This is a genomic window from Bacillus cereus group sp. MG20 (assembly GCF_040459885.1).
Taxonomy (GTDB): domain Bacteria; phylum Bacillota; class Bacilli; order Bacillales; family Bacillaceae_G; genus Bacillus_A; species Bacillus_A cereus.
This window is the reverse complement of record NZ_JARVHF010000001.1, coordinates 4,528,604-4,586,274: the sequence shown is the minus strand read 5'-3', so window position 1 is coordinate 4,586,274 and position 57,671 is coordinate 4,528,604. Positions and strand designations below refer to the sequence as shown.

Genomic DNA, 57,671 nt, shown 5'->3' with positions numbered 1-57,671 from the left:
TTGGTTAATAAAATGACTTTGATTACATACTTTTTTCAAAATAAAAATCCCTCTTTAACGAATATAAAAGAGGGATTTTTATTTTGTATACAATTGATTTTTCACACGTTTTGCTCCACTTCTGTACTTTTCTCCTTCTTATTCCTTTTAAAACTCTTCAATTTCTTAACCGTCCCAACCAATCCTTTCGGAAAAACGAGTAGCACGATAATATACAATAAACCTAGAATAATCGTCCATCTTTCAAAAATCGGATATTCCGTCGCTAGTTCTGATAAATAATATTTTAGTGATTCAATAATCCCAGACCCAGCAATAGCTCCAATTAATGTTCCGACTCCTCCAATCATTGTCATTAAGAGTGCATTTAGTGTCATTTCAATTGAAAATACAGTCGTATTGACAAAGCGTAATGTAATAACAAATAAACCACCGCTAATCGCAGCTACTACTCCTGCAACAATGCTAGCAATAATTTTATAATGAAGCACTTTATATCCTAGTGCTTCAACACGTTGCTCATTTTGTGAAATTGCTTTTAATACTTTTCCAATAGAAGATTTGGTGAAAAGACGTAAGAGAACAAAAATGATAAGTAAACATATAAGTGTTACATAATAAAACGTAAAACGATCACGGAATACGTCTGGTACACCAAATGTAAAACCATCTCCTCCGTGAGTGAGCCCACGCCATTTTTCAGCAAGGACGAAAAACAACTGTGAAATAGCAAGTGTTAACATCGCATAAAAATGACTTTTCAGCCGTAAAGAAAGTAAACCAATTATATAACTAACGATTGCTGAAATGATAATTGCAGCTACTATTCCAATTAAAAAGTTCGTTATTGATACGCCTTGTCGATCAAATAAAAGCGCTACCCCATATGCTCCTATCCCAAAGAACATACAATGACCGAACGATACAATTCCTGTATACCCAAGCAATACATCAAAACTCATTGCAAAAATAGCAAAGATGAAGATTTGAGTGAACAAAATTAACAGGCTCCGTGAATCATTTACGAACGGAAATACACTTAAACAAATGAGCATACATACTCCGAAGTATACTTTAATTCGGTCCGATGTGTTGTTCACCATTTCACCCCTTTTCACCAACAAGTCCAGTTGGCTTCACTATTAAGAAAAATAGTAACATTAACATATTAATTGCAAGTGATAAATCTGGTATAAAATACGCTGTAAAAGCACCAGCTAATCCAACAATTAAAGAAGCAATAGCTGAACCTTGTACGCTTCCTAATCCACCGATAATTACTACTATAAAAGCTAAAATTGCATACTGCATGCCCATCTCGGCGAAAATAACGCCCGAATACGGTGCTAATAAGAATCCTCCCAAAGCTGCCATCCCTGCTCCTAATAAAAAGACGAAAGAAAATATCGCTTTTACATTAATACCAAGCGCTTGAACCATTTCTTTATCCATTACACCTGCACGGATCATAAGACCTATCTTCGTCTTTTTGAGTAATAGTAGTAGTGCAATGTAAATAATTATCCCAATCAAAATAACAAATAGACGATATTTAATTAATATAATACCCCCGAATGTAAAACTTCCTTGTAACCATAACGGTAATTTTGCACTAATAGGGTTTGGCCCCCAAAATATTTTAATACACTCACTAAGAACGAGCATTCCTCCAAGCGTAACGAGCAGCTGTCGAACATGATTTCCATATACCGGTCTAATAAGAAACCTTTCTAAAATAAATCCTAGGAACATTCCCATGGCTACTGCTCCAACTAAAGCTAATATATAACTTCCTGTCATATTAAATAACCAAACACCTGTAAATGCTCCCCATGCAAATAAACCACCGTGTGCAAAGTTTAAAACGCTCATTAGACCGAAAATAAGTGAAAGACCTGATGCTAACAAAAAAATGAGCATCCCTGTTGAAATCCCATTTACAAATAAATTGATTAACACATCCATCCTTTTCACCTCGGATTCATGTTAAGAGATTCCTAAATATTTATGACACATTTCCTTATCCTTTTTTAATTCATTCATAAAACCGTTATGAACAATTCGTCCGTTATCCATAATGTAAAAATAATCGCCAATTTGACTAGCCATCATAAAATTTTGCTCAACAAGTAAAACTGTTGTTTTCTCTTTCATCTTCAAAATAGCTACCATTAATTTCTCCACCATTATCGGGGATAGCCCTTTGCTCGGTTCATCAATAAGTAATAATCCATCACTATTAATAAACGCTCTTGAAATAGCCAACATTTGCTTTTGCCCTCCGCTCAAGAGCCCACTTTTCTTATTCCAAAACTGCTTTAAATCCGGAAATAGTTCCAGCATCCACTCTATTTTCCCTTCTACTTCCTCACCTTTTCCCCTAGCAAGAGCGAATGTTTCTTCTACTGTCAAATCATGAAAAATACCTTGATTTTCTGGTACATACCCTATTCCTTTCCTTGAAATTAAATGTGTAGGTAATCCACTTACTTTTGCACTATCATAATAAATTTCACCATCTGCAATGCGGTGAAACCCCATCACTGAACGTAATGTCGTTGTTTTCCCTGCCCCATTTCTACCAAACAGTACAGTAATCGTCCCTTTCTCAACAGCAAGAGATACTCCTTGCAAAATATGAAACTGATCTAAATACGTTTCTATATTATTCACTTGTAATAGTGCCACTATATAATCCCCCTAAATAAGCACTTTGTACACGCTCATCTTTCATAATTTCTTCTGGCAATCCTTCAGCCAATAACTCTCCATGAAATAAAACGATAAGATGATCTGACAAACCTAGTATCATATCCATTTTGTGTTCGATAAGTACAATTGTGCTCTCTGGATGTTTCTTAATATTTTCAATCACTTGTAATATAGCAGGGACCTCTTCAACCGAAATACCTGCCGTCGGCTCATCAAGTAATAACACATCCGTTTTTAAAGCTAATAACATCGCAAGTTCTAGCTTTCTTTTCTCTCCATGTGCCAAATCTTTCGCTAATACGTTCTCTTTCTCGTGAAGTAATACTGTTTTTAAGAAACGTCTCGCCTCTCCAACTTGTTGCTTTAATTTTGCTGAACTCGGGAAAAAACTATAGTAATCTTGTACGAATGATTGAACACTTAAACGGACATTTTCAAGTACCGTTAATTCTGGGAATATGTTTGTAAGCTGAAAAGAGCGACCGATTCCTAAGCGTGTTCGATCTGAAATCGATAGTTTTGTAATATCTTGCCCTTTAAAATACACTTCACCTGTTGTGGGTGAAATCTGTCCACTTAGTAAATTAAATAATGTTGTCTTCCCCGCACCATTTGGCCCGATAATAGAAATGAGCTTTCCTTTTTGGACAGTTAAATTTACATCTTTAATAACATGATGTTCACCAAAAGATACGCTAAGATTTTTCGTCTCTAGCAAATGTGTCACGAAATCCCTCCCTTTAAAGCCGTGAGTATGAAAGAAATATGTATAAAGAGGGTCCCCCTCTTTATACAAAAACAACAGAAAATTCAGTCTATTTATTTTGAACTGGTGGTTCTGTTTCTTTCATCGTTAATTCTCGCTCTAACACTGGCACCGGATAATCAACACCGTCTTGCTTTTTCAATGTGATAGAATACAGTGTCTGCATCGCTTGGTGGTCCTTCTCTCTAAACTTCATCTTTCCTTTCGGTGTATCAAATTCCATTCCTTCCATTTTCTTAATCAAGGTATCTACATCTGTATCACCTTTTGTTTTCTTTAAGGCTTCTACAATAGAAATTGCTGCTGACATTCCTCCCGCTGTAAACAAATCTGGCACTGCACCATTAAAACGTTTTTTATGCTCTTCAACTAGCCAATCATTCACTTTATTTTTTGGAAGTGTGTGATAATATACAGAAAAACCTTGCATACCTACTAATGCATCCATTGTTTTTAATGCTGGTATATCTGGCGCACCTGTAGAAATTTTAATACCTTGCGCTTCCACATTCATATCTTTCAACTGTTTCCAAGGTGAATTTGCCCCTGCCCAAACGATAAATAAATAATCTGGTTTTGAACTAATGATATTTTGAATATTCGCTGTAAAATCTGTTGAATTTGTATCCGCGTATTGCTCATTCACAATGTTCGCACCTAATTTTTTCGCACCCGCTTTAAATGCAGCAATCCCTTCACGACCAAAAGCGTTATCTGGGGCAAATGTCGCAATCTTTACATCTTTTTTCGCAATTGCTGCTGCTCCTGCAATCGCATCTTGTGAGGAACTTCTTCCAGTTCTAAAAATATATTTATTCCAGTTCTTTCCGGTAATACTATCCGCAACTGCCGGTTCTACAACCATAATCTTTTCATATTCCCCGGCCAGTGGTAAAACCGCTAACGTATCACTTGAACTAGACGATCCAACTAAAAAATCAACTTTCTCTTCTTCTAATAACTTCGTAGCTTTTTTAACTGCTACATCCGCTTTCGTTTCTGTATCTTCTACAACAAACTTAATCTTTTTCCCATCTACTTTCCCAGTTCCACCAGTTGCATAATCTAACCCTAATTCAAATCCGTTCACTGTTTGTTTTCCATACGATTCTAGCGGTCCTGTTAAAGAAGCAAGGACTCCTACCTTAATCGTTTTTTCATCCTCTGTACTTGTTTTCTTTCCTGAACAAGCTGCCGTTATTAATAACGAACCTAAAACACAACCAGTAAACATTGTCTTTAGCCACTTACGTTTTTTCATCGACATTGTGATCCTCCCCATACTTTACTTTCTGATAGAATCAAACACGCCAAAATCCCCTGTCCGTAATCATGACTAACTAATTCGATAGATAATGGAAAACTCTTGTAGTACCCTCTACATTCGGCACAAATATATAATCACCTTCCTATGTAATGGAAACGGACATACAATCAATATATATTCTGCAATCCAATTGAAAATACTGTTTCATTTCAGTAATGACCATACAAAAAGACTAACTTATTTTTAAGTTAGTCTTTTCCCCTTAATTAGAGTTAAGTTCTACTTTCTCTAACCCTTCAGCCAATTGTTTCTTATCTAGTCCTTCTCCTATTACTACTAAGTTTGTCGGGAAACCGAAGTCTTGTTCTAATAAAGTTGGTACTCCGAACGAATATTGGAATAGGTGAGGGTATTTATCTCCATGGAATTTCACAAAACCTTTCACTCGATAAATACTATCTGGTAAATTCGAAAGCCATTCATATAATTTGTCTTGTTCAATCGGTTTCGTAAATTGATACGTCATCGTTTGTATATGTAAATGCTGTTTGACATGTAGTGTCTCATGTTCCTCATCATTTGGAAATTCTGCTTCCTCTATATCTTTTAAAGATATATTGCAATACTTTGTCTCATACATTTTCGCATGATCATTTATTGCCTCTACTTCTTCAAATACTGTGTTCTTATCTTCATCTGTTAGTAAATCTGCTTTATTAACAAGAATGTGACTACCAAATTTCAGTTGCTCATGCAATAGCTGTTGTACATTTGCACTTAATATACTTCGGTTTAACCACCTTACTGCATCTAAAACGACTACAATTGATTTTACTTCCAGAAAAGGAGCTAAAATTGGCGAGACACACGCGTCTAACACTTCAATTGGATGCGCAACACCTGTCGTTTCTATATAAATTACATCTGGTCTTTCTTGTTGGTATAACGAATGTAATTGTATTTCAAGCTCTTCTTTTAATGTACAACAAATACATCCTTTAAGAAGTTCTCTTAAAACATTCTCTTTTCCAATAATATCTGTATCTACCGAGTATTCACCAATTTCATTCATTAATACTGCAACTTTTCTATTCTTCTTTTTCTCTGCTAACAATAAATTTTGTAATAATGTTGATTTTCCACTACCTAAAAAACCACCTAATATATGAATCTCCACTTTATTCATTCAACCGACCATCCATTTCTTTACTTCAAATGTATTCAAAGCGTAATAATTACGATTTATATTTATCATTTTATTAAAAGAATGACCATTTGTAAATATAAGAGATTCACTGTTCATTTACTTCATATGCAACTCTTACTCCAGACTCAATTGCCCCTTGCATCCATCCATGTGTTAATGTCGTATGCTCTCCTGCAAAATGTACTTTTCCAGATGGTGGTGTAATATACGGAAATAACTCGAGCTCTTGGCCTGGTTCGAAAGCTGTAAATGCACCGCAAGAATACGGATTTTTACTCCAGCTAAAAGATGTTCCAGTGACAAACTCACTATAGACGATGTCACCGTATATTTCCGCTAAATTTTTTAATGCGTAACGAATACGATCTCTTTGCGGGAGACTATCCCATGTTAACGCCTCATCTGCCCACGTATAACTTGCTATTACGATAGCTGGTCCTGGAGTATGAATGCCATAACTCGGATAGTATGTAAACCGTATCGGTAAATCAGTAATAGATTTACCGCCACACTGTCCCGCTTTCTCCCAAAATCTACTTTTAAACTCTATTGCAATTTTAGTTGCAGCAATATAATTTAATTCACGAATTGCTCTTTTTTTAAAATAAGAGAATAAATAGTATGGCTGAACTTCTACAAATCTTAACGCTGAAAATGGAATTGTAATAATAGCAAAATCACTTGTTATTGTAAATTGCTCTAACGTTTGTTCATGATTTCCTTGTAACATTACTTTATTATCTTCTTGTATAATTTTATCAACCTTATACGGCATTAAAATATGTTCTCTTAATTGTGGTAAGAATGCATTCGATAACTTATCCATTCCACCAGTTACTTCATAATATTTCGTTGTTGAAGTAAAGAAAATCATTTCACGTAATACTTCAATTAAGGACATTCCCATATAAGCTTCCATATCAAGAAGTACCCCAATCATATCTATTGCACCATCTGAATAATACTCCATTAAAAATGAACCAAGCGAATACGTTTTATACTTTTTTTCAACAATAAGCCAGTTTTTATCAGGATCCTTCTTAATATAATTTAGTATTGGTTCTAATACCTCAATCATTAGCTCTTCTGCCGTTTTTCCTCTTTCTTTATCCAAAACCGGATATTCAAGTACACTTGGATCATTTTCAAACACATTCAATCTCGTTTGAATGTTATTCGTATAAATGATATCTGCAAAAGTTTTATTTATAAAAAGGTTTAAAGGTAGTTTAAATTTATGAATATACGCTAAGGTTAACTTATGGGTGTCAGGGATTCTCATCGGTCCCGCATTAAAATATAAACCCACACTAAATGGTTCCCGAATCGTATACACCCTGCCACCTATTCTGTTATTTGCTTCTATAATCGTTACTTCGTGCCCAGCCTCTTTTAATAAAGAACCTGCAACTAATCCAGAAATCCCTGCACCTGCAATCGTAATCCGTTTTGGGTTATTCTTTTTAACAAGCCCTGCATGAATAATATGAAGCATTTCTTCCATTGCTAATGGGTTCCCCATGCCATTTCCCCTTTTACAAAGGATTTTACTGAATTATATTCGGTTCACTGAATTCCTATGTTTTGTTCGCGGATTTGCACGGATACATTTTCAAATACTTGAATATCTTTTATAAAATGTAATAAACTAGATATGACTCTATAGAAGTAAGACGTATTATCTTACATAATAAAATCAATGAAATTGCGAGGAATTTTGAAATGAAAAAAGGTATTAACCGTGTTGTATTAGTAGGAACAGGAGCAGTTGGATGTAGTTATGCTTACTGCATGATTAACCAAGCCGTAGCTGAAGAATTTGTTTTAGTCGATGTAAATGAGGCAAAAGCTGAAGGGGAAGCAATGGATTTAAGTCATGCTGTTCCATTCGCACCAGCTCCAACTAGAGTATGGAAAGGCAGCTACGAAGATTGTAAAGATGCTGACCTTGTAGTTATTACAGCTGGATTACCACAAAAGCCAGGCGAAACACGTTTAGATTTAGTTGAGAAAAACGCTAAAATCTTTAAACAAATCGTTCGCAGTATTATGGATAGCGGATTTGATGGCATCTTCTTAATCGCAACAAACCCTGTAGATATTTTAACTTACGTAACTTGGAAAGAATCTGGTTTACCGAAAGAACGTGTAATCGGTTCTGGTACAACGCTTGATTCTGCTCGTTTCCGCTATATGTTAGGTGAGTACTTCGATATTGGTCCACACAACATTCACGCTTATATTATCGGAGAACACGGCGATACTGAACTTCCTGTTTGGAGTCATGTTTCCGTTGGTATCCAAAAACTACAAACACTGCTTGAAAAAGACAACACGTATAATCAAGAAGATTTAGACAAAATTTTCATAAACGTCCGTGATGCAGCTTACCATATTATTGAGCGTAAAGGCGCAACTTATTATGGTATCGGTATGTCACTTCTACGTGTTACAAAAGCAATTTTAAACGACGAAAATAGTGTATTAACTGTATCAGCTTACTTAGAAGGTCAATATGGTCAAAAAGATGTTTATATCGGGGTGCCTGCTGTTTTAAATCGCGGCGGTGTTCGTGAAATTTTAGAGGTTGAATTAAGTGAAGAAGAAGAATTAAAATTCGATCACTCTGTTCAAGTATTAAAAGAAACAATGGCTCCGGTTCTTTAATTAAGATAAAAAGCAATCCAATTTATTTTGGATTGCTTTTTTATCTTAATTATCCCCTATGACCTTTTAATGATTTTCTATCATTTCTTATTTTTTAGTCGCATCCTCATTATTTATATCAAGTACATCTAATAAAAAGATAAAGATTGGTATCCCGATAATAAGCCCCCATATTCCGAGGAAATGCTCTGAGAAGATGAGAATCATAAATGTATAAAAGATTGGTAAATTTGTTTTTGCAGACATAAACTTCGGATTTAAAAAATAACTTTCAAGAGCATGGATTACTGTTATGAACACGAGTATGTATACTACGTACATAACTCCGCCTACGTTGTAAGCAATGATACAAAGTGGAAACAAAGAAATAATCACACCAGCAACAGGAATCAACCCTAGTAAGAAAACCATAACAGCTAATACAAGTAGCTGTGGAAATCCTAAAACAATTAATGCAATGACAGTAAGAATACAATTTACAACGGCAATTAAAAACTGAGCTTCAATTACTTTTCCGAACGATCTTGCAAATCTTTCACCAAAATATGCAATTTCCTCATAAAAGATTTTTAACTTACTATCTTTAAACTTAGATGTGAATGTAATAATACGCTCTTTTTCTAATAAGAAAAATAAGCTTAAAATTAGAGATAATAATATTTGTAAACTTACCTTCCCTATATTTGCTATTGATTGATATATAACATCTACACCTTGTTCTATATATTTTGATACTTCCATCCCATTAATTGTCGAAAGTACATATTTAACGATTTCATTATCAGGTGGATTTTGAAAAAATAGTTTAAATTGATAAATTAATTGTGAAATTTGTATCGTCAGCACAGGTAAATATTTATATAACGTTGTGCCTATAAAGGAAACTAGTATTATATACAAACATGCAATAACAATTTTCCGGTTTACTTTCAATTTTCTTGAAATAAAACGTTGAAATCGATCCATTAAAAACGTCAGTATAAACGTAATTAATATTAAATTGATCATACTTTTTAATGCATATAATACAAGCGCTACTATTATTAAAACGAGAAACCGTTGAAACCCTCTACTTCGAAAAAAACTCTTTACTTCATTCATTAAGAATTAACCTCCCCCTTCAATGGATGGAAATTGAATATATTACATTTTATGAACTTCTATAGACAATCTTTCTTACTAATTGAGAAGAATCCTTTTTTTCTTTTCATATTGTTAGATTCGTTTAACTGGAATCCACCAACATATTTCGGTGGACTCCAGTTATTTTTCATATAATCTTTTTATATACTAGGTGATTTTCTATTTTTAGACTGCTGTTCATACGCATATCCCATATTGAAAAGCTCTCTTTCACCAAACTGTTTCCCTACAAACACTACACCGATTGGTTCTCCATTTTTATCATATCCAGCAGGAACCGCTAATTCCGGATAACCAGCTACAGCTGATAGAAGAACTTCATCGTTATTAATCATAACTAGAGCATCCAAACCTTTTTCTACTAAATACCTATCTAGCTCTTTTTTTGCATTTGCTTGACTCGTTTGTACTACGTTTTCGAACTCTTCTTTCGTTATAGCAGATTTTTCAGACCCCTCAATTAATGTTTGTCCGTATTTTATTCGTCTTTTACTATCCTTTTTTTTAAACGCTATAATCTCTTCTAACGATTTTACCGGTATATTTTTTTGCTGCGAAAAATAGTCGTTTACATTATGCTTGAACTCATATTCTAATGTTTGCAAATTATCTACACCCTCAGCACTTAACTGGATATTATCAGCTAATATCGCACCTGCCTCTTGAAGGTCTTTTCTAATTTTTTCTGCTACTGTTTTTCTATTTTCATCTTGTTGGTCTACAGAAAAAAGAAGCCCTATCTTTTTCCCTTTTAATCCATCTATTGATAAATCCTTTGTATAATCAATTCTTTCTTTATCTTTCATTTTTTCTGTCATAACATCTTTTTCGTCATAACCTATCATTGCATTAAATAACGTTGCTGCATCTTTTACTGTTCTTGCCATAGGTCCTGCTGTATCAAGAGTTTCAGCTAATGGAATAATTCCTGTTCTACTTACCATACCTAAAGATGGACGTAACCCAACTACTGATTGCTGCGCCGCTGGTGCAACAATCGATCCCGTCGTTTCTGTTCCAATTGCAAGCGGCGCAAAATCTGCCGCAACTACTGTAGCAGATCCTGAACTTGATCCTGAAGTATCGAATGTAATCGGACCGTACGGGTTTAAATTTTGTCCTTTCTTCCCGCTATACCCGCTTGGCATTGTAAAAGATAAATAGTTCGCCCACTCAGACATATTCGCTTTTCCTAAAACAAATGCTCCTTCTTCTTTCAACTGCTTCACAATTGTTGCGTCTTGATCTGCAATCCAATCTTTTAATACATAAGTTCCTGCACTAGTCGGCATCACTTTTTCCGTCTGTACATTATCTTTTACAACGACAGGAATACCATATAAATTCGAATTTTTGTTTCTACCCCGCTCTTGATCTAACTTTCTTGCTTCTTCCATCGCATTAGGATTTATCTCTGTAATAGAATTTAATGTTATTCCATTTTGATCATGTTCTTGTATTCTAAAGAGATAAATGCTCGTTAATTCTTCATATGACAACTTTCCATCATCAATCATTTTTTGAAGCTCATCTACAGTCGCATTTACGACTTCTTTTTCTTTTATCTTTACATTTTCTATATTGATTCCTTTAAGCTGATTATGTATCGGTTGTAGCACTCTTTCTTTATCATATACAATACGCTCAGGTTCCTTTGGAAAATAATTTTTATACACGTAATATCCGCCGGCACACGCTAATAAGACAATGCCTCCAGTGATAGACAGCGTTACCTTTACCCATTTCTTCATGTTTCTTCCTCCACTCTATAAGATGCTTAGCTATACAAAAAAGAGAGTTACCTTTTACTTAACTCTCTCCAATCAAAATGCTAAATAAAAAAATGAAAGATTTCAATCTAATTACTTCTTTTTTTGCATTTGCTTTGCTAACATTTCTTTCACTTGATTATACGTTAATCCTGAATTTTTATTTAAACGCTTTACTTCCTCAACATCAGTACCTACCACTGTATATTTTTTCTCATCATTCATTTTTCTAATTCCCTTCTCACCGTATTATTTCTTATATTTCTTCCCTAAATGCGCATAAATTAACACCACTACAAAAAAGGAAGCTGTTTTTAAACACAGCTTCCTTCTCGTTACATATTGTATTTCTTAATAAAATTTCACTACATCTTCAGTAGGCAAGAACGTTCTTTCTGCTGGTTGTTCGTTTGGTTCACCAAATGGCATTTGACCTACTAAGCTCCACTCTGCCGGAATGTTCCAAGTTTCTTTCACTTCAGCATCTACGATTGGGTTGTAATGTTGTAATGACGCCCCAATTCCTTCAGCAGATAATAGCATCCACACAGTATGTTGTAACATCGCATTTCCTTGATGAGACCAGAATGGGAACTGATCTTTATATAATGGTGCATTTTCTTGCATTTTTTCTACAGTTGCTTGATCTTCAAAGAATAGAACTGTTCCTACACCTGCATGAAAACCTTTTAGTCTTTCTACAGTCGCTTCAAAGTTTTCTGCTGGTACACGGGCTCTTAGTGTTTCTTTAACGATATCCCAAAACTTTTCATGCTCTCCATCCATTAATACAACCATACGACCACTTTGCATATTGAAAGATGTTGGTGCGTGTAAAGCTGTTTTTAACACTTCTTCAATTCTTTCTTTGGTAATTGCATCGTTTTTTGTTACTTTACGAATTGAACGGCGGTTCACGATTGCTTCTTTTAAGTTTGTTGTAGTTGCTGACATTTTAATTCCTCCAAATGTTTGTTTTATAATTTATTTTGTTATTTCATAACAAGCGAATTAGCAATATCCATCGGTATTACATTGCATACCTTCAAATGAATTTGTTTTATCCTTTTCAATTTCTTTATCAATGACCCTTTCTAGTGTTTCTTTACTAGCAAGCCCTTGAATGACTTCATCTCCAATCATGACAGTTGGAACAGCCATAATATTCGCTTCATCATATGCGTGTTGAATTGCTTCTTGATGCTTTTCTTTATATTTACGAGTTACTAAAGCATCTTTAAATTCCGCCTCAGGAAGTCCTACTTCTACCGCTAATTTTGTTAACACATCAATATCTTCAATGTTTTGCTCTTCTTGGAAAAATGCTGTGAATACGCGGTGATGATACTCATTACCTAGTCCACGTTCTTTCGCAAATTGACATCCTTCGAAAGCTAAATGTGTATATGGATGTGGTGAAACACGTGGCAAGCGCATATCAATTCCTAACTTCTTCGCTGTCGGAAGAATGAAAGCATCCCATGAACCTAATTTTTCTGGTTCATTCCATGGATCTATTTTTGAATATGGACTTGGACGTAATTCAAATGGCATCCATTCAATCTCTACATCTTTCTCTTTCGCTACCTCATCTAATGGACCTTTTGCTAAAAAACAAAACGGACATATAAAATCTGAGTATACTTTCATTTTTACAGTCATAACTTTTACACCTTACCTTATCGTTGTAATCAAATTAGTTACATTAATAATAAAAAAATATAAATATTATTTAAGCATTCATTTTTTCTTGCAAAGTTTCAAACAACTGCCCCATCGTAATATTTCTCAAAACTTCTTCCATCGCGGATTGTGCTTGAATTAAAATAATTTCTAACACCGCTTGAATATTCGCCCCAATTGGACAATCTGGATTCGGTTGCTCGTGAATATGAAATAGCTTGTCTTCTTCGACTACGTTCACTGCATGATACACATCTAACAATGTGATTTGATGTAAATCCTTTAGTAATCCCGCGCCACCCGGTCCACGATTTACGTAAACAAAGCCAGCTTGTTTCAAGTACGACATGATTTTACGAATGACTACTGGATTTGTATTGACACTCTCAGCCATATAGTCTGAAGTACAAAGTGAAGATGGATTGTTTTTCAAAATAGATAAAATATGAACAGCTATGGAAAAGCGGCTACTAATTTTCATCGTAATCACCACCTCGATGTAATCATTATAGTTACAACTAAAAAATAAGTCAATCCTTTTCATAGATTTTTTATAAGTAAATTAAAAAGTGTCCCATTATGACATATGAGACACTTCTTTTTATTCTGCAAATAGCGATTGAAATTCTTCAATAAATAGCTGCACAGCGATTGAAGAATCCTTTAATGAAGGAACAGCTAAAGCAATCTCTCTCCATACTTGTGGTTCCAATTCTCTCGTTTGCACATTTTTTGGTAAATTCGTTAAAGATAATTCAGCTAATATTGCAATGCCTAATCCTTCTTGAATCATATTTAAAGCTGTAGTAACTGTCGAAATTACATACTCAGCCCGAAGTGGTACATTTGCTTGTTTAAACATATCAATAATAGGTGGTTCGTATCCGCCCTTACATAATATGATTGGTTCATTCTCTAAATCACTAATTGTAATAGAGTCCTTCTTACAGAGAGAATGATCCTCTCTTAAGATAGCAACCATTTTCCCCTTCGTTAATGGAACAATCTCCATATCTTTATTAGGCAAAATAACAATTCCTATATCAATAACCCTCGATACTAACCAATCTTCAACTTCTTTAATCGTTCCTTCACAAAGAACTACTTCTAAGTTCGGATACTTCTCCTTAAAAAGGTTTATCATTTTGGGTAAGAAATGTGCAGAAGCACTCGGAAAACTACCAATTCGAATCGTCCCAACTTCGTGTCCTTTCTCCATCGCAACTTCTTGTTCAATCTTCTCTACACCGTTCAAAATCTCTCTAATATGTACAAGAATCCTGTTTCCTACATCCGTAACGAGGAGGCCTTTTCGTTTATCACGTATAAGAATAGTAACTCCTAACTCTGACTCAATACTTGAAATCGCATGACTAACAGCTGGCTGCGTCATATTTAATACCCTGGCAGCTTTCGTAAAACTACCTAACTCAACAGTTTTTATTAATACTTGCAGTTGTGTAATGGTCATAACTAATCACTTATACTCCTCATAAAAAAGATTCATTTTATTTATTACAGTCGATATCATATCATAGTGAAATGAATAACAACAAGGAGGTCTTTCAGTGACACAGCTTTCTCGAACTAAGACGGCCATAATCCTTACCTTTCTCGTTTTCATGTGGGGAATCAATTGGCCTTTATCAAAGTTTGCCCTGCATTATACACCACCTGTTTTATTCGCAGGCGTTCGAACTTTAATTGGAGGATTTATTTTACTCCTGTTCGCATTACCGAAATACAAAGAGTTACATTTAAAAGAAACGTGGCATTTATACGTTATTTCTTCTTTACTTAACATCATTATATTTTACGGATTACAAACTGTCGGCCTTCAATATATGCCTGCTGGGTTATTTTCCGCCATTGTATTTCTACAACCAGTTTTACTCGGTATTTTCTCGTGGATATGGCTTGAAGAATCAATGTACGGCTTGAAAATTTTCGGGCTTGTTCTCGGATTTATTGGTGTAGGCGTTATTAGCTCAAGCAGTTTAACAGGACATATTTCTGTTATTGGAATCCTTCTCGCGTTAGGATGCGCTATTGGCTGGGCACTTGGCACAGTATTCATTAAGAAGACTGGTCACCGTGTTAATGCCATTTGGATGGTAACACTTCAGCTTATTATTGGTGGCCTTTGCTTAATTGGATTTGGTTCAGAGTTTGAAAGCTGGTCTAGTATCGCTTGGAGTATGCCATTTGTTAGCGTACTTCTCTTTATTTCATTCTTTGTTATTGCAATGGGGTGGCTTGCATACTTCACACTTGTTGGAGCTGGTGAAGCAAGTAAAGTTGGGGCTTATACCTTCCTCATTCCACTAATAGCTATTATTGTAAGTTCAATTTTCTTACATGAGGCTATTACCATTAGCTTATTCATCGGACTATTATTTATTGTTGTGAGTATTTGTTTTGTAAATATGAAACCGAAAACACTTGCTGTAAGGCAGCAAGTTGAAATGAAATAAACGTAAGAAAGAGCCTACTGTTTGTAGGCTCTTTCTTACGTCTTACTTTTTACGACGTACTACAAGAACACACGCACTTACCGACGATACAATCGCTAAAATAGATAAGACAATTGCTATCGTTGTCATATTACTTGTACTCTCATTTTTTTCAATACTAGACACTTCACCATGTTCTCCTGTTAATGACGTACCTTTTGCAATTGTAGTAAGTGAATGCGGTTTTTCAGCTTTTTCATCACCTGTCCATTCAACAATTTCTCCGTCTTTATATTGTTGATATGCGTCCCAAGCTATTTTTTGCTCTTTATCCGGATTTTTAGCGACGAAAGTAAATCGCTGGAACTGGCCGGTTAAAATCCCTTCTCCTGTCGCTTCCCATACTACAGTTTTAACTTTTCCGGCTGTATCTTTTTGCTCCTCAACTTTCCATCCTGGGACTGGTTCATACTGTTGGAACTCTACTCCAGACGGTATTTTCAGTGTAACTTTCGTCGTTGCTTCATTTTTTTCAACTGGTACTTTTATCGTATAAGTCTCCCAAGAACCAATATCAGAAGTTGCTGGTTTTACAGTGACGTGCGCACTAACAGGTAACGAAAAAATTCCCATTGCAATAATTGTTGCGATCATTGTTGTTCCTAATTTTTTTATACGTTTCATTTTCTATTAGCTCCTTTTCATACATAGCTTCTTTTTATCTGCCACCGACAATAAATTTAAAATCTGTATCGAAACTATCAAGAGATTTTGTTAATCCATGAACATGTATATTCCAGTTTCCTGTCATGTTAATATACATACCTTCTGCTTCATATTCTCCCGGTGAAACTACTGAAACTTTAAATGAACCTTTTCCCATGTTCATATCTAATGATTGAGTCGTCAATATCATTTGTTCCATATCAGTAATAGGCTGTCCCTTTTCATCCTTTAGTGTAATATGGAATTTATTTTGTCCTACCTTATTCGGACTTACATTTAGCGTAAGTTCATATCCATTATCTAATTGCTTACTCTCTGTAAAAGGTCCAGTAGGAGGCATCGGTGGTGTTTGTACGTTTGTCATAAAAGCTACGATGACGAAAATGATAATTCCAATGATAAACTCTACTTTCACCGTAGCTCCTAATCCTTGCTGCGCTCGCATTCTCCCTTTCACATAATGAATAATTCCCAATATCCCCATGAAAATGAATAAAAGTATCTTTGTTAATAAAGCCAATCCATACTTCGTATCAAATAACGAGTGGATTGTTGGAATAAAAAATGTACTGTTAAAAAGGCCTGTTATTAAAATCACGATGACAGCACCTGTTGCCCACGGTGAAAAACGCTTAATCATATCCCAATACATATGCCACTTGTTATCCTCATTACGTAAAAGAAGAATAATAGATGATAAACCACCCACCCATAATGAAGCTGCGAATAAATGTAGAAAATCCATAACGACAGCAATGTCTTTAAACTTTAAACCATATGCGTGACTATTAAATGCTTTCATAACAAGTAACCCTATAAATAATAGTATTGGAATACTCCATACTTTAAACGACGAAAACTTCTCATGCTTCACCGCAAAATACGTAACAATTATAAGCGTACTAATGAGAACCATTTGAGTGATCCATATATAACCAAAAACAGAAAGCTGTAATGTTTCTTTTAATAGTAAAGGGTTGAATGCTTCTAGCCACGAAACATCGGCATTTATTTTCGCTTGCAATGGTAGGTTGAATAACAAGCTAATAAATATCCCAAATAAGGAGATCCATATTATGTTCTTACTCCTTGATCGAACCGAGGTTGCATTCCCTTTATACATAATAAGATTAAAGAGGAGAACTCCTAAAAATAGCGAGAAACTCGTATATAGAATCCCACGTTCCATAATCATATCGATTTGCGGGACATACCCCATCTCTTCCACTTGTATATCGTCTGTTTCCGCTTCCGCTAATCCAATCCGAAACGGGATAACTCCTTGAATTGGATGTCCATCAGCTGAAATCACTTTCCACTGAATGGAGTAAAGACCATTTTTGAGATTGTCTTTTAATCCAGCTTCTAATAGCTTTTTATTTTTTTTATCAATATGAGCATCTTTTGAATCGACTCTTTTACCTGATGTATCTCTCACGTACAATGTATTAAAACTTGAAACTTGTATGTCTTCATCGAATTCGATTTTTACAACAGATGGTGCTTTCTTCAATGTTTCATTTTCAGTAGGGTTTGATTTCACAACGTACGCATGAGCAAATGCACTTTGCGGTATCAATATGATAAGCACACACACAAGTAATAGCCATATCCCTAATCTTCTCATTACTTTCTCACTCATTTCACTTCTCTCTTCCTCATTGCTCTATTTTCATTACTTTAACTTCCAAAGTTTGATTCTCCGTAGAAATATTAACCTGGTTAAATATAAATTTCTATAAAGTATAACTCTTTATTTCTCTTCCACCTCCAAACTTTCAATATAATAGTAACTATAACGATAGATACAACTTACATTTTTAAAGTCGATTGTTATTATATCATAAAATATATTTATGTAAGTTATCAAAGAAGAAAAGTTATCGTGAATCATTTGTGAAGAAAATGTGAAATACATAAATAAAAAGGTATTACGTTATTACGTAACACCTTTTAAAAAATGTCCCTCTTCTATTTCTCTTCCGGATAATCACAATACTCGATAATCGTTCCTTCAGTATCCGCTGGGTTAAGATAAATTAATCTTCTGCCGTGTTTATTAATTCGAAGTGTATGCTCTAACGTTCGAATGCCTTGTTCTTTTAACTCTTCTAGAGCCACATCTAAATCATCGACACGATACGCAACGTGATGAACACCTTTACCTTTTTGTTTAATAAAACGGGCAATTGGAGATGTCGTATTATTCGTCGGTGCAAGTAATTCAATTCTATCTCCATCCACTTCAAGAATGGCTACTTCGCTTTCCACACCAGGAGCTTCACTTACGTAACGATCTATTAAAGTTCCTAGTAACACATTTTCATAAAAACGTATCGTACTATCTATATCTCGAACTGCGATGCCGATATGATCAATTGTTTTTTTCATTTTATTTCCCCTACTACTTTATTTTTTCTATCCTTATCAATAGTAACAAAAAAAGTTATAGAAACAAGTTCTATAACTTTTTTATTTAACCTATTTTCTTATTCGCACTAGCTGGTTGAACTTGATTTTTTGCTTTTACAACACTAATGCCATATCCGATAAATCCACCGATAATCGCTGGGAAGATCCAGCCTAATCCTACTTCCTGCATCGGAAGGAATTTAGTGAACACTTGGCTTACTACTTCAATGTTAACTCCAGATGCACTTAATCCATCGAATAAGCTGATGATAAATGTTACGATTAAGCTCACTTGATAAACTTCAGCTCTTCCTTTGAATAATGAATGGAAGAATGTTAAGAAAATCAATACGATTGCTAGTGGATAAATTGCTGTTAATACTGGAACAGAAACTGCGATTAACTGTGTTAATCCTACGTTTGCAACAATTGCACTAAATACACATAGTGTGATTGCAATTGCTTTGTAAGGAACATTTGGGAATAACTTATGGAAGAATGAAGAACATGCTGATACAAGTCCCACACTAGTTGTTAAACAAGCTACTGTAATCATTAATCCTAATAATACTCCGCCATATGATCCGAAATAGTAGTTAGAAACTTTCGCTAATACTTCTCCGCCGTTTTCTAAATGTCCAAGCTTTGCAACACTTGAAGCACCCATATAAGAAAGAGCTGTATAGATAATTGCTAAAATAGATGCTGCAATTATTGTCGCTTTTGCACAAACGACCATAATTTGTGTTTTCGTTTTCGCACCTTTTTCTTTAATAGCATTGATAATGATAATCCCGAATACGAATGATGCGAGCGTATCCATCGTTAAGTATCCTTCTTGGAATCCTTTAAAGAATGCATGTGATGTATAAGCTTCCACTGGTGCTTGCATATCTCCAATCGGATGTATAAAAGCAACGATTACTAAAATACCGATGAAAGTCAACTTAATTGGCGTTAAGATTTTTCCAACAATATCGACAATTTTCGCGGGATTTAGCGAAAAAAAACAAGTGATACTAAAGAATATAATTGTGAAAAGAATTAAAGGTGTAGAACCTACTCCTTCTGGCATAAACGGCTTAAGACCAATTTCATAAGAAACATTTCCTGTTCTAGGTATTGCAAATAACGGACCGATTGCTAAGTATAAAACTGTTGTAAACACAATCCCGAACACTGGGTGAGCGCGACTTGCTAATGACTGTAAATCATCTTTACCTGAAAAACCAAATGCTAGTACACCTAGTAATGGTAATCCAACACCAGTTACTAAAAATCCAGCGTTAGCAATCCATACATTCTCTCCTGCTGATTGACCAAGCATCGCTGGGAAAATTAAATTTCCTGCTCCAAAAAATAGTGCAAATAACATTAATCCAATAACTACTATGAACGAAAACGGTACTTTATTCGCCATAATATAACCCCCATTCAAATTTCCTTATCTCATTTTCCAATTTTAACTAATTGAATTTTCTGAATATTTAATTTAAGTATCAACTATTCTTGAACTCATTATAGTTTGCTATATAATATTTTGCAATACTATTTTCGAACTTTTCTTTTATTTTATAAATATACATTTTTTAACATGAAAAATAGACTAAAAAACCAACACGGTCATCCATGTTGGTTTTTCCATTTACTATCATAAATTAAAATTTCGCTGCTACTTTTTTAACGTTTTCTAGACCTTCTTCAACAATTTGTTGTGAACGATCTGGATATTGATTGTGCCCTTCAATTACAACTGTCTCTGGATTTGTAATTCCCCAGAATCCAAGTACAGTTGTTACGTAATTAACTGCCATTTCCATAGGAGCCATTTGCTCTGAAGAGTAATCTGAACCACGAGCACCTAACACAACTACTTTTTTACCACCAACTAAACCTTCTGGGCCATTTGCTGTATATTTAAACGTTTTTCCAGCTTGAGATAAGTATGAAATATATGTGATTAATGGTGCTGGTACTGTAAAGTTCCATAATGGGAATGCAAATACAACCTTATCAGCTTCTAAAAACTGATTTAAATATTGATCTACTGTAGCAACTGCCTTCTCTTCTTCAGCTGTTAACTCCATGCCTTGGCTACGTTTATATCCACCTGAAATCGCGATATTTCCGTAATAAGGAAGATCTAATGCAAATAAATCTAATTCCGTAATTTCTGTATTTGGATTTGCTTCTTTATAAGTACTTACAAATGTTTCATACATTTTTGAACTAACTGCTTGCTCCGCTGGACGATCGTTTGCTTTTACAAATAATACTTTTGACATTTTTTTATTCCCCTCTACATTCGTATTTTCTTCTTTTTTACCAAATAATGAGCTAAATAGTCCCATTTTCTTCACCTAATCTTTCTTTTCATATTCATTATTCATCATCATAAAAATTCTTATTCTAAGAAAAAGTTCCAATAGATACCTTAAGTTAAGCTATCAAAACTTTTTGTTATTTAATTACCTTATGTAAGTGATTGTAATATAGTCACTTACTTTAGTCAAGTAACTTTTAATAAAAAATAAAATCTCAACTTAAAAATATTAACTAAAATACAATTGAACACCAAATACATCTTTATTACTTGTATAATAAACTTAGAGAGGAAAATTCATATATAGAAAGGATTTATTCATGAGCACTATAGAAAAGATTCAAACTTTTATTATTCTTTTTGCTGTTACATGCGGCATCGTACTCGGACAATTTAATATGATACATACGTATTCAGACCAGTTTATTGTCCCCTTCTTATTTTTCATGCTATATGGATTATTCCTCAGCATCCCATTAAAAGAAATAAAAAACGGATTTCGTAATTTAAAATTTGCTGGAACAAGTCTTACTATTAACTTCTTATGGACACCTTTACTCGCTTGGGGATTAGGAGCACTATTTCTTTCAGATCATCCAGCACTTTGGGTTGGATTTATAATGTTAATGGTTACTCCATGCACAGATTGGTACTTAATCTTTACTGAAATAGCGAAAGGAAATGTAGCACTTTCTACTGCAATTTTACCTGTAAATTTAATTTTGCAAGTACTACTCCTTCCAATTTATTTATTTTTATTTGCTGGTGTCATGAAAACTGTAGCGGTTTCTGTTTTAGTAGAAAGTATTGTTATCGTAATCGTCTTACCATTTATACTTGCACACGCTACAAAATTCATTATGAATAAAATGAAAAAAGCTGAAACTCTCGAGAATAAACTCATTCCGTTTTTCAGCTCTGCTCAAATTGTATTTTTAAGTTTAGCAATAGTAGCGATGTTTGCATCACAAGGTAAATATTTACTTCAAAATATGAATGTCGTTTTATTATTACTCGTTCCTGTTCTATTGTTCTTCATCATTAATTTCTTACTAGGACAATTTATCGGGCGCATCATGCATTTATCTTACAAAGATACAGTAAGTCTAAGCTTAACAACGTTAGCAAGAAACTCACCTGTTGCACTCGCTATCGCTGTAACAGCTTTTCCAGACGAGCCTCTTATCGCACTTGCACTCGTTATTGGACCGTTGATTGAGTTACCGGTACTAGCTTTTGTTTCACAAGTTTTGTTGCTTATTAAGAAAAAACGGCAATACGCATAATAAAAAACGTCCCATTTTGGGACGTTTTTTATTATGGAAAGATTACATACAACACTTATTTCTTATTTATCAATACAAATGAAATTACCGAAACTACAAACTTAATAATACCAATTATAAAATGATCGGCTCAAAAAATTTTATATGTTATAGAGAATTAACTTTTCGTTACATTAACAGATCCTTTCTAATTAAAAATGATAGGAAACGTAAATATAACGAAAGCTGCCCAAAGTCCGTATATTGGCAAATACTTCGTAACGGCATCTTGGATAGCTTTTGGTCCTGATTTATTTTGCAAGAAACGCATATAGGCAAACATAATCCAAATGAGATTTGCCCAAATCACTATGTTTACTCCTAAAACAGCAAGTCTATTAGGTGTAATCCCGTAAGAAGAAAGTCTAAATACTATGGCTGACAATGCGACAGTGTCAATAATAAGCGCCAGAACAATTAAGGGAAAATTTATATAATCTGAAATATTCTTTTTCTCGTCCGAGTCACTTTCAACGATAGAAAATATAGTAACAGCCAATACAACAAGGAGGATTCCGTTGAAGGCCATTAGGAAATTGCGATCCAAGAACGGATTTTTCCCGACCCAAATTACCGTTATAAGATAGATAAGCAACGTGATCAGGACGAGAGGACTAAAAATTTTAGATATGTATGGTGTAATATTTTTAGCAAGCTTAAGATTCATTGATACTAAGTATGCAGCCACAATAGCGAGAGCCGCTGCTCCAAATAAAACAACATTACTAAAATAGAATTCTCCTATATCTAAGTCAACAAAGCTAAATAAACGCATGGTGAATACTGCTAGTATCATTCCGCTCACTGCCATGCTGGCGTAGAGAAGACAATATTCTAAATTAAATTTTATATAGGCTAATCTTGTACTGCCTTTTGAATATTCATTTCCTGTAAACGCAAGCCCTACTAAGACCCATAAAAATATAGGAAGATGTAAATAAGCAAGAATGGTACTGTCTTTATAATTTAATGGCAACGTATTAAGATACATCCCGGAAATTAGGAACAACGCTGCAAGGGAATAAATAATACTTTTTTTGGGAGTATTATTGTAAACAAAATAAGCAGCAATAAAGGGAATTACACCAAAAGCCAAGTTAATTGGAGCAATTGCTTCCTGTTCGACAAAGTGGAAAATGACCCTGGTGCTTATGCCGGCCAGAATAGCTAAAAGGCCCATGAATAAGAAACCTTTTTGAAACAAAGATGTTTTTTCTTTATTTACTTTCTCCTTGAAATGCAACCTTTCATACCAAGCACCTAGAACCTGAGAATCAGGGTTTTGGTCCCATGCTTGTGAGAATGCTTTTTTAAAAGCTTTCGGATCTTTTCTATACATCTTCTCCAACTCATGGGGGTTATCCATATTTTTAACAATCAAATTGTTAATGTTCATAGTTATACCTCCTCTAATTTTAAAAATAAGGTTGTTACCTTTTAACAAAAGCACCTCACTCATTTATTATGATTTTGATTTTAATACAAAATTTATCGTTTTACAATAAAAAATTATTATTTAAAGGATTTTTTTTATCGTTAAATTTTAAATAAAAGAATAACAAAAGAGCATGACAGTTTTATGTCATGCTCTTTTAACAAATTAATTCTCAAATACAAAATTAATCTTATTATCTTTCCACTCTAATTTCGCATCAAACGTTTTCTCGCCCTTTTTAAAGCCTTTAATTAAATCAGTCTTTTCACCTTTTAAGAGCTTTGTCATATTCTTTTGCGAAATTGTTTTACTTAATATCTTCTTTGAAATGGTGAAATCACATTGCGTTGTATTATAGTTAGAACAACCGTAAAACGTTGACTTATCAATTACATCACCATCACATTTTTTACAGCTACCAACCTTTTTACCCGTTGTAAATTTCGATCCTTTCCGTTCAATCGATTCAACATGTAGTCCCGTGAAATCCCACTTCTCAGACATTTCCACTGCGTCTTCAATAATTTTAGCTGATAGCTTTTTCGTCTGTTCCATAAATGTAGCTGGTGAAGCTGTACCTTCACCAATTTCCGCAAGACGTTGTTCCCATTTCGCAGTCATTTCCGGTGAAGCTAGTATTTTATCACCAATTGCGGTAATTAATACTTTTCCTTTATCAGTCGCATACACTTGGTTTTTCTTTACATCTATATACTTACGGTCTTTCAGCATCGTAATAATACCTGCGCGAGTCGCTTCCGTACCTAAACCTTCTGTTTTCTTTAATACTTTCTCCAGCTCTTCATTCTCTAAATACTTACCAGCTGTTTTCATTAACGTAATAAGTTGTCCTTCTGTATAGCGCTTCGGTGGCTGTGTTTTTCCTTCTTTCACTTTCACCTTTACAACTTTTCCTTCTTCGCCTTCAGCTACAATTGGAAGAATGGTTTCGTCATCTTTATCGTCTTGGAAAATAACTTTACGCCAACCTTCTTGAATTTGCTGTTTTCCTTTTGAAATGAATTCAGCACGTTCATCTACAAGCGTTACAATCGTTGTATAGTCAAAGATTGCAACTTCATAATGAGCTGCAATAAGCCTTCTTACGATCATATCGTATATTTTCTTTTCATCACCTGATAGTCTGCTTGGGTTTGTAACTTGCTCTGTCGGAATAATTGCGTAGTGATCTGTTACTTTCTTTTCATTTACATAACGCTTGTTATTCATAATGGATTCAACCGGAGCCGGTAATAAGCCTTTATATTCATCAAACTGACTTAACTTCTGTAAAATATCAGGGAACGTCGCTGCTTCTCCTTGTGTAACATAGTTAGAATCTGAACGTGGATAAGAAACAATCCCTTTTTGATATAGTGCTTGCGTTATATCAAGCGTCTTTTTCGGTGAAAACTTAAAGGCTTTATTTGCCGTTGCTTGCAGTGATGATAAGTTAAATAAAAGCGGCGGCTGAAACTCTTTACGCTCCGTTTTCATTTCCTTCACAACAGCCGGTTTCCCTTGGCAAAATGTCGCAATTTTATTCGCCATATCAGGATCTTTTAAGCGGGATTCATTATCCTTTTCCCATTTTCCGTCATATTTCTTTCCTTCTATATTAAAGGTTGCAAACACTTCCCAGAAAGGCTCTGACTTAAAGTTTTCAATTTCTTTCTCTCGCTTTACAATCAATGCTAACGTTGGTGTTTGGACACGACCAGCAGAAAATACATCATTCATTCCTTTTTTCTTTAACAAAATACTAAAGACACGTGATGCATTCATACCAACAACCCAGTCAGCGCAAGATCTTGTGTATGCTTCGTAATACGTATTAATTGTATCTGATTCATCAAGTAGATTTTTAAATCCTTGGTAAATAGCTTGCTTCGTTAAAGATGAAATCCATAGACGTTTCATCGGCTTTTGCACGTTACAAAGATTAATAATATTTCGTACGATCAGTTCCCCTTCACGACCAGCATCTCCTGCGTGAATGATTTCTGTTACCTGTGGATTATGTAACAGCTGTTTCACAACGTTAAATTGCTTATACTTTGACTTTGTTACTTCAAATTGAAAACGTTCTGGAATCATCGGTAATGTATTAAGTGACCATTTTTTCCACTCTGCGTGATAATGCTCTGGATTACATAACTGCGTCAAATGACCAATTGCCCATGTACAGTACGCTCCATTTGGAAATAACTCATTCGCTTCTACCTCTAAATATCCATCTTTCCGGCGATATTTAAACTGTGAAACAAGAGCCAACCCTTGATCTGGTTTCTCGGCAATAATTAATTTCATTTTATAACTCCCTATCTGTATTCCAGTGTTACTTTCATTGTCTATATGTTTAGAAGCGATGATAAAACAACAATCTTATTTATCATTCGCGGTTTGTCTCGCAAATGGGAGACCTATAATATTATACGCTTATTCTTTATGGCTTCACAATAGAAACTCATAATATAACAATTTCTTTCACATGCTTATAATTAAAAAAGACGCCCTAACAAATCAAGCGTTCCTTTGCTTACATCTATGAAATTGTGCAGATAATATGCAGATATTAATAAGCATAAGTACCCTCCATATAAACATATGATGAAATGAACGATAGGACAAGGAGGTATCATAATGTTTGCTTATACGTTAACTACCTTAACACTTTGCTGTACCTCGATTCTTATTACATCCTATATTTCTAAACGTAAGGGTACCCTAATGGAGTATATGGTATTTATTATGTCTTTTAGTATGAGTATCGGTTTAAGTATTGGTTTTTACTTAGGCATTCTCTTTAAGGGGGAATTACTATATTCTACTTTGCTTGCTATTTTAATTAGTGGTTTTATCGGTTTCTTAATCGGTCTACGTTTTCACCTATATACTGCTTTAGAAGGAATGTTCTCTGGATTAATGGCAAGTATGATGGGAGCAATGATTACAGAAATGTTAAACGCTCAACAAGCTCATAATATATTGTTCATTAGCCTTTTACTTACTATAACGATTACTATGTCCTGTGTGATTCAATTGTTATCGGAGAACTTTTCTACTTTTATTCAACAGCGTTTTTTGTTATTACTTTCAATTAGTGTAGTAATTATCGTTGCCGTATTCGCGACATTCCCAGATCATACTCCCTCACCTTCATCCGGGCATGATCAACACATACATTAGTACTTGCAACAAAAATGAATAAGCAGCTATCCAAAGGATAACTGCTTCCTATTATTCTGGCTTATTAGGAATGTTTTGGTTTGGAACATAGTCAGATTTATAATCTGTATAGTTCACTTCCGTTACCATCCCTGCTGAAGCATGGTGTAAATCGTGACAATGGAACATCCACTTACCCGGATTGTCTGCTACAAAGGCTACTTCATATTCTTCACCCGGTTTTAAGTTCAATGTATCTTTTACAATTGGAGAACCTTCTATCGGTTTTCCATCTTTACTCAACACCTGGAAAAAGTGTCCGTGTAAATGCATTGGGTGATCATCCATTTTAGAACGATTTACCAACTTCACTTTTACTAAATCACCCTTTTTCACTTCAATTGGGTCAATATCCGGAAATACCTTTCCGTTAATTGTATATACCATTTCATTTCCATTCATTTGCGTATTTAAGTCCATATTATATGTGGCAGTATACTCTTGATTTAATGTGAAACTACCTAATTTTTTAGTACCATATTTCATTATATCTACTTTCGGTAATTTTTCTTTTTCGTCTGCTTTATCTTTCATCTCTTTGCTGCCATCATACTCAATAACAGCTTTCATTCCTTTTGCACCTTTATTTTTTGAATGGTCTTCAACATGCCATTTCCCAGGATTATTAGCAGTAAATTCAATATCATAACGTTCACCCGGTGCGATTGAAATTACTTTATCCTTTATAACTTTTGGATCGTTTATTGGTTGACCATCTGTCGCAATTACTTTTATATCATGGCCATGAACATGTATATCATGTGATAGATAACCAGCATTGACGAGTCTAAGACGAACGTTATCTCCCTTATTCACTTTTAATGGCGCTACTAAATCACCGCTTTTTCCATTGATTGTGAATAAATCGTACATACTCATATCATGACCTTCCATCTTCATATTTCCATGGTCCATTCCTTCCATATTACTAGAGTCTTTTTTATCACTGCCCATGTTCATATCAGAATAATCCATGCCGTTCTTATCATCATTCTTTTCCCCATTTTCATTACCTTTAGATTTATTACCTATTTGCCCTTTTGTCATTTCTTTTAACTGCTTATTAATTTCTTCTTTATCTGTAACCCATTCATCCAACATTAATGTGTAATCTTTATCATATTTTTCCTTTGTATCTTCTACAATGAGCGCTCCATACAAACCTCTATCTAATTGATTTACAGAATCTTGATGCGAGTGATACCAGTACGTTCCTGGTACGTTCGCTTCAAATTCGTAAGTGAAACTTTTTCCTGGTTCAACTGCATCTTGTGTCACGCCTGGAATTCCATCCATGTTATTTGGGACAGGATATCCATGCCAATGAATAGATACTGGTGCAGATAATTCATTTTTTAATGTCACTTTCACCTTTTCACCTTTTTTCACCCGAATTTCTGAACCAGGAGATGAGCCATTAAATGTCCAGACTGGAACAATAACACCGTTACTTAATTTTTGCTTTTCTTCTTTCGCTATTAAAGTAACTTCTGGTCCTTTTTCAACCTTCAATGGTGTTGTAGCTGTTTCAGTCTGTAGTGTTTTTTTATCATTCATATTTTTATGATCATTTGTTGTATTTGTCGTCACAGAACAGGCAGCAATTAAAAATATTACAGAGACTGTAATGGCTGCTAATACAAATCGCTTCATGGAAAATCCCCCCTTTTTCTTTTTCAAAATCATTATAGAAGTTGATTTTCAAGAAAATAAGGAGATGTAATTAGATCTTACGTAAGCTAATTGGAAGATTACTAAAAGCGGAGACATTACAAGAGGCGAATATTTTAGAAATACAAAATGCTTTCCTTGTAGCGACTATATTAGCCGTTCTCGTATTTGTTTTGACGTTATTTCTTAAGAAACAATAACACTGCTATTATTAAATAAGAAAAATGTAGCTAAAATGCTCTTCACAAAAGAACTTAGATTTTTGTATAATAAGAACTAATGTTCTTTACAGACAATGGACTCAAATTACACAAATATATCAAATAGAAGAGGATTGATATACGATGAAAATTGATAGACCAAAAATTTCACCAGAGTTATCTTCAAAGAATTTTCAAGATATTTTTTATGAAGAAGATCCAACATTAGAAGTGTGTGAAATTCTAGACTCCACTTTCGAAAATGAATCTGTAGATAGAGTGCGATTGTATGATGCAGTGATAAAGAATTGTAAATTCACTAATACAGACTTTAGCAATATTGATATTACAGATGTTTGTTTTGAAAACTGCGATTTATCAAATGTTAATTTAAGCAATTCTTCTGTTCATAGAGTCGAATTTAAAAACAGTAAATTAATCGGGGTTAATTTTGCAGAATCTAGCTTAGGAAATGTTAAATTTGAGAATTCAATTTTGAATTTAGCGGCATTTGGAAATTCTAAACTAGAAAAAATTATATTTAATGAAACTTCATTAAATATAATTTTTTGACTGTAAACTTAAAAAAGTTGAATTCCAATTATGTAGTCTTGATGAAGCTAATTTTGATCAGACATCACTGAAGGGGATAGATATTAGTTCTTCTACCTTTGATACACTTACAGTTTCAGTGAACGATTTAAGAGGATGTAAAGTATCAACATATCAAGCTGTTCAGTTTGCTACTTTATTAGGATTAATAATTAAAGATTAGTATTTCGAAGAAAAGAACCCTATCCCGAATCATGGATTTTTTAATTGTCCACGATTCGAGATAAAGTTCAAATAAATTAGTGATGACTCTTTTATTATTTAACTACAGCTTGGTTTCCTTTTACATGTTCATTATTTACACTCATAAATTCTTCAATTTCTTCAACTTCTCTAATGATATCTTTTGACAAGTTTTCATACCCGTCTTTCGTTACAAGAATGTCATCTTCAATACGAATTCCAATTGATTCTTCTTCAATATAAAGACCAGGTTCAATTGTTATAACCATACCTTCTTCTAACATTCTATCTTTATATGTTCCTACATCATGTGTATCTAAACCAAGGAAATGGCTGACACCATGATAATAGTATTTTGATAACTCTTCATCTTCTTGAATTAAACCAATTGCTTTACACTCTTCTGCCAGTACCTTTTTTGTATGCTCATTTAATGCAGCGAACTTTAATCCCGGCTTAATAATCTCTGTTGTTTCTTTTAATGCTTTTAATACAATATTATAAATTTGTTTTTGACGACTAGAGAATATTCCATTTGCCGGGAATGTATAACTAATATCAGCGTTATAGTAGTCTTTTTGAGCACCTAAATCTAGCAATACTAAATCACCATTTTGAATTTGTGCATCATTATCTTCATAATGAAGAACTGTAGCATTTTTACCACTTGCCAAAATTGTATTGAACGCATGATGCTTAATGCCAGATGATTTCAGTGTAAAATCAAATTGAGCTTCTAATTCATACTCCATCATGTCTGCTTTTGCATGCTTAAGTACGTTGTAAATACCGTCTTTCGTTATAGCAATCGCTTCTTTAATAATTTCAATTTCTTCCTCGGTTTTAAAAACTCGTAATTCACAAATGTTCGGATATACATTACCAATTGTTACGTGTGGGTATTGTTCTCTTACATGTTTAGCAAATGCTAATGTTTTTGTCTCCGTACCATTCCACTCGCGACGTTCTATATCTAAATATAGATGCTTCGCATTTTCTGTAAAGAGTATATTTGATACTGCTTTTTCAAAGCTATCTAAATATAAAACTTTCTTTATACCTGAAATTCCCTCTGCTTCTTCGCTAGAAACTGTCTTCCCAACCCATTTTTCCATTACTGGATCTGATTTTTCAATGAAAAGTGTCTCTTCTACACTATTCCCAAACTTTTTCAGCATAAAAATAACATTTGGTTCATCGATTCCCGTTAAGTAGTAAAAATTACGATTTGGTACAAATTTATAATGTGCATCAGCTGACATATGCGGTGCTTGTCCCCCAAATAAAATCGTAACGGATTCATCAGGTAATGTTTTCGTTAGTCTTTCTCTATTTTGAGCAAAAAATGTTGATTTCATAATAATCCCCCTAGTGTTCTATGTATGCTTGTGAAACTAATCATCAATACAATTCATTCTATTATTGTTATAATTTTTCGTCAATTAATTATACTCATAGCGAAAGGAGAATTTTCATTACTAGGGCCCCTTCCACGCTAAATTATGCATACCACTCCACAATTTCTTGATATTTATTCCATATACTTAAAATCTCATGTATAGGAAAGGGGTCTACAAATTTGAAACATTATGTAGCAACAGGTTTAGCAATTACTTCTTTATTAATAATTTCTGGATGTTCTAGCAACTTCGAAACAGCACCAGTGAAGAACGAAACGGCGCAATCTCAACCAAAAAATACAGAAACAGCAAATACGAGTCCGCAAGACTTCTATAAAGAAATTACATCTGGAAAAATCGAGCACATTCACGGAATTGGTTATGCAGGAAATATGTCTGGTATTTCTATCGCCACTCATAGCGGGATAAAAGTTTATCAAAATGGAAAATGGTTTGAAACTAAGACTGAGCTACATGATTATATGGGATTTCAGGCAACGAAGAACGGATTCTTTGCCAGCGGTCACCCTGAACCAGGTGCAAATTTAAAAAATCCTTTAGGATTATTGAAAAGTTCTGATGGCGGTAATACCCTTGAAAAGCTAGCGTTTTATGGAGAATCCGATTTTCATAACCTTGCTGTCGGATATAATACGGAAGCAATTTATTTATACAACGAACGTCCTAATTCTGAATTACAACAAGGTTTTTATTTCAGTACGAACAACGGACAAGAATGGAAAAATAGTAAGTTAAAAGGTCTTTCAAGTACGATTCATTCCTTTTCAGTACATCCGAATCAATCTAGTGTAGTCGCGGTAAGTGCTAAAGACGGTGTTTACTTATCTACAGATTACGGAAATACATTTGAACTATTCTCTAAATCACTTGAATCGACCGCAATTACATTAAGTAATGAAGATGTTATTTACGCCCCTATTAATAAGCAAATCGTAACGAAGAAATCAATTGCTACAAATGAAGAAACAAACATACAAATTCCACCTTTAGATTCTAAAGATGCAATTATGTATATTTCACAAAACCCTCAAAATTCAGCTGAAATCGTATTTGCTACAATGAAATCAAATGTGTTCATCTCTACAGATGAGGGTAATACGTGGAAGCAGATTGCTAATGAAGGAACATTCCAATTTAAGTAGAAGGGTGAATATAACGTGTTTTCAACAATAAGTGAATGGAGCTATCAACTCATGTCTCCTTTAATGGATGCCGCGAATACTACGAAATCTGTACCTCTTTTATTTTCGTTTTTATTAGGCATAGTAGGTACCCTTGCTCCTTGCCAATTAACAGGAAACATTAGTGCTATTACACTTTATAGCACTCAATCTTTACAAAAGGGACATGTATGGAAACATCTACTGTTATTCATTTTAGGAAAAATAATGGCTTTTACGATACTTGGACTATTAGTATGGTTTTTAGGAAAAGAGATTCAGCAAATATTAACTTTGTATTTCCCATGGTTACGAAAAATGATGGGACCCCTATTAATTTTAATGGGGTTAATGTTGGCAGGTATTATAAAAGCAAGAAACTTCTTCTCAATCAAATTTATACGAGAACAAAATGAAGTTGGCTCATTTTTACTTGGATTCTTCTTTTCCTTAGCTTTTTGTCCGACTATGTTCGTTCTATTTTTTGGAACGTTAATCCCTTTATCTTTATCATATAATTATGGTTACTTGTTTCCAACGTTCTTTTCGATAGGAACTGCTCTTCCTATCGTCGTATTAATGTCCTTCATCTCCTATCTGGGATTAAACGGGGCATTACTGAAGAAGAGCAGGAAAATAGGAAATAGCATTCAGCGTATAGCTGGTTTTCTCCTTATTTTAATCGGATTTTATGATACTGCTCTTTATTGGTAATACATACAAAAGATAAGCTCTAGTGAAATGAGCTTATCTTTTGTAATATTATATTCATTTTTTCTTTTGCTGTAGTTGAGCTAATAAATTCTTAACAAACGCGAGAAACAGCGGGTCATTCTCTTTTTTAGGTGACCATTGCATAATAAGTTGTCGTGGAATTGTAATTTCTATCGGCTGTACAATGAAGTCATGAATAATTTGCTTATGTAGTCCTGATAACGGAACGATTGTTATACCATTAACTTGTATAGTAAGTGCTAATGCTGAACTAATTGATTCTGACTCCATCACTTTATTAACTGTTATTTCATTTTTCATCAAATACGGTTCGAGCACTTCTTTGCAACCAGAAAGCGGCATAATAAAAGGATAATTTTTTATATCATTAATAGTAAGGTTAGGCGGAACTTTTTTTGAAGAAACCATAACATACGGATCTTCACCAATGACATCATAATGAAATCCTTGTATTAAATTTTCTTTTATAGAAATAGAAAAATCTGCACTACCTGATGATAGCCAATCTAACACTTCTTGATAGCTTCCTTCTCGAACTGCAAGTACATATTGACTATGATCAATATTCCCTAGTTGAATACACTCCGCCAAACAATATACAGTAACGGAAGGATACGTAGCTAGTACAATTTTATACAAGCTTTTATTCTTCAACTGGAAAGCTGTTTCCTCAAGTTTTTCATACTCCATTAGAAGTCGATTCACACCAACTAAAAATTCTTTGCCATTTTCAGTTAGAATCGTTCCTTGTCTAGAGCGATCAAATAACGTTATAGCATATCGTTTCTCTAATTTGTTAATAATATGTGTTATTGCTGGCTGTGTCATATGTAATTCCTTTGCTGCCAGACTAATACTATTTAAACGAGCCACATATGTAAAGACTTTAAAATCAAAAACATTCATTCTGTTCTCCTTATATAAAATATATTTATATCATCTATAAATAACCTTCATTATATTTATGAAACCACTTCATTTACACTGAGTATACATCATCAATATTACAAATAGATGAAACTTATATACCCTAGAGGAGTGTTGATTAAATGAGTACTTACATTTTAGTACATGGAGCATGGCAAGGTGAATGGGCATGGGAATTAGTAAAACCTCAACTAGAGGCTTTAGGTCACACTGTTATTACACTAGACTTACCTGGAAGTGGGAAAGATACAACTCCTTCACAAAATATAACGTTAGATTCCTATGTTGATGCAGTAACAGCTAATATAAATCAACAAAATGAAAAGGTTATTCTTGTTGGACATAGTATGGGTGGAATCGTTATTACTCAAACTGCTGAACTTATACCAAATAAAATCGATAAATTAGTATATCTTTGTGCTTTCTTACCACGAAATGGAGAAAGTCTTGGTAGTAAATTAGACGGAGAAGATGGCCCGCAATTCACTATAAATGAAAATGACTTGACTGCTGAACTTATACCTAATCTAATTGAACAAACATTTTTAAATGCTACAGAAGACGGTTCTATTAAAGAAGCATCTTTTAATCAAATGCGTCCTCAACCACTAGGACCCTTCCAACAAGAGCTGAAAATATCTGAAGAAAACTTTGGAGCCATAGATCGCATTTATATTGAAACGACTCTAGATAGGGCGATTCCAATTGATTTTCAGCGCCGAATGAATACAGAAACAGCTTGCAAGAAAATTATTACTTTAGAAGCTGATCATTCTCCATTTTTCTCTAAAGCATCGGAACTTGTTCATTACTTAAATGAATTAAACTAAATTTTTCATAAAATAAATAGACACTCACAGGTGTCTATTTATTTTACTAATTAAAAGCTATCTTTACTCTATCTACATTGCCATGCCCTTTTGCTTCATCTCCCACTTTTTATACAGTAGTACTGCACCAAATAAAAATACTCCCGCAACAAATGAAGCTACTGGTAACATCTTTATCATTCCATCTGGAAATACGAGCGGCAATAATGGAAATGCATACACTGCTGGAATACGTACACCAACAATTTTTAATAAAATAAGCATTAATATCATATTTAATAAAGTGACTACAATCCATGAATCAATCGCAAAGTACAATATTGTTCCAACAGTTGCAGATGTAGTTAATACTACTATTTGTTTAAAAGCCATTTTTTCATTGTACATCGGCTTTTGAAGTGATTCATATACAACAACTAATATTGGTGGAATAACTGCTAATTGTTCATAACCAGTTATCCAACATAAACTAATCCATACGAAATTTAGTATGAGAAATACAGTCATATATTTATACTGTATTTGCACTTTTCGCTTAATACCGTTATTCAATTTAAATATAAGAACACCAACCATTAAAATAAATGTTAAAGCGAATACCGCGATAACAAATGACCATTCCGTCGCATTTGTTACTAATGGTAATAAACCTGTCGCAATAGATGGTGCTAAATTGGATTGAATTACACGTAAAAAAAGCATCATGAATACAAGCGTTAAACTTACTTTCCCTAAATAAGCAATATCCATTTGATTCACCATAAAACCAATCACAGCTGTTATTGAAGGTGCAATGAAGATTTTTTCTGGTTGCCTTAACCATCCTGGCTCACGATACGCCCATAAAGCAATTGCCATCGCTGCTATTTCCGGCAGAATAACTTCCGGATCATTTAATAACACACCCGCTGTTACCATGGCTAAAATAAATAAAATTGCAATTGTATATGAGATGATTGTTTCTTTCTTTGAAATTACTGCATTCATTATTACATACTCCTTTGTGCTCATTTCTTTCATAATGTAAAACAACAAATTTCATACCCTACTACGGTATTGTATATTAACATCTTTTCTATTTCAAGTATCATTAAGTTATTCACATCCTTTTTCACTCCATACCCTTACAAAAAAGAAATTTTTATAGACGTTGACACTTAATGAAAGATAGGTTACAATAACTATACATTAGTAAGTAACTAATGTGATTAATTCTAACTAGAGGTGAAAACAAATGCAAAACATTTTATTCCGTATTAATGAATTATCAAAAAAAGAAAGAACATCTGGATTAACAGTTGATGAAAAACAAGAACAACAAATGTTACGTCAAAACTATACAGAAACATTTCGTGGAAGCCTAGATTCCATTTTATTAAACACAAAAATTGTTGATCAAAATGGTCTTAACGTTACACCAGTCGCATTACAAGATGCTCAAATACGTTTAAAATTAAGCAAATGAGTTCCGCGCTAAAGAATTTTAATAAAACATAAACAGAGCTGGATTTCCTATATAGAAATTCCAGCTCTGTTTATTGTCTTTTCTAATTTAGTAAACGAGCGATACATCGCAATTCTCCACGACACAATCATCGCAAATGCAAGTAAGAAAAACATGCCGCTTAACTCTGCCAAATCAATTGATTGGCTTAAATATGACTTTAATGCCACGCGTACAGCTAATAAGCCTACTAAAATGAATATGAATGCTTTTGACGGTTTCATAAATATATGTTCGCCTTTTATTTCGAACTTAGTTGTTTTAATAAGAAAAATAGAGAAAATAAGCCCTATACTAATTGCCTCGACTATTTCTAACGATGTTAATCGAAAATCTGGTAAAAAGTACATCATCGCGCCTGTACTCATAAAAATTGGTGGTAATATAATTTTCTTTTTCGTTACCGGCTTTTTCGCTGCTTTAAAACGTAGAAACATTACCCCAACAGCCATACAAACCGCTATGACACTTGATAAAAGTGCTATCATACTTTCCACTCCTATCTATTTAAATGACTTTTTTAGCAAAATCATAAACCAATAAGTAACTACATGCCACATTATAGAATTTCTTCATTATATTCCTCCTGCTGTAAACTTTCCATATTGGCTGCAATCATTTTACGCAAAGTTTATGAACGGAATATGAACAAAAAAGCCATTCTGCAATTAATAATTGCAAAATGGCTTTTTAACTTATTTTAAATCGTCAATTGTGAAAGCACCTGGAAGTAATTGCTCAACAGTCACTTCTTTTTCATCACCTTTTACATTCGTTAGTAATACAGACATTTTCGGATCACAGAATTCAGCAATTACTTGTCTACACGCACCACATGGTGAAATCGGTCCATCAGTTTCTCCTGTAATAACTAAGTAACTAAAATCGCGCTCCCCTTCTGATACCGCTTTAAATATTGCTGTTCTTTCTGCACAGTTACATAAACCATAAGAAGCATTTTCTATATTACAACCAGTATAGATTTTCCCTTCTTTCGTAACTAACGCTGCGCCAACAGGAAATTTAGAATACGGAATATACGCTTTCGATAACATCTTGTTTGCTTCTTCAATATATTTTTTCTTATCCATATTATTTCCCCCTCAAAGTAAATGAAATGATCATTAGTCAGTAATAACTGTATGAACTAATTTAGGAGCCACTGCTGTTTCAGCGATAGAGATGTTCTCATAAATTTTTGCTTTTACATCTTCTACATTTTCACGATTTGCGTAGATTGTTACGAACGGCTCGCCTTCTTTTACTGCATCGCCAACTTTTTTACGTAACATTAACCCTACTGCTAAATCGATTTCATCTTCCTTCGTTGCACGACCTGCACCAAGTAACATAGCTGCAATACCAATCTCATCTGCAACAATGTTAGAAATAACACCTGAAGTTTTTGCAGGTACATCAATTACATACTTCGCTTGTGGCATTTTTTCTGGATTGTCTACAATTGAGCTATCTCCGCCTTGATTGCTTAAGAACTCTTTAAATTTCGCAGTTGCTTTTCCGTTTTTCATCACTTCAATTAGCATTTCACGAGCTTCTTCTAACGTATTTGCTTTTTTCGAAAGTACGACCATTTGACTTCCTAATACAAGTACTAATTCTGTTAAATCTTCTGGACCTTCACCTTTTAACGTATCAATCGCTTCTTTCACTTCTAGAGCATTGCCAATCGCAAATCCAAGAGGTTGTGACATATCTGAAATAACTGCCATTGTTTGACGTCCTACATTATTTCCGATACGTACCATTGCATGTGCTAATTCTTTTGCATCTTCTTCTGTTTTCATAAATGCACCAGCACCTGTTTTTACATCAAGTACGATTGCGTCAGCACCAGCTGCAATTTTTTTACTCATAATTGAACTTGCGATTAAAGGAATTGAGTTAACAGTTCCTGTTACGTCGCGTAATGCATAAATCTTTTTATCTGCAGGTGTTAAGTTTCCTGTTTGTCCAATAACAGCTACTTTGTCACGGTTTACAATATCAATGAATTGTTCTTTCGTAATTTCAACGTGGAATCCTTCTACCGCTTCTAATTTATCAATTGTTCCGCCTGTATGTCCTAAACCACGACCAGACATTTTTGCTACTGGTACATCTAAAGCAGCTACTAATGGTCCTAATACTAATGTTGTTGTATCACCAACACCGCCAGTTGAATGTTTGTCTACTTTAATTCCTTCAATTGCTGATAAGTCGATCGTTTCTCCAGACTCAACCATCGCCATAGTTAAATCTGCACGTTCGCGATCTGTCATATCTTTAAAGAAGATTGCCATTGCAAGCGCACTCACTTGATAATCAGGAATACTTCCGTCTGTATATCCATTAATAAAGAATTTGATTTCTTCAGTCGTTAATTCTTTGCCGTCACGTTTTTTTGCAATAATATCTACCATTCTCATTACAATCACCATTCCTTTTTATATGATATGAATCTATTAAAATAATAAGCCAACGATCGTTGCTGATAAGAAACTTACTAATGTTGCACCGAATAGTAATTTCAAACCAAATCTTGCGACTACATTCCCTTGCTTTTCATTTAAGCTCTTAACTGCCCCTGCAATAATCCCAATTGAAGAGAAGTTTGCAAATGAAACTAAAAATACAGAGATAATCGCTGTCGTTCTATCTGAGAAATTAAAGTTTCCTTGTGCTAAATCTGTCATAGCGACAAATTCATTTGATACTAATTTTGTTGCCATAATATTTCCGGCATTAACTGCTTCATGCCAAGGTACACCCATAATAAATGCAAATGGTGCAAATGCATAACCAAGAATTTCTTGGAATGAAATACCGATTACACCTTTAAATACTGCATTAATGAATGCGATAAGAGCAACGAAACCGACTAACATAGCTGCTACTGTAATCGCAACTTTAAATCCATCAATAATGTATTCCCCTAATACTTCAAAGAAGGTCTTCTTCTCTTCTTCTTGTACTTCTAACATATCTTCTTCCTCAGTAACTTCATATGGGTTAATGATAGAAGCAATGATGAAACCACCGAATAAGTTAAGCACTAAAGCGGTTACAACATATTGTGGTTTTAATAACACCATATATGATCCAACGATAGACATAGAAACTGTAGACATTGCTGATGCACATAATGTATACATTCTTTTCTCTGGCAATAACCCTAGTTGTTTCTTAACTGAAATAAATACTTCAGATTGTCCTAAAATCGCAGATGCAACAGCGTTATATGATTCTAGTTTCCCCATTCCATTTACTTTACTTAATGCTAGACCGATAGATTTCACAATAATAGGTAATACTTTAATATGTTGCAAAATACCTATTAAGGCTGATATAAATACGATTGGCATTAATACACTTAAAAAGAACGAAAACTCTTTTTGATTTACTAATCCACCAAATACGAAATTCACACCGTCAGCGGCATATTTTAATAACTCTCCAAAACCATCTGCTATTCCGCTAATTAATATATTCCCTACACTTGTATTTAATAATAGAAACCCCAAAATGAATTGTAATATAACCATCGTTATGATTGGACGATATTTGACTTTCTTTCTATCATTACTAGCAAGCCAAGCGATACCTAAAATCAATACGAGGCCAAAAACACCGATTAAGTATTTCATAAGCCGTTTCCTCCCATTCGTATCCGCTTACATTTTTTTCAATTATTAAAGCAATAGATATACTTTAAACGTATATCTATTGCTTTAAGCTTTTATCGATTAGTAGTTATCTGTAGCACCTTTTGCATCATTTAATACGATTGCAACACTAGCACTTGCTCCAACGCGAGAAGCTCCAGCAGCTACCATTTTGTCTGCATCTTCACGTGTACGAACACCGCCAGATGCTTTTACACCAACGTTTGGTCCTACTGTTTTACGCATTAATGCGATATCTTCAGCAGTTGCTCCGCCAGTTGAGAATCCAGTTGAAGTTTTTACGAAATCAGCACCAGCTTTTACTGATAATTCACAAGCACGTACTTTCTCTTCATCTGTTAATAGGCAAGTTTCAATGATTACTTTTACAAGAGCTTTTCCTTTTGCTGCTTGTACTACTTCATAAATGTCTTTTTCAACAAATTCGTTATCGCCATCTTTTAAAGCGCCTACGTTGATTACCATATCAACTTCAGTTGCACCTTTTGCGATAGCATCTTTTGTTTCAAATGCTTTTGTTTCAGTAGTGCTTGCTCCTAATGGGAAACCGATTACAGTACAAACGTCTACATCATGTCCAGCTAGTTCATCAGCCGCTAATTTTACCCATGTTGGGTTAATACAAACAGAAGCGAATTTATATTCCTTTGCTTCTTCGATTACTTTCATAACATCTTCTTTAGTAGTATTAGCTTTTAAAATTGTATGGTCAATTAACTTTGCAATGTTCATTATCTTCACTCCTCATATCTTTTAACAACTTCATTCTAACTCTTAGTTGAACAAATGTAAATACACTTTTGAAATTTTGTTCATTCTTTTTTAAAAGGCATTTTCTTGTAGTAAATAAAGCGCATTCTAACAAAGAACACTTCCTATATAATCAAATTTTCTATGTTAACAATGGTAGTATGTATCTCCATATCCATAATTATTTTTAAAAAGGCAATTTGTGTTCAAAAAAGACTCCTATCATTCATACATAACAAAATAAAAGGAGTTCTCAAAATTAACATTTTGAGAACTCCTTTTATTTCTAACCTTTTTGATAATGTAACAGTTCTTTTGCTGTATGCTGATCGATAATTAATACATTTGCATACCCGCCACGTAACGCACCATCAATTGCTTTTATTTTTCTATTACCACCTGCAACTAAAATAGAGCGTTTCTTTAATTTCAGTTCCTCTAACTCAATTCCAATTGTACGCTGATTAATCTCTTCGCTACTAATATTTCCGTCTCCATCAAAGAAACGTGAACAAATGTCACCGACTGATTGTTTTTTGAGTAAACTTGTTTCATCCTTATCGAAATAACCTAATCGGAATAATAGCGCTTCGTCTCGCACTGTTCCTACAGTGAAAATTGCAATATTCGCTTGTTTTCCCATTTCGATAATGTGATGAATATGTCGATCCTGCTCCACTAATTCTTTTGTCACTGCATTATCAAATATAACCGGAAGAGGTAGATTTCTTGGCGTCGTTTGAAAAGCATCTGCAAATAAAGCTATCGTCTCATTCGCATATGTATTTACACTTGAATGACTAATACCACCTTTTAGCTGGACAACCTCTACCCCTTTTACATGTTGCGGTACGATTTTTCTAGCGATTTCATACATAGTCATGCCCCAGCTTACACCAACAATATCACCGTTTTTAACCGTCTTTTCCATATACTCAGCAGCATATTTACTTATATACTCTGTAATCGTTGCATATTCCGGCACTGGAGAAAATACCACATGTGCCTCTAACAAGTTGTACTTTTCTTTCAGTAAATTCCCGACGTTATCTAAATCAGCAAATGGATCAGCGATGCTAATTTGAACAAACCCTTTTTCTTTCGCGTACTTTAACAATCTAGAAATCGTCGGTCTTGAAATATTTAATTTATTAGCAATTTCTTGCTGACTATAATCTGATTGATAATATAATCTTGCAACTTCAACGCTTAATTGTTGTTTATCTTTTTCCATAGTAACTCATTACAAATCCCTTCCTGTATTTCCCTTTCGTTACAAGCATTATACAGCTTTATGCAAAAAAATTCGACTACCGAATTTTATCTAACTGAACTTCTATTCCACTTATTATATACAATGAAACCTTATTGTGTAGATTTACAAACCCAATATAGAAACACTTAAAACATATAAATCGGTTTATATGTAATTCTTTATTGCTTTTCCTGTAGTAACGATAACAAAGCCGTTCAATAAGAAACATGAAACATCGTCTAAAAGCTATTCAAATACCCCTCATAAACAAAAGATACTGTTCATAAGGGGTATGTATTCAATTTAAGTTTATAAAAATCGGATGGAAACACTGCAAGTTCTCACTTATTTAGAATAAGAGAAAAGATGATGTTTTATTTGTTCAATAAAATAATGATGGTGTATATTATCGTTAGATACGCGACTTGCCATAATAGCTCCCTCCATTGAAGATGCAAGAAAAGAAGCGAGCGATATAATATCTATATCTTCTTTAAGTTCTTGTTTCTCTATTCCTTCTTTTATGAGAGAAGCCATTAACATTACTGTATCATCATAACCTTTTGCTGCTGCTTTTTGTAATTCTGGAAATACTCCAGTACTTTCAATTGCGCTATTAAGTAATGGACAGCCTCCAGCAATAGGAGGATTATTAGCTGCATCTTGATATACAAGGAAAATTGCAAGGATTTTATCGATTGCTGTCTTTTTATTTTCCATTGCTTTATGAAAATGACTCCACATAATCTCACCACTTTTGTCATAGGCAGCAAGGACAATTTCTTCTTTACTTTTGAATCTACGATAAATAGATCCTTTAGGTAGTTCAGTAGCTGTCATTATATCCTGTATGGATGTGCGAGTTATCCCATTAGTATTAAATAAATATAAAGATGTTTCAATAATTTTTTCTTTAATCTTATCAACTTTAGTCATACTTTGTAATCCTCCTAATAAAAACGAGCTTAATATTCCAGGTGATATTTACCATCTATTTTCTTGGAATTTTTTTGTAAGTATAAATAAGTTTGGAACAAAAATATATTATCCATCCCTATATTATGTGAACCTCAAACAATACAGTTTGAAAAGAGGTAATCAAATTGTATTATCTGTATCATTCAAATAAATTTTCTGTCAAAATCAACATGTCCAATTATTTAATTCAGTCCTGTTATACAACTAATTTCACCTACAATTGTAGAAGGTGTAAAAATATATAGTTAATTTTAACGTATAGACTATGATTATTATATATAATTTTTATTAATATGTTTAGCTAAAGTGTTTGAACCACCCCACTCTCACTTCATTCTATAAAAGATTAATGATTAATGATTATTGGAATTAAATTGTAACAAAGCAACTGAGATATAAATATATTTGCTTTTTACCATTTTGATTTCGTTAAAAGGGTTTAAAAAACTAGAAACTTGTAGTATCATTAGATTTCGATTCAGACCGAACCGTCCGGTTTTTGATATAAATATATTTAGAAGGAGAACGTTATGCAGAAAGAAAAATCAAAGATTATAGGTAATTTAATTACGGGGGCAATAAAGTGAACTTTATAAAAATGAATAAAAAAGAAATTATTATGCTAATAGTTTATACAATGTTTGCACTACTCCAAATTGGCTTGTTCATATTATTTGGCCTATCACTTTTAACTAACAGTAATTTAGTTGAATCAGAATTTGCTCTTAGTGCCATCGGTTTGACTGTACCTGCTATTGTAGGAATAATTTTCTTTAGGAAAGAAATTATTGAAAGTTTTACTTATTTTAAAGAGAAAACAATTTTGAAAATAGTAAGCATTCCTATGGTGGTTTTACTTATGGTAATTGTGGAAAATTCTATTATGCATTTTCTAAACATAGGTCAGCCAGAGAACCAAGAACAGGTCCTTACAAGGGGCGCAGAGGTGCCTATTATATTCACATTACTTCTATTTGGGATTATAGGGCCAATAATTGAAGAAATCATATTTCGTCATATATTAGTGAATCGTTTTTCGGAATATGTTGGTACTGCTATTGCATCCATCGTTTCGATTATAATTTTTGCAGGTCTTCATTCAAATCAACTTTCGGATCTTGCTATATATTTACCTGGCACGGTGATGCTTACTGCGGCTTATCTTATTTCTAATAGATCCCTTGCATATGTTATAGCGATACATATGTTAAACAATTTTATTCCTTTTATTTAATTGCATATGTCATAACAAGACATATGTAATTGAAGGTTTTGATGCAAAAATACTCTATGTTTCTATCGAGTATTTTTGGTACCAGAACCACTTTTTCTAAGGCATAAGAAATCTTATCAAAACTACAACTTATTAGGAGAGTGTCGGTCATGATTGTAACAACAACTTCTGGAATTCAAGGTAAAGAAATTATTGAGTATATTGATATTGTAAATGGTGAAGCTATTATGGGTGCAAACATTGTCCGCGATTTATTCGCTTCAGTTCGTGATGTTGTCGGTGGCCGTGCTGGTGCTTATGAAAGTAAGCTAAAAGACGCTCGTGATATTGCAATGGACGAAATGAAAGAACTTGCAAAACAAAAAGGTGCGAACGCTATCGTTGGTATTGACGTAGATTACGAAGTTGTACGTGATGGAATGTTAATGGTTGCTGTCAGTGGTACAGCTGTACGTATATAAGTAAATAAAAAAACGGTTCCTCCCTTGGAATTTATACTTTGAGGAGGGGCCTGGTTCTGTTGCAGATTTTAAAGAATAAAAAGAGATGTTGATAAAGCATTATACGTCGAAAAAACACAGTTTGAGTGTAAACTGTGTTTTTTTATATAGAAGCCTCATCCCATCACTATCAAGCTAAAATTTTGTGTTAACTTGTACAAAATGTACATTTTTTACTTTGGGGTAATTTTGAATCCTTAAGCTTATGGGCATGTGCTGGTACCCTCTAATACTGTACAAATTTTTTATAAATGGTTGTAAGGTTCTACGTTTTTGACCATTCTGTACAACGATAACTTTGGTTTATTGATTTCACCTGTAATCTGGTAGCCTATCCTCTGATACAATTTAATGGCAAGTTGGTTCTCTTTCTTTACCGTTAGAGAGCATTTGGCAAAGCCTTGCAGCGAAGCTTGTTCCTCAGCAAACTCAATTAATCTGGTACCTATCCCTAGTCCTCGACTTTCGGGCAGTAAGGCAATTGTTCCGATGTGAAACTCGTCATCTTCTCCCTCCTTCAAGGTAAACATGGAATAAAGCATTTTGATATTCAGAATGTTATAAACAACAAAACCCAGCCTTCGGAACGAAAGCAGCTGTTTAAAAGTCGGCCAGGCAAGACGATTTAAAACGGGTATGGGATAGCAAGTAATCATCCCTAAAGTTTTCCCGTCCATTTGAGCTTCATAGGCGTATTGATGACTAAAACGGTTGTTCTCCTGCCGCCATAGCTTACAAAATGTCCAATCGACTGTGTTCTTCTCCTCAGATCCTGCAAGTGGAAACGCCATGTATTCCAATGCCATTACATTTAGCTGGGCGCCGACCATGGATTGATGAACAGCCTTTACAATAGAGATTTTATTCATTATCCTATTGCTCCTTTTCACTTTCTATATTATTAATATTAATTATCATGGATTTGAATCAGTTCACTTCCCTCTCAATTCATCCTTAGCTTTGAAACCATAATAAAATGTATTTAAAACAAGCTCTGCAGCAGATTTTTTAGCCACATTTCCTTCATGTACCTGTTCCCAGGTATGGAAAAGCAGAGCATAAAGCGTATTCAAAATCCATTCACTGCTAACTGTTTGCTGAAAGTAACCTCTTTGTTGTAGCAATTCAATAACGCGTCTTAAGGGTTCCCTCAGCTTCTCTTCTGCTTCACCTAATTCTTTGTTGTTAAATACAGATGCATCATGACCTAGAAAATAGATTTTGTCACCTAAAGGGATTAACGCTTCAATGAGTTCCGGGATATAGTTTTCACTTCTTTCCTCATCCAGTGGAATCTGGTTTACAGTATCACTTACCAGTTGTATAGCCCGATGGCCCAAGAACAGCATCAATTTCTCCCTGCTTTCGACGTAGCGATGGAGTGTAGCAATTCCAATTCCCGCATATTCCGCAATTTCATTCATCGAAGCAGTAGGATTTTCAACAAGCAATATAGTAGCTGAATCAAGAATTGCATTAAATCTCGCTTCCTTCAACGCTGACAAGTCTTTCTTCATCGTCAATCTCTCCCTTTTTCTGTATAAAGTCGTCATTTTTGATAGATAAATATATCATTTGATATTATAATAAACAATCTCAAATAAAGTGTCCAGCTGCTGAATGTAGCTTTTCAAAAAGAATTATATTCCTGAAACTGATAGTACTTTGAATGTTTCATTTTTAGCATTTCATTATTTAGATAACGATGAAGAAATTAAATTCTTTAATGTAATAAATACAAGAGCCAAAGGAAATGGTACGAATCGCTTTCTTAGTAGAAAAAATGATTACCTTATCTGGTTTTTTTAACTATTTTTATGACGAATTAATAATTACAGTAATTTTTCTACTTTTATTAAATCCGTTTGCACTTCATTTAATTATTGAATATTTTATAATGAAGTTACTTTCTGCATAAAGTTATCGGTTTACTTTAAAATTCACTTCCGGGTATTTGGTCATCAGCCTTTTAAGGGTTGAGCCGTCATCCTTCTGTTTTACATACTGGTCAAAAAATGCCAGGCTGAATTCGTTAATAATACGATGAACTTCCTTTGGATTTTCACCTGGGCTCTGCAACAGAGGTGAGAACAAATGTAAATCGGTAAAGCTTGTATGATCCGTATGAGGAATGACCATTGACATACCACCACCAGCTAACCCACGTCCGTATCGCTCCCTCACTTCAAAGGGATCTGCTTCATCAGGCTCTTCTGCACTCATGAGCAGAAATGGTTTTCCAATGCCACTTTCAGGCAAGATTTCACCATACAATGTACCATCCATATTGATAGCTGCTTTGACACGAGAATCTTTTGCAAGTATTTGTGCTGCGGTAGCTCCACCGTAAGAGTGGCCAAACATTCCAATTCGCGAGGTATCCAGTCTTCCTGTAAAGAAACCAGTCTCATCGTTTTCGTTAAGTTTCTCTATCTGATTAAGGACAAAGCTGACATCTTCCTCCCATAATTTTATGTGACTATCTCCTTCATCAGTTAAATTAATGGGCTGTACGTAAGCAGTTCGACCACCTGGAAAGACGGTAGCTGCAGCATCGAAGGTATGATCGATACTTAGAACAATATATCCTTGACTAGCCAACTCCTCAACTTGAAACGTGTTTTGATTACGAAAACCATTAAAACCATGAGAGAAGAGTAATATGGGATAGTGATTCTCTGAGTCTGAGAGTTGTAAATCCATAAACGAATGAGACTTTACCAATTCCATGTGGCTGAATGCAAATGCAGGAATAGACAATGTTTTTTCCAATCCCTTGGAGAGCTCATTTATGTTACGAATATAAGGTTCTGGATCCCCCTTGCTTTTTTCAGCTGCAGGATACCAAATTTGCACCATCAGTTCGCGCCGATCATTTGGATTTTTCGAATATGGTTCATTTCTCTGATGATCAACCCAATGATATAGCTTCGTACCGATCTTATGTGGACCAGTTGGTTCTTCAAATGAAAATACTGGCATAAGTAAGGGTAGCGCAACTGCTACAGACAAATAGATACATAGTAACGAAGTCTTAACTATGAATATACCCGAACTTCTAAAGCCCTTTTTCCGCCCAGCTAATAAATAGCATAAAATTAAGATAACTGGGGATACATATGCCGGAATCATCTGCCACCTAAAACCTTCTGCCAATAACTGAACTGTAACCATTACAACGGCAATCAAAGTAGCTAATTTAGACCACTTTTTCGTTTCTCTGCCTATTAACAGTATCCAACTCAATAGACTAAAATTCACTACTATCAAAACAACTTCCCAGAAATTCATTGGCCTATCTCCTTTGCATGCATTTTACTTCTAATTAAAGAGGTAGTTTTCAGCCTAAGCAAAAGCAGATGAAACACCTATATAGTTGCACTAATTATGCTTAGTAACCGTTTCATCCACTCTACTCCTTTATTCAAATTAAAAACTTAAAATGCCCAGCTACCTTTACGGAAAATTGGTTCTACAGTTCCATCTGGTAGAATACCGTCAATGTCCATCTCACTGCTGCCAATCATAAAGTCCTCATGTGTTACAGAAATATTTGCCCCTAACGTTTCAAGCTGATCGTTTTCTAAATCTCTTCCACCCTCTAAGCAAGTTGGATAAGCTTTACCAATCGCTAAATGGTTCGATGCATTTTCATCAAACAATGTATTAAAATATAAAATTCCCGATGCTGAAATTGGTGATTCATGTGGTACAAGTGCTACTTCACCTAAATAGCAAGAGCCTTCATCCACATTAATAAGCTCTTGTAATAAATCATGCCCTACCTGTGCTTCAGCTTTAACAATTTTTCCTTCTTCAAATGTCAGTTTAAAGCCATCGATAATATTCCCTTGATAAACCAATGGTTTTGTATTGCTTACATAGCCATTTACACCTTGTTTCATCGGTAACGTATAAACCTCTTCTGTCGGCATATTAGCCATAAAGATAGTATCATCAGGAGTTTTACCACCTCCAGTAACCCATTTATGCTGTTGTGCTAATGCAATTGTTAAATCAGTACCTGGCGCTGTATAGTGAAGCTTCATATATTTTTTATCGTTCAGTAGGACCGCACGAGATTCTAAATTTGTTACATGTTCACGCCATTTTTCAATAGCACTGCCGTCACCAATACGAACAGCTTTAAAAATAGCCTCCCATAATGCTGGTACTTGATCCTCAGTTGCTAAACCTGGGAACACCTTCGATGCCCACTTTGGTGAAGGAACTGCTACCATCGACCAAGCTATTGAATCCTTCATTACGGCGTTGCGATTGTTTCTCAGAGCAGCTCCTGCTACCTTTTGATAGGTAGCTAGACGATCAGATGAAATACCTGTAAATTTATCAGGATCTGTAGCATCTATCATTAATAGTGCTCCTTTACGTTCGATCAGCTCATCATTCATTTTGACTATCCACTCTGGGAAGCGATTAAATTCTTCATCTGAGGCATAATCAAAGTAAGCACGTTCCATTTCTTCATCCGAAAAATTAACATGAACACGCCCTGCCCCAGCCTTATAAGCCTCTTTCACAATTATACGGGCGAAATCCAATGCATCCACTGATGTATTGACTAATAAGTATTGCCCTGGTTGAATATTGACACCGATTTTCACCGTAAGTTCTGCATATGCTTGTAATTTTTCTTCAAAAGTCATATTATTTACCTCGCTTTTATTAAATTGGTTTTGAATTCCCCTCACTAACTTACTTTCTGAACAGGTTTTCTCAGAATTTCCATTTCCCATTTTTTATTAGAACATGATAACAACTAATGGATTTTTTCTACTACTCATATATTTAATTTCTAAACTTTGATTCAATTAATATTGATTTGTTTTTCAAAAAATCTAATCGAAGGGTATCAAACACTACATAAAGTTATAGAGTTCTTTATTGTGAAAGCTCACTCAGTTCTTCCCAATCTTTTCAATGCTGCTGTACCTAAAGACTTACCATCAATGGGGCGTTTAACATTCTCAATCACTCCTTTATCTTTACAAAAGTATTTTTGATAGATAAACATATCATTTGACATAAGATTAAATCATTTTAAACGAATTATCAAGCCATAAAATTTAATTTTTAAAAAATTCGGTAAAAAAAACCATATAAAAATGGATTCTATCAAAGGGAGCGATAACAAAAAGATTTTTATACACACATGGATAAAACACATGACAAACTTATATATAATTGCAAGTTCAACTCTCACAAAAAACAGGATAAAAAAATAAACAGCAGAACTAGTCCACTGTTTACTTTGCCACACCTTCATGTAATTTTTCTGTATAATCCTTTACATCTTTCCAGCTATCTTTCGCTGTATGTAAATCTTCTTTTATAAACGTAAACTCTTCTGGAGTAATTCCTTTTACGTTTTGTAGTAAATTATTATATTTTGCACCTACTGTATACCATTGATTTGATATGTTTTGTAGTGCTGTAATTGCTGCATCAATTGTTTCTGTCATGTTTGTTGTTTTATTTTTTACATCAGTCAAAATTAAGACTTCTGCTTGTGCTCCTGAAATTCTATCTTTTAAATTGGCGATTTCTCTTTCTGCATTTGCGATATCTTTTTTCGCAACCGCAATCATCGGCCCACCAGCAAGACATGTTATTAGAGCTACGCAAAGTACGCCACCAGCAATGACCATATCATTACTCTTTTTAATCGAATCGTTATATGTATTTATTTGTTGCTCTAGAGCTGGAATACCAGCATTCGTACTTGCCAATATCGCTGTTAACTGATTTGTATCCTCTTTGAAACTATTTGTATCTTTCGCCATTCTATCGCGAAAAGCTTTCAAATTCCCTAATAATCCATCTACCTCATTTTGATTCTTTACAATATCCGCATACAACTTTTCTAAATCCGCTTTTAATTTTCCGCTATCCTTTTGATCAATCGCTATTAACATGTCGTTATAATACGATTGGAAAGTATTATTGTAATTTATAATATTTTGATCCGTTTTCATAATTTGAGGCTTCATATTATTTAACCAATATGCTGCATTAATTTTTGCATCTCTTTGATGCTGAATCATATTCCCTTTAAATTCACTATTAATCGAACTTATTTTACTTAAATCCGTCTCTTGTTGATTTTGAATTAATTTTGCATATGAATCCATTGCAAATATGCTTGATGTCGTTTGTGCCATTACATCTTGGAATCCTGCTGGTCCAAGAGAATAGTTTTTCACATTTTCTTGTAGCACCGTTACATTTTGTTCTGCTGCAAAAGGATGTAAAGGAAATGCGTTACTCGTTGCCACCCCAGCAATCATTACCGCTAAAAGACATTTTTTATAAAATCGTTTCTGCATATTTTTCACCTATTCTCTTTATAAGGATATCAAAAGCTCCTGCTCACAACTGAACAGGAGCTTCAAATCATTCATCAACACTTAACGCCCTAACGATTCGTATTCGATTATGCTTTTTTCGTATCTACTACTTTAATATCTTCAGCATAAATCTTTTCTGCATAGTCTTTAATGTTTTTCCAGCTATCTTTCGCAATGTTTAAATCTTCTTTAATGAAAACAAGATCGTTTGGACTAATTGAATCCACATTTTGAAGTAAAGAATTGTATTTTGATCCCATTGTATACCATTGGTTTGAAATGTTTTGCAACGCTGTAATTGCAGTATCAATCGTATTTGTTAAATACTCAGTTTGTGTTTTAATGTTCGTTAACCCAGCTACTTCTAATTGAGCAGTTGTAATTTGTCCAGTTATTTTTTGAATTTCAGCTTGTGCATTGTCAAGTTCTTTCTTCGCCAATACGATACCAGCTGTACCACCGCCTACAGCTGCTGCGCCACCTGCAATTAATGCTACTCCTAGCGGTGTTCCTGCGCCCGTAGCAATAACTACTGCACCACCGATAATTGCAATTGGTCCTAGAGCTGTCGCAACAGATGAACCGATAATAATTGCATTATATTTACTAATTGCTTCATTGTACGTTGTAATTTGATTTTGTAATAGTGGAATCCCTGCATCTTGACTAGCTAATATAGATGTAATTTGATTTGCATCACCCTTGAAGTTTTGCGTATCCGAAGTCATTTTATTTCGGAATTTCTTCAAGTCTTCTACTAACTGATCCACTTGCGCTTTATTTTCATTAATACTACTTGATAATCTAGTTAAGCCTTTCGTAAGAGTTGCTTTATCCTTTGCATCAACTGCAGCAACTAAAGTATCATAATAGTTTTGGAATTTCGTATTGTAGTTAATGATATTTTGATTCGTTGAAATAAGCTGTGGTTTTAATACATCTAACCATTGCTTCGCATTTCCTCTCGCTGTATCTTGATGCTGAATGACTTTTCCTTTTAAAGCCGCATCAACAGATGATACATTACCAAAGTTAACATTACCTTGTTTAATAATTGTTAAAGCGTACAGATCCATTACTAAAGCATTTGAACCTGTTCTTTCCATTGCATCTTTTAAGCCTTCTGGTCCTAATGAGTATTCTTCATAGTCATTATAAGCTTTTGCTACCGCATGAACTGGAGCTTGTTTCACTGTACTTTCAGCTGCATACGTATGAGCCGGCATAATATTTCCTGCTGCAAATACTGCCATAAGTGCTGATAGAGCCATTACTTTATAAGGTTTTTTTGTCATTTTTCTTCTCTCCCTATATCGCTAATTATTTTTCTGTTTAATGTACTTCAACGTTTGTAACGTAATCTTCAAATTGATTTGTTTGCTTATTCATTTCATCACTTACTTTTTTAATTTGATTGAAATGTTTTTGAAGTAAACTACTGTCTGTATACGTGCCTTCTTCAACATTCTTTTGAATTTGAATCATATTATTATTTAAAACTTTCCAATCCGTTAATAACGTTTCTAAAGTTGTAATTTGACGATCAATTAATTCTGTAAAGCTATTTACTTGATCTTCAACGAATGTAATTTGAGTCGCCTCTGCTTCAGTTTGTGATAACTTTTGAATAAGTGGTAATAACTCTTTTTGCTTTTGTTGAATGCGAAGAGCTGCTTCTCTCGTTTGACTATCTGCAGCATTTACAATTTCATTACTTAAAGTACCGATAGAAACAAAATCGATTGTTTTCGTTTGTGCAGTTTGATTTGTGATTGTAAATACTTGTTTACCGATATTAATAGAACCTTTAATGATTTCTTGAGGTCTATTCAAAATAGTAGTTAGTTCAGCTTGAATTTCCCCTTGAATTCTTTTAATATCTTCTCTTAATTTCACAATATCTCCACTTGATCCTTGCAGTGTTTTTATTGCTTCATCGGCTTTAATTGATAAGTTGTTACTATCTTTGTCTAATACTGTTTTAAATCGATTTAACTCTAATAAATCTTGCTCCATACTCTCTTGGATGCTTTGTACTTGCAATTGTAATTTTCCATATGCACTCATAAAATCTGCTTTTGCTTGCTGATCTTCATTTACGTTTCCTGCTAGTTCATAGAGCTTACTATAATAGCTATTAAATCTAGTGCTGTATCTCATCATTTCTTGATTTAAGTCAATTAGCTTCGGATTATATTCATCAATCCATTCTCGTACATTCGCCTTTGCAAACTTTTGATGATTCGTTAAGCTACTCATCGCATTTACCTTAATGTCTGGCTGTTGCAAAATAATTAATCCGTATGCTTGAATAAGCGGTGATTGTGATCCTAACATTCTAATTGAATTGGATAATGTATTTGGAGCAATTACATTTTGCGCATATACTGTTTTCACTTCTGTTTGCCCCTCCTTAGCGTAAGCGCTTACAGGAATGAAGCAACTCGTAGATACTGCTGTAACCAATAACCCTGTAATTAAAGTCTTTTTCACTTTAACTCCTCCTATGTATTAGCAACTATTACTATCGCATTTTATTATTCTATTTTCTTGCCCATAATTTGAGATGATTAAAATAGAGAACGTTCTCACCGTGATCCATGTATGAACCACCTCTCTCGTATTGCTACAGTACTTACTTATCGTCACAAAACATTTTATTATTTTTCATATGTGTTTAGTATGAATAATATTGTATAAATTTTCTATTTCATCGAAATTCCCACATTCACACAGTGAATATATTACGTAAAAATATTATTCATTTTAAACTAAACAACATGCGTAAATATGAAATTTCGTTTTGTTTTCATATATGTTTTGTACTGTAAGGTCATTTAAACACAGCTGTTTATATAACGTAAAGAAGTATTTTCATTCCCTTTATTTTCAAGCTTTCATGTCCTTATTTCAAAATATAATCCGATTCACTTTATTGATTGAAATATCTACATATCACAACAGAAAACACTACTTGCAAATAACGGATAAAATTATATCGATATAATTTTTAAACCCATATGCAATTATGCATAGCATATACACAAAAAGGATAGCTTCATTTTCACGAAGCTATCCTTCAAAAATCTTCTTATTTTTTCAAATGATATGGAACTGTCGTAATAACAACATTTCTTTTATAAAGTAAATACGCACGTATGAGTAAACTGGATTGATTATGAAGAATGTTATGCCAACCTTTTTTCGGAATGAACTGTGGTATAACGACCGTAACGCGGTAATTCGATTCACTTGCCTTATACTGCACTGTATCAATGAATTTCGTTAGCGGCTGAATAATACTTCTATAATGAGAATGTAATGTAACAAGCCTTACTTCAGGTTGCCACACCTTCCATTTCTCTTCAAATTTCTTTTCCTCTTCTCTGTCAAAAGCAACATATACAGCGATAACTTGATCTGCAGAAAGAGATTTCGCATAGTTCAATGAATTTTCTACTACATGCGTCATACCTGCTACAGGAACGACAATTACATTCCCCTCAATTGGAATAAGAGGTTCACAAGTTTTTAAACTTAATTGATCACCCACTGCATCATAATGCTTCTTAATTCGATGAAACAAGAAGATAATAGCAGGTAAGAAAATAAGAATCGACCAAACTTGTGCAAATTTAGTTAAAAAGAACATGCTCATTACGATAAAACTAATAACTGCACCAATTAAATTAACCGTTAATTTTAAAGCCCATCCTTCAGGTTTTTCACGAAGCCACTTTAATACCATCCCTGTTTGAGAAAGTGTAAATGGAATAAATACACCTACTGCATATAACGGAATTAAATGTTCTGTTTGTCCTTGGAAAGCTACAATTAAAATAATCGAAGCAACTCCAAGTATTATAATACCGTTTGAGTAACCTAGACGGTCTCCTCTAATCGTAAACATTCTCGGTATGAATTTATCTTTTGCGAGGTTAACCGCTAATAAAGGAAATGCAGAATAGCCTGTATTAGCTGCGAGAATTAATATTAAAGCTGTTGTACCTTGTATGAAATAGTACATGAAATTACGTCCAAATGTTTGTTCAGCAATTTGAGAAACAACTGTTACTTCTTTACTCGGCGTCACTCCGTAATAATAAGCTAAAAATACAATTCCTGAAAATAACACAGCAAGTAATGCACCCATTGCAAGCAATGTTTTTGCAGCATTGTTTGGCGCAGGATCTTTAAAGTTCGGAATTGCATTTGAAATTGCTTCAACACCTGTTAAAGCAGAACTACCTGATGCAAATGCTCTTAACAGTAAAAACAAACTAATGCCCGCAACCGGCGTTCCGATCGGCGTGTGTAAAGTTGGTGAAACGTGACCAGTCAAAATATTATATATGCCTACACCAATTAATATAAATAGTGCTAAAACAAATAAATAAACAGGATATGCTAAAACGGAAGCTGATTCCGTTACTCCTCTTAAATTTAAGATGGTAATAAATATAACAAATATAATCGCAATGATTACATTATGTGCATGTAAACTAGGAAAAGCAGATGTTAGCGCATCTGTACCTGCAGATACACTTACCGCAACAGTTAAAATATAGTCGACTAATAAAGATCCTCCAGCAATTAAGCCTGGATTCATTCCTAAATTTTCTTTTGATACAACATACGCTCCCCCGCCATGCGGATAAGCAAAAATAATTTGACGATAAGATAAAATAAGGGCTGTCAATAATACTAATACCCCAACAGCGATCGGAATGGAATACCAATAAGCGATCGCTCCCACACCTGCTAAAGCAATTAAAATTTGCTCTGGACCGTAAGCAACTGATGACAATGCATCAGAAGATAAAATAGCTAAAGCTTTCGTTTTATTAAGCTTTTGTTCTCCAAGCTCTGTTGATTTTAACGGTCTTCCAATTAAAAATCTTTTAATAGATGAAACCAATGCTGTCCACTCTCCAATAATTTTGTACGAACTTTACTGCCTGTTACAGCCAGTAAACGATTTCTTCAGAAAACAAAAAATGTCTACAAGCCATAGCGAAATAGACTTGTAGACATTATTTTTTTTGTCGCACAAGCTCCACCTTCCTTCTCAATATAACGCTTACGAGGTTAGCTGTCGGATTCGGGCCTATGAGTAGCCCTACCTTTTTCAAGGATTCACCCCATCGGATTATGTACTAATCCGTAAAAACGGGTCCCCCGTACCATGCGGTTTCAGCGATTTAGAAAATTGAAACTGTGGATTATAATACTCCTTTATTTTCAAAAAGTAAACAAAAATTTTTAATAAGAAAAAAATTAAAATGATTGCGCATAATCCGCTGAGAAATATACATAATGAATATTAAAAATCCGCAAAGGAGACCCATATGTCTAAAGAAAAGAAGCCTATTTTTTCCGATTCATATTTAGATGCAGTAGCAAATGAAATTAATCAGTTATATGGTAAACGTGAACAGGAAATAAATTTGACAGATAGAACGAAAAGAAATAAATAATTTGTCATACAAAAAAATAAAAAAGATAGCAATACACTTATATATTGCTATCTTTTTTATTTTTTCATACATCTAATTCTATTACAGATCTGTTAAAGGTCATCTCTTCATACACCTTTAAATTTTGATATATAGTGCCTAATAATGGTGCCGCTATAGAAAATTGCTCTGCTACATCCAGTAAATATCCTTGCAAGTGCTTCCCTTCAATAAACGAACCCTTCTCCATATCACGTTGCATCGATGACTTCATATCATACGAAATTTTATCAATTGTTTTCATATGTTCCTCGGCAATATTTTCCTTTACGGGAGCTCCTAATACTCTCATGATTTGTACAGATTCCTCAAATACATTACGGATAAAATCACGGCCGCCTTCACTTTCACGGATTGGTCCAATTGGTGCACGCATTAACGTTGTCACACCGGACATTACAGTAATAAATAAATATTTATGCCACATATCTTGCGTAATATTTTCACTTAAAACAAAACTAGATTTCGTACCTGCAAATGCTTTAGAAATATGCTTTACTCTCTCTGAATTTTGAGACTTAATTTCTCCAAACACAAGTCTGTTGGCAGCGCTAGTTTGTACAATTTCTCCTTGATCGTTTAACGTCGTCTCGATAAAGCATAAACCGCCAATTACTTTTTCTTCGCCGAATTCTTTTTGTAATAGCGATAAATGAGCGATACCATTTAACAATGGAATGATTACAGTATTTTCGCCAACAAACGGCTTCAAATCTTGAATTGCCTCGTTTAAGTGATACGCTTTTGTTGAAAATAAAATGACATCAAATGGAGAAGTTCTCTCTTCTTTCGTTATTAATTTCGGTTGAAAGGAAAAATCCCCGTTAACACTTCGGATTACAAGTCCTCTTTCCTCTAATTGTTTTTTCCGTTTACTACGAACAAGAAATGTAACATCTGCTCCCTTTTCGACTAATCTGCCACCAAAAAATCCTCCGACTCCACCAGCGCCTAATACTAAAATCCGCATACAGCATCCCCCTTTTCAAAATAAAATTTTATAACTTTTAGTATACATAACATTATAC

General features: G+C 34.1%; 54 protein-coding genes, 1 pseudogene and 1 riboswitch (1 of these 56 cut by a window edge). Of the genes and pseudogenes, 14 read left to right on the top strand and 41 right to left on the bottom strand.

The window, feature by feature from the left end; genetic code table 11:
- On the top strand, positions 1-8 hold the end of the coding sequence (locus QCI81_RS23575; protein ID WP_063547076.1) for a LysR family transcriptional regulator. It extends 781 nt beyond the left edge of the window; the window shows 8 of its 789 coding nt (coding positions 782-789); the start codon falls outside the window, past its left edge; its stop codon occupies positions 6-8.
- A 93-nt stretch (positions 9-101) separates the two neighbouring features.
- Here QCI81_RS23575 and QCI81_RS23570 read toward each other — a convergent pair whose 3' ends face one another.
- The 7 genes from QCI81_RS23570 to QCI81_RS23540 form a co-directional block, all read right to left on the bottom strand.
- Positions 102-1,055 (bottom strand): branched-chain amino acid ABC transporter permease, encoded by a 954-nt coding sequence (locus QCI81_RS23570; protein ID WP_003274156.1) that lies wholly within the window; start codon positions 1,053-1,055, stop codon positions 102-104.
- A gap of 49 nt (positions 1,056-1,104) precedes the next feature.
- Entirely contained in the window at positions 1,105-1,965 is an 861-nt protein-coding gene (locus QCI81_RS23565; RefSeq protein WP_000382787.1) for a branched-chain amino acid ABC transporter permease, read from the bottom strand.
- 21 nt (positions 1,966-1,986) lie between these two features.
- A complete protein-coding gene (locus tag QCI81_RS23560) occupies positions 1,987-2,688 on the bottom strand; it encodes an ABC transporter ATP-binding protein (RefSeq protein ID WP_001196696.1) in 702 nt (233 codons plus the stop codon).
- Entirely contained in the window at positions 2,666-3,439 is a 774-nt protein-coding gene (locus QCI81_RS23555) for an ABC transporter ATP-binding protein (protein WP_000149328.1), read from the bottom strand. Before QCI81_RS23555 ends, QCI81_RS23560 begins: the two co-directional genes overlap by 23 nt.
- 88 nt (positions 3,440-3,527) lie before the next feature.
- Positions 3,528-4,745: a substrate-binding domain-containing protein gene (locus tag QCI81_RS23550; protein WP_000062000.1), complete on the bottom strand. Its 1,218-nt coding sequence runs from the start codon at positions 4,743-4,745 to the stop codon at positions 3,528-3,530.
- 262 nt (positions 4,746-5,007) lie between these two features.
- Positions 5,008-5,931 carry a CobW family GTP-binding protein gene (locus QCI81_RS23545; RefSeq protein WP_001044937.1) on the bottom strand — a complete coding sequence of 308 codons (924 nt, stop codon included), beginning with the start codon at positions 5,929-5,931 and terminating at the stop codon, positions 5,008-5,010.
- Positions 5,932-6,037: 106 nt separating this feature from the next.
- Positions 6,038-7,474, bottom strand: coding sequence for a flavin monoamine oxidase family protein (locus tag QCI81_RS23540; protein WP_000528004.1), 1,437 nt, complete (start codon positions 7,472-7,474; stop codon positions 6,038-6,040).
- Between the two features lie 200 nt (positions 7,475-7,674).
- Between QCI81_RS23540 and QCI81_RS23535 the strand changes: the two genes are divergently transcribed.
- On the top strand, positions 7,675-8,619 hold the full coding sequence (locus tag QCI81_RS23535; protein ID WP_000715322.1) for an L-lactate dehydrogenase: 945 nt from the start codon (positions 7,675-7,677) through the stop codon (positions 8,617-8,619).
- An 87-nt stretch (positions 8,620-8,706) separates the two neighbouring features.
- Here QCI81_RS23535 and QCI81_RS23530 read toward each other — a convergent pair whose 3' ends face one another.
- The 7 genes from QCI81_RS23530 to QCI81_RS23500 form a co-directional block, all read right to left on the bottom strand.
- On the bottom strand, positions 8,707-9,720 hold the full coding sequence (locus tag QCI81_RS23530; RefSeq protein ID WP_001006602.1) for an AI-2E family transporter: 1,014 nt from the start codon (positions 9,718-9,720) through the stop codon (positions 8,707-8,709).
- A 182-nt stretch (positions 9,721-9,902) separates the two neighbouring features.
- Entirely contained in the window at positions 9,903-11,513 is a 1,611-nt protein-coding gene (locus QCI81_RS23525) for an amidase family protein (RefSeq protein ID WP_071730975.1), read from the bottom strand.
- 111 nt (positions 11,514-11,624) lie between these two features.
- A complete protein-coding gene (locus QCI81_RS23520) occupies positions 11,625-11,756 on the bottom strand; it encodes a hypothetical protein (RefSeq protein WP_000997344.1) in 132 nt (43 codons plus the stop codon).
- 126 nt (positions 11,757-11,882) lie between these two features.
- Positions 11,883-12,485, bottom strand: a complete 603-nt coding sequence (locus tag QCI81_RS23515) for a nitroreductase family protein (RefSeq protein WP_001277021.1) — start codon at positions 12,483-12,485, stop codon at positions 11,883-11,885.
- A gap of 57 nt (positions 12,486-12,542) precedes the next feature.
- Positions 12,543-13,193 (bottom strand): DsbA family oxidoreductase, encoded by a 651-nt coding sequence (locus QCI81_RS23510; RefSeq protein WP_000216673.1) that lies wholly within the window; start codon positions 13,191-13,193, stop codon positions 12,543-12,545.
- A 70-nt stretch (positions 13,194-13,263) separates the two neighbouring features.
- The gene (locus tag QCI81_RS23505) at positions 13,264-13,695 is read right to left on the bottom strand and encodes an Rrf2 family transcriptional regulator (protein WP_065483208.1); all 432 of its coding nucleotides are present in this window, start codon (positions 13,693-13,695) and stop codon (positions 13,264-13,266) included.
- A gap of 120 nt (positions 13,696-13,815) precedes the next feature.
- Entirely contained in the window at positions 13,816-14,685 is an 870-nt protein-coding gene (locus QCI81_RS23500; RefSeq protein ID WP_000156774.1) for a LysR family transcriptional regulator, read from the bottom strand.
- Between the two features lie 97 nt (positions 14,686-14,782).
- Here QCI81_RS23500 and QCI81_RS23495 point away from each other — a divergent pair, with 97 nt between their 5' ends.
- Positions 14,783-15,688: a DMT family transporter gene (locus tag QCI81_RS23495; protein ID WP_023521703.1), complete on the top strand. Its 906-nt coding sequence runs from the start codon at positions 14,783-14,785 to the stop codon at positions 15,686-15,688.
- A gap of 42 nt (positions 15,689-15,730) precedes the next feature.
- Here QCI81_RS23495 and QCI81_RS23490 read toward each other — a convergent pair whose 3' ends face one another.
- From QCI81_RS23490 to QCI81_RS23470, 5 genes are all read right to left on the bottom strand, one after another.
- Complete coding sequence (locus QCI81_RS23490; RefSeq protein ID WP_000821382.1) at positions 15,731-16,351, bottom strand: YcnI family copper-binding membrane protein; 621 nt, start codon at positions 16,349-16,351, stop codon at positions 15,731-15,733.
- 34 nt (positions 16,352-16,385) lie between these two features.
- A complete protein-coding gene (locus tag QCI81_RS23485; RefSeq protein WP_071730973.1) occupies positions 16,386-18,035 on the bottom strand; it encodes a copper resistance CopC/CopD family protein in 1,650 nt (549 codons plus the stop codon).
- Between the two features lie 329 nt (positions 18,036-18,364).
- Entirely contained in the window at positions 18,365-18,784 is a 420-nt protein-coding gene (locus QCI81_RS23480; RefSeq protein WP_000750850.1) for a VOC family protein, read from the bottom strand.
- Positions 18,785-18,869: 85 nt separating this feature from the next.
- Positions 18,870-20,225, bottom strand: a complete 1,356-nt coding sequence (gene brnQ, locus QCI81_RS23475) for a branched-chain amino acid transport system II carrier protein (RefSeq protein WP_071730971.1) — start codon at positions 20,223-20,225, stop codon at positions 18,870-18,872.
- 238 nt (positions 20,226-20,463) lie between these two features.
- Positions 20,464-21,156, bottom strand: a complete 693-nt coding sequence (locus QCI81_RS23470) for an FMN-dependent NADH-azoreductase (protein ID WP_000522528.1) — start codon at positions 21,154-21,156, stop codon at positions 20,464-20,466.
- A 292-nt stretch (positions 21,157-21,448) separates the two neighbouring features.
- Here QCI81_RS23470 and QCI81_RS23465 point away from each other — a divergent pair, with 292 nt between their 5' ends.
- Positions 21,449-22,414, top strand: coding sequence for an arsenic resistance protein (locus QCI81_RS23465; protein ID WP_000103823.1), 966 nt, complete (start codon positions 21,449-21,451; stop codon positions 22,412-22,414).
- A gap of 187 nt (positions 22,415-22,601) precedes the next feature.
- Here the strand turns inward: QCI81_RS23465 and QCI81_RS23460 are convergent, their stop codons facing one another.
- Positions 22,602-23,849 carry a DUF4153 domain-containing protein gene (locus QCI81_RS23460; RefSeq protein WP_063547071.1) on the bottom strand — a complete coding sequence of 416 codons (1,248 nt, stop codon included), beginning with the start codon at positions 23,847-23,849 and terminating at the stop codon, positions 22,602-22,604.
- Positions 23,850-24,053: 204 nt separating this feature from the next.
- Positions 24,054-26,198 carry a DNA topoisomerase III gene (topB, locus tag QCI81_RS23455; RefSeq protein WP_071730970.1) on the bottom strand — a complete coding sequence of 715 codons (2,145 nt, stop codon included), beginning with the start codon at positions 26,196-26,198 and terminating at the stop codon, positions 24,054-24,056.
- Between the two features lie 333 nt (positions 26,199-26,531).
- Here topB and QCI81_RS23450 point away from each other — a divergent pair, with 333 nt between their 5' ends.
- Positions 26,532-27,077, top strand: coding sequence for a hypothetical protein (locus tag QCI81_RS23450; protein WP_000458538.1), 546 nt, complete (start codon positions 26,532-26,534; stop codon positions 27,075-27,077).
- A 51-nt stretch (positions 27,078-27,128) separates the two neighbouring features.
- Here QCI81_RS23450 and QCI81_RS23445 read toward each other — a convergent pair whose 3' ends face one another.
- Positions 27,129-28,769: a multicopper oxidase family protein gene (locus tag QCI81_RS23445; RefSeq protein ID WP_071730968.1), complete on the bottom strand. Its 1,641-nt coding sequence runs from the start codon at positions 28,767-28,769 to the stop codon at positions 27,129-27,131.
- A 362-nt stretch (positions 28,770-29,131) separates the two neighbouring features.
- On the opposite strand from QCI81_RS23445, the pseudogene QCI81_RS23440 reads away from it, so the two are divergent.
- Positions 29,132-29,762, top strand: a pseudogene (locus QCI81_RS23440) (pentapeptide repeat-containing protein).
- Positions 29,763-29,856: 94 nt separating this feature from the next.
- On the opposite strand, the gene QCI81_RS23435 reads toward QCI81_RS23440, so the two are convergent.
- Positions 29,857-31,140: an aminopeptidase P family protein gene (locus tag QCI81_RS23435; protein WP_071730967.1), complete on the bottom strand. Its 1,284-nt coding sequence runs from the start codon at positions 31,138-31,140 to the stop codon at positions 29,857-29,859.
- A gap of 221 nt (positions 31,141-31,361) precedes the next feature.
- Here QCI81_RS23435 and QCI81_RS23430 point away from each other — a divergent pair, with 221 nt between their 5' ends.
- Both QCI81_RS23430 and QCI81_RS23425 read left to right on the top strand, forming a co-directional pair.
- Positions 31,362-32,345, top strand: a complete 984-nt coding sequence (locus tag QCI81_RS23430; protein WP_063547068.1) for a F510_1955 family glycosylhydrolase — start codon at positions 31,362-31,364, stop codon at positions 32,343-32,345.
- Positions 32,346-32,360: 15 nt separating this feature from the next.
- On the top strand, positions 32,361-33,077 hold the full coding sequence (locus QCI81_RS23425) for an urease accessory protein UreH domain-containing protein (protein WP_222592260.1): 717 nt from the start codon (positions 32,361-32,363) through the stop codon (positions 33,075-33,077).
- A 54-nt stretch (positions 33,078-33,131) separates the two neighbouring features.
- Here QCI81_RS23425 and QCI81_RS23420 read toward each other — a convergent pair whose 3' ends face one another.
- On the bottom strand, positions 33,132-34,004 hold the full coding sequence (locus QCI81_RS23420; protein WP_001100328.1) for a LysR family transcriptional regulator: 873 nt from the start codon (positions 34,002-34,004) through the stop codon (positions 33,132-33,134).
- Between the two features lie 143 nt (positions 34,005-34,147).
- On the opposite strand from QCI81_RS23420, the gene QCI81_RS23415 reads away from it, so the two are divergent.
- Positions 34,148-34,855 (top strand): alpha/beta fold hydrolase, encoded by a 708-nt coding sequence (locus tag QCI81_RS23415; protein WP_023521695.1) that lies wholly within the window; start codon positions 34,148-34,150, stop codon positions 34,853-34,855.
- Between the two features lie 72 nt (positions 34,856-34,927).
- Here the strand turns inward: QCI81_RS23415 and QCI81_RS23410 are convergent, their stop codons facing one another.
- The gene (locus QCI81_RS23410) at positions 34,928-35,842 is read right to left on the bottom strand and encodes a membrane protein (protein ID WP_000994724.1); all 915 of its coding nucleotides are present in this window, start codon (positions 35,840-35,842) and stop codon (positions 34,928-34,930) included.
- A gap of 247 nt (positions 35,843-36,089) precedes the next feature.
- On the opposite strand from QCI81_RS23410, the gene QCI81_RS23405 reads away from it, so the two are divergent.
- Positions 36,090-36,320, top strand: coding sequence for a DUF896 domain-containing protein (locus QCI81_RS23405; RefSeq protein ID WP_071730965.1), 231 nt, complete (start codon positions 36,090-36,092; stop codon positions 36,318-36,320).
- Positions 36,321-36,367: 47 nt separating this feature from the next.
- On the opposite strand, the gene QCI81_RS23400 is transcribed toward QCI81_RS23405, so the two are convergent.
- From QCI81_RS23400 to QCI81_RS23370, 7 genes are all read right to left on the bottom strand, one after another.
- Positions 36,368-36,847, bottom strand: a complete 480-nt coding sequence (locus tag QCI81_RS23400; RefSeq protein WP_071730964.1) for a CcdC family protein — start codon at positions 36,845-36,847, stop codon at positions 36,368-36,370.
- Positions 36,848-37,054: 207 nt separating this feature from the next.
- The gene (locus QCI81_RS23395) at positions 37,055-37,450 is read right to left on the bottom strand and encodes a cytidine deaminase (RefSeq protein ID WP_071730962.1); all 396 of its coding nucleotides are present in this window, start codon (positions 37,448-37,450) and stop codon (positions 37,055-37,057) included.
- A 33-nt stretch (positions 37,451-37,483) separates the two neighbouring features.
- Entirely contained in the window at positions 37,484-38,785 is a 1,302-nt protein-coding gene (locus QCI81_RS23390) for a pyrimidine-nucleoside phosphorylase (protein WP_071730960.1), read from the bottom strand.
- A gap of 36 nt (positions 38,786-38,821) precedes the next feature.
- Entirely contained in the window at positions 38,822-40,003 is a 1,182-nt protein-coding gene (locus QCI81_RS23385; RefSeq protein ID WP_000876188.1) for a NupC/NupG family nucleoside CNT transporter, read from the bottom strand.
- A 99-nt stretch (positions 40,004-40,102) separates the two neighbouring features.
- On the bottom strand, positions 40,103-40,774 hold the full coding sequence (gene deoC / locus QCI81_RS23380) for a deoxyribose-phosphate aldolase (RefSeq protein WP_001017440.1): 672 nt from the start codon (positions 40,772-40,774) through the stop codon (positions 40,103-40,105).
- A 304-nt stretch (positions 40,775-41,078) separates the two neighbouring features.
- Positions 41,079-42,026 (bottom strand): DNA-binding transcriptional repressor DeoR, encoded by a 948-nt coding sequence (locus QCI81_RS23375; RefSeq protein ID WP_071730958.1) that lies wholly within the window; start codon positions 42,024-42,026, stop codon positions 41,079-41,081.
- A 366-nt stretch (positions 42,027-42,392) separates the two neighbouring features.
- Positions 42,393-42,983 (bottom strand): TetR/AcrR family transcriptional regulator, encoded by a 591-nt coding sequence (locus QCI81_RS23370; RefSeq protein WP_000169640.1) that lies wholly within the window; start codon positions 42,981-42,983, stop codon positions 42,393-42,395.
- 625 nt (positions 42,984-43,608) lie between these two features.
- Here QCI81_RS23370 and QCI81_RS23365 point away from each other — a divergent pair.
- Both QCI81_RS23365 and QCI81_RS23360 read left to right on the top strand, forming a co-directional pair.
- Positions 43,609-44,259 carry a CPBP family glutamic-type intramembrane protease gene (locus tag QCI81_RS23365; protein ID WP_001009308.1) on the top strand — a complete coding sequence of 217 codons (651 nt, stop codon included), beginning with the start codon at positions 43,609-43,611 and terminating at the stop codon, positions 44,257-44,259.
- Between the two features lie 149 nt (positions 44,260-44,408).
- Positions 44,409-44,720 carry a heavy metal-binding domain-containing protein gene (locus tag QCI81_RS23360; protein WP_000637505.1) on the top strand — a complete coding sequence of 104 codons (312 nt, stop codon included), beginning with the start codon at positions 44,409-44,411 and terminating at the stop codon, positions 44,718-44,720.
- Between the two features lie 284 nt (positions 44,721-45,004).
- On the opposite strand, the gene QCI81_RS23355 is transcribed toward QCI81_RS23360, so the two are convergent.
- Entirely contained in the window at positions 45,005-45,628 is a 624-nt protein-coding gene (locus QCI81_RS23355; RefSeq protein ID WP_001033859.1) for a GNAT family N-acetyltransferase, read from the bottom strand.
- A 63-nt stretch (positions 45,629-45,691) separates the two neighbouring features.
- A complete protein-coding gene (locus QCI81_RS23350; protein ID WP_000710981.1) occupies positions 45,692-46,276 on the bottom strand; it encodes a TetR/AcrR family transcriptional regulator in 585 nt (194 codons plus the stop codon).
- Between the two features lie 236 nt (positions 46,277-46,512).
- Here QCI81_RS23350 and QCI81_RS23345 point away from each other — a divergent pair, with 236 nt between their 5' ends.
- Positions 46,513-46,677, top strand: a complete 165-nt coding sequence (locus QCI81_RS23345; RefSeq protein ID WP_016082058.1) for a hypothetical protein — start codon at positions 46,513-46,515, stop codon at positions 46,675-46,677.
- Positions 46,678-46,679: 2 nt separating this feature from the next.
- On the opposite strand, the gene QCI81_RS23340 is transcribed toward QCI81_RS23345, so the two are convergent.
- The 6 genes from QCI81_RS23340 to QCI81_RS23315 all read right to left on the bottom strand — a co-directional run bounded on the left by QCI81_RS23340 (position 46,680) and on the right by QCI81_RS23315 (position 56,045).
- Positions 46,680-48,050: an alpha/beta hydrolase family protein gene (locus tag QCI81_RS23340; RefSeq protein ID WP_071730957.1), complete on the bottom strand. Its 1,371-nt coding sequence runs from the start codon at positions 48,048-48,050 to the stop codon at positions 46,680-46,682.
- Between the two features lie 146 nt (positions 48,051-48,196).
- Complete coding sequence (locus tag QCI81_RS23335) at positions 48,197-49,426, bottom strand: aminopeptidase (protein ID WP_071730955.1); 1,230 nt, start codon at positions 49,424-49,426, stop codon at positions 48,197-48,199.
- Between the two features lie 600 nt (positions 49,427-50,026).
- Entirely contained in the window at positions 50,027-51,106 is a 1,080-nt protein-coding gene (gene nheC / locus QCI81_RS23330; RefSeq protein WP_071730953.1) for a non-hemolytic enterotoxin NHE subunit C, read from the bottom strand.
- A 107-nt stretch (positions 51,107-51,213) separates the two neighbouring features.
- Complete coding sequence (gene nheB, locus QCI81_RS23325; protein ID WP_000162967.1) at positions 51,214-52,422, bottom strand: non-hemolytic enterotoxin NHE subunit B; 1,209 nt, start codon at positions 52,420-52,422, stop codon at positions 51,214-51,216.
- Between the two features lie 37 nt (positions 52,423-52,459).
- Positions 52,460-53,620, bottom strand: a complete 1,161-nt coding sequence (gene nheA, locus QCI81_RS23320; protein WP_000751827.1) for a non-hemolytic enterotoxin NHE subunit A — start codon at positions 53,618-53,620, stop codon at positions 52,460-52,462.
- Positions 53,621-54,218: 598 nt separating this feature from the next.
- Positions 54,219-56,045 (bottom strand): APC family permease, encoded by a 1,827-nt coding sequence (locus QCI81_RS23315; protein ID WP_000254899.1) that lies wholly within the window; start codon positions 56,043-56,045, stop codon positions 54,219-54,221.
- 144 nt (positions 56,046-56,189) lie between these two features.
- Positions 56,190-56,336, bottom strand: a riboswitch (cyclic di-AMP (ydaO/yuaA leader).
- Between the two features lie 139 nt (positions 56,337-56,475).
- Here QCI81_RS23315 and QCI81_RS23310 point away from each other — a divergent pair.
- Complete coding sequence (locus QCI81_RS23310; RefSeq protein WP_000031873.1) at positions 56,476-56,604, top strand: hypothetical protein; 129 nt, start codon at positions 56,476-56,478, stop codon at positions 56,602-56,604.
- Between the two features lie 64 nt (positions 56,605-56,668).
- On the opposite strand, the gene panE is transcribed toward QCI81_RS23310, so the two are convergent.
- Entirely contained in the window at positions 56,669-57,613 is a 945-nt protein-coding gene (gene panE, locus QCI81_RS23305; RefSeq protein ID WP_065483178.1) for a 2-dehydropantoate 2-reductase, read from the bottom strand.
- Positions 57,614-57,671 lie beyond the last annotated feature (58 nt).

What these genes read in the sequence shown, in the direction of transcription:
- QCI81_RS23515 (WP_001277021.1), bottom strand. Translation starts at nt 12,485, where the DNA reads ATGTCAGCAACTACAACAAACTTAAAAGAAGCAATCGTGAACCGCCGT.
- QCI81_RS23470 (WP_000522528.1), bottom strand. Translation starts at nt 21,156, where the DNA reads ATGGGACTATTTAGCTCATTATTTGGTAAAAAAGAAGAAAATACGAAT.
- QCI81_RS23485 (WP_071730973.1), bottom strand. Translation starts at nt 18,035, where the DNA reads ATGAGTGAGAAAGTAATGAGAAGATTAGGGATATGGCTATTACTTGTG.
- QCI81_RS23535 (WP_000715322.1), top strand. Translation starts at nt 7,675, where the DNA reads ATGAAAAAAGGTATTAACCGTGTTGTATTAGTAGGAACAGGAGCAGTT.
- QCI81_RS23310 (WP_000031873.1), top strand. Translation starts at nt 56,476, where the DNA reads ATGTCTAAAGAAAAGAAGCCTATTTTTTCCGATTCATATTTAGATGCA.
- QCI81_RS23460 (WP_063547071.1), bottom strand. Translation starts at nt 23,849, where the DNA reads ATGAACATTAACAATTTGATTGTTAAAAATATGGATAACCCCCATGAG.
- QCI81_RS23490 (WP_000821382.1), bottom strand. Translation starts at nt 16,351, where the DNA reads ATGAAACGTATAAAAAAATTAGGAACAACAATGATCGCAACAATTATT.
- QCI81_RS23420 (WP_001100328.1), bottom strand. Translation starts at nt 34,004, where the DNA reads ATGAATGTTTTTGATTTTAAAGTCTTTACATATGTGGCTCGTTTAAAT.
- QCI81_RS23530 (WP_001006602.1), bottom strand. Translation starts at nt 9,720, where the DNA reads ATGAATGAAGTAAAGAGTTTTTTTCGAAGTAGAGGGTTTCAACGGTTT.
- QCI81_RS23445 (WP_071730968.1), bottom strand. Translation starts at nt 28,769, where the DNA reads ATGAAGCGATTTGTATTAGCAGCCATTACAGTCTCTGTAATATTTTTA.
- QCI81_RS23545 (WP_001044937.1), bottom strand. Translation starts at nt 5,931, where the DNA reads ATGAATAAAGTGGAGATTCATATATTAGGTGGTTTTTTAGGTAGTGGA.
- topB (WP_071730970.1), bottom strand. Translation starts at nt 26,198, where the DNA reads ATGAAATTAATTATTGCCGAGAAACCAGATCAAGGGTTGGCTCTTGTT.
- QCI81_RS23465 (WP_000103823.1), top strand. Translation starts at nt 21,449, where the DNA reads ATGAGCACTATAGAAAAGATTCAAACTTTTATTATTCTTTTTGCTGTT.
- QCI81_RS23345 (WP_016082058.1), top strand. Translation starts at nt 46,513, where the DNA reads ATGGTACGAATCGCTTTCTTAGTAGAAAAAATGATTACCTTATCTGGT.
- QCI81_RS23400 (WP_071730964.1), bottom strand. Translation starts at nt 36,847, where the DNA reads ATGATAGCACTTTTATCAAGTGTCATAGCGGTTTGTATGGCTGTTGGG.
- QCI81_RS23415 (WP_023521695.1), top strand. Translation starts at nt 34,148, where the DNA reads ATGAGTACTTACATTTTAGTACATGGAGCATGGCAAGGTGAATGGGCA.
- QCI81_RS23525 (WP_071730975.1), bottom strand. Translation starts at nt 11,513, where the DNA reads ATGAAGAAATGGGTAAAGGTAACGCTGTCTATCACTGGAGGCATTGTC.
- QCI81_RS23510 (WP_000216673.1), bottom strand. Translation starts at nt 13,193, where the DNA reads ATGACTGTAAAAATGAAAGTATACTCAGATTTTATATGTCCGTTTTGT.
- QCI81_RS23340 (WP_071730957.1), bottom strand. Translation starts at nt 48,050, where the DNA reads ATGAATTTCTGGGAAGTTGTTTTGATAGTAGTGAATTTTAGTCTATTG.
- QCI81_RS23505 (WP_065483208.1), bottom strand. Translation starts at nt 13,695, where the DNA reads ATGAAAATTAGTAGCCGCTTTTCCATAGCTGTTCATATTTTATCTATT.
- QCI81_RS23550 (WP_000062000.1), bottom strand. Translation starts at nt 4,745, where the DNA reads ATGTCGATGAAAAAACGTAAGTGGCTAAAGACAATGTTTACTGGTTGT.
- QCI81_RS23390 (WP_071730960.1), bottom strand. Translation starts at nt 38,785, where the DNA reads ATGAGAATGGTAGATATTATTGCAAAAAAACGTGACGGCAAAGAATTA.
- nheB (WP_000162967.1), bottom strand. Translation starts at nt 52,422, where the DNA reads ATGACAAAAAAACCTTATAAAGTAATGGCTCTATCAGCACTTATGGCA.
- QCI81_RS23395 (WP_071730962.1), bottom strand. Translation starts at nt 37,450, where the DNA reads ATGGATAAGAAAAAATATATTGAAGAAGCAAACAAGATGTTATCGAAA.
- QCI81_RS23450 (WP_000458538.1), top strand. Translation starts at nt 26,532, where the DNA reads ATGTTTGCTTATACGTTAACTACCTTAACACTTTGCTGTACCTCGATT.
- QCI81_RS23540 (WP_000528004.1), bottom strand. Translation starts at nt 7,474, where the DNA reads ATGGGGAACCCATTAGCAATGGAAGAAATGCTTCATATTATTCATGCA.
- panE (WP_065483178.1), bottom strand. Translation starts at nt 57,613, where the DNA reads ATGCGGATTTTAGTATTAGGCGCTGGTGGAGTCGGAGGATTTTTTGGT.
- QCI81_RS23350 (WP_000710981.1), bottom strand. Translation starts at nt 46,276, where the DNA reads ATGAAGAAAGACTTGTCAGCGTTGAAGGAAGCGAGATTTAATGCAATT.
- QCI81_RS23520 (WP_000997344.1), bottom strand. Translation starts at nt 11,756, where the DNA reads ATGAATGATGAGAAAAAATATACAGTGGTAGGTACTGATGTTGAGGAA.
- QCI81_RS23360 (WP_000637505.1), top strand. Translation starts at nt 44,409, where the DNA reads ATGATTGTAACAACAACTTCTGGAATTCAAGGTAAAGAAATTATTGAG.
- QCI81_RS23565 (WP_000382787.1), bottom strand. Translation starts at nt 1,965, where the DNA reads ATGGATGTGTTAATCAATTTATTTGTAAATGGGATTTCAACAGGGATG.
- QCI81_RS23370 (WP_000169640.1), bottom strand. Translation starts at nt 42,983, where the DNA reads ATGACTAAAGTTGATAAGATTAAAGAAAAAATTATTGAAACATCTTTA.
- QCI81_RS23480 (WP_000750850.1), bottom strand. Translation starts at nt 18,784, where the DNA reads ATGAAAAAAACAATTGATCATATCGGCATCGCAGTTCGAGATATAGAT.
- brnQ (WP_071730971.1), bottom strand. Translation starts at nt 20,225, where the DNA reads ATGGCGAATAAAGTACCGTTTTCGTTCATAGTAGTTATTGGATTAATG.
- QCI81_RS23405 (WP_071730965.1), top strand. Translation starts at nt 36,090, where the DNA reads ATGCAAAACATTTTATTCCGTATTAATGAATTATCAAAAAAAGAAAGA.
- QCI81_RS23335 (WP_071730955.1), bottom strand. Translation starts at nt 49,426, where the DNA reads ATGACTTTTGAAGAAAAATTACAAGCATATGCAGAACTTACGGTGAAA.
- QCI81_RS23570 (WP_003274156.1), bottom strand. Translation starts at nt 1,055, where the DNA reads ATGCTCATTTGTTTAAGTGTATTTCCGTTCGTAAATGATTCACGGAGC.
- QCI81_RS23375 (WP_071730958.1), bottom strand. Translation starts at nt 42,026, where the DNA reads ATGGAAAAAGATAAACAACAATTAAGCGTTGAAGTTGCAAGATTATAT.
- QCI81_RS23385 (WP_000876188.1), bottom strand. Translation starts at nt 40,003, where the DNA reads ATGAAATACTTAATCGGTGTTTTTGGCCTCGTATTGATTTTAGGTATC.
- nheC (WP_071730953.1), bottom strand. Translation starts at nt 51,106, where the DNA reads ATGCAGAAACGATTTTATAAAAAATGTCTTTTAGCGGTAATGATTGCT.
- deoC (WP_001017440.1), bottom strand. Translation starts at nt 40,774, where the DNA reads ATGAACATTGCAAAGTTAATTGACCATACAATTTTAAAAGCTAATACT.
- QCI81_RS23435 (WP_071730967.1), bottom strand. Translation starts at nt 31,140, where the DNA reads ATGAAATCAACATTTTTTGCTCAAAATAGAGAAAGACTAACGAAAACA.
- QCI81_RS23410 (WP_000994724.1), bottom strand. Translation starts at nt 35,842, where the DNA reads ATGAATGCAGTAATTTCAAAGAAAGAAACAATCATCTCATATACAATT.
- QCI81_RS23500 (WP_000156774.1), bottom strand. Translation starts at nt 14,685, where the DNA reads ATGACCATTACACAACTGCAAGTATTAATAAAAACTGTTGAGTTAGGT.
- QCI81_RS23355 (WP_001033859.1), bottom strand. Translation starts at nt 45,628, where the DNA reads ATGAATAAAATCTCTATTGTAAAGGCTGTTCATCAATCCATGGTCGGC.